The organism is Turicibacter sp. (assembly GCF_017941855.1).
In the GTDB taxonomy this organism is placed as follows: Bacteria; Bacillota_I; Bacilli_A; order MOL361; family Turicibacteraceae; genus Turicibacter; species Turicibacter sanguinis.
The window spans coordinates 1-48,499 of record NZ_JAGAVR010000114.1 but is presented as its reverse complement, the minus strand read 5'-3'; the positions used below and the strand labels follow the sequence as shown (position 1 = coordinate 48,499).

50 protein-coding genes and 1 other annotated feature are annotated in these 48,499 nt (G+C 34.2%); of the genes, 7 read left to right on the top strand and 43 right to left on the bottom strand.

The window, feature by feature from the left end:
- Positions 1-128: 128 nt before the first annotated feature.
- Together J6D32_RS12680 and J6D32_RS12675 are read right to left on the bottom strand one after the other, a co-directional pair.
- Entirely contained in the window at positions 129-902 is a 774-nt protein-coding gene (locus tag J6D32_RS12680) for an endonuclease/exonuclease/phosphatase family protein (protein WP_229040087.1), read from the bottom strand.
- A gap of 174 nt (positions 903-1,076) precedes the next feature.
- Positions 1,077-2,243, bottom strand: coding sequence for a CD0519/CD1768 family membrane protein (locus tag J6D32_RS12675; RefSeq protein ID WP_006785535.1), 1,167 nt, complete (start codon positions 2,241-2,243; stop codon positions 1,077-1,079).
- 362 nt (positions 2,244-2,605) lie between these two features.
- Here J6D32_RS12675 and J6D32_RS12670 point away from each other — a divergent pair, with 362 nt between their 5' ends.
- Complete coding sequence (locus tag J6D32_RS12670; protein WP_009606429.1) at positions 2,606-3,454, top strand: coiled-coil domain-containing protein; 849 nt, start codon at positions 2,606-2,608, stop codon at positions 3,452-3,454.
- 31 nt (positions 3,455-3,485) lie between these two features.
- Here the strand turns inward: J6D32_RS12670 and gshAB are convergent, their stop codons facing one another.
- The 4 genes from gshAB to J6D32_RS12650 are packed head-to-tail and all read right to left on the bottom strand — an operon-like array spanning position 3,486 to position 7,802.
- Positions 3,486-5,753: a bifunctional glutamate--cysteine ligase GshA/glutathione synthetase GshB gene (gshAB, locus tag J6D32_RS12665; protein WP_202944062.1), complete on the bottom strand. Its 2,268-nt coding sequence runs from the start codon at positions 5,751-5,753 to the stop codon at positions 3,486-3,488.
- Positions 5,754-5,766: 13 nt separating this feature from the next.
- Positions 5,767-7,107, bottom strand: a complete 1,341-nt coding sequence (locus tag J6D32_RS12660) for an MATE family efflux transporter (protein ID WP_006785531.1) — start codon at positions 7,105-7,107, stop codon at positions 5,767-5,769.
- A gap of 15 nt (positions 7,108-7,122) precedes the next feature.
- Positions 7,123-7,521: an arsenate reductase ArsC gene (locus tag J6D32_RS12655; RefSeq protein WP_006785530.1), complete on the bottom strand. Its 399-nt coding sequence runs from the start codon at positions 7,519-7,521 to the stop codon at positions 7,123-7,125.
- A gap of 2 nt (positions 7,522-7,523) precedes the next feature.
- Positions 7,524-7,802, bottom strand: coding sequence for an ArsR/SmtB family transcription factor (locus J6D32_RS12650; protein WP_006785529.1), 279 nt, complete (start codon positions 7,800-7,802; stop codon positions 7,524-7,526).
- 189 nt (positions 7,803-7,991) lie between these two features.
- Between J6D32_RS12650 and J6D32_RS12645 the strand changes: the two genes are divergently transcribed.
- Positions 7,992-8,489: a DedA family protein gene (locus tag J6D32_RS12645; RefSeq protein ID WP_006785528.1), complete on the top strand. Its 498-nt coding sequence runs from the start codon at positions 7,992-7,994 to the stop codon at positions 8,487-8,489.
- A 36-nt stretch (positions 8,490-8,525) separates the two neighbouring features.
- Here J6D32_RS12645 and J6D32_RS12640 read toward each other — a convergent pair whose 3' ends face one another.
- From J6D32_RS12640 to J6D32_RS12630, 3 genes are all read right to left on the bottom strand, one after another.
- Entirely contained in the window at positions 8,526-8,939 is a 414-nt protein-coding gene (locus tag J6D32_RS12640; protein WP_006785527.1) for a YtxH domain-containing protein, read from the bottom strand.
- Positions 8,936-9,232 (bottom strand): hypothetical protein, encoded by a 297-nt coding sequence (locus J6D32_RS12635; RefSeq protein WP_006785526.1) that lies wholly within the window; start codon positions 9,230-9,232, stop codon positions 8,936-8,938. Before J6D32_RS12635 ends, J6D32_RS12640 begins: the two co-directional genes overlap by 4 nt.
- Positions 9,233-9,342: 110 nt before the next feature.
- Positions 9,343-9,543: a hypothetical protein gene (locus J6D32_RS12630; RefSeq protein WP_040764131.1), complete on the bottom strand. Its 201-nt coding sequence runs from the start codon at positions 9,541-9,543 to the stop codon at positions 9,343-9,345.
- 259 nt (positions 9,544-9,802) lie between these two features.
- Between J6D32_RS12630 and J6D32_RS12625 the strand changes: the two genes are divergently transcribed.
- Positions 9,803-10,405 carry a DUF445 domain-containing protein gene (locus J6D32_RS12625; protein ID WP_006785524.1) on the top strand — a complete coding sequence of 201 codons (603 nt, stop codon included), beginning with the start codon at positions 9,803-9,805 and terminating at the stop codon, positions 10,403-10,405.
- Positions 10,406-10,599: 194 nt separating this feature from the next.
- Here the strand turns inward: J6D32_RS12625 and J6D32_RS12620 are convergent, their stop codons facing one another.
- The 9 genes from J6D32_RS12620 to J6D32_RS12580 all read right to left on the bottom strand — a co-directional run bounded on the left by J6D32_RS12620 (position 10,600) and on the right by J6D32_RS12580 (position 19,877).
- A complete protein-coding gene (locus tag J6D32_RS12620; protein WP_006785523.1) occupies positions 10,600-11,070 on the bottom strand; it encodes an MATE family efflux transporter in 471 nt (156 codons plus the stop codon).
- A gap of 108 nt (positions 11,071-11,178) precedes the next feature.
- Positions 11,179-11,304: a hypothetical protein gene (locus J6D32_RS12615; RefSeq protein ID WP_262949471.1), complete on the bottom strand. Its 126-nt coding sequence runs from the start codon at positions 11,302-11,304 to the stop codon at positions 11,179-11,181.
- Positions 11,305-11,644: 340 nt separating this feature from the next.
- A complete protein-coding gene (locus J6D32_RS12610; RefSeq protein ID WP_287467726.1) occupies positions 11,645-12,736 on the bottom strand; it encodes a YfjL-like protein in 1,092 nt (363 codons plus the stop codon).
- A gap of 171 nt (positions 12,737-12,907) precedes the next feature.
- Complete coding sequence (locus tag J6D32_RS12605; protein ID WP_009607566.1) at positions 12,908-13,954, bottom strand: alpha/beta hydrolase family protein; 1,047 nt, start codon at positions 13,952-13,954, stop codon at positions 12,908-12,910.
- Positions 13,955-14,350: 396 nt separating this feature from the next.
- On the bottom strand, positions 14,351-14,572 hold the full coding sequence (locus J6D32_RS12600) for a hypothetical protein (RefSeq protein WP_006785518.1): 222 nt from the start codon (positions 14,570-14,572) through the stop codon (positions 14,351-14,353).
- Positions 14,573-14,761: 189 nt separating this feature from the next.
- Positions 14,762-16,075, bottom strand: a complete 1,314-nt coding sequence (locus tag J6D32_RS12595) for an aminoglycoside 6-adenylyltransferase (RefSeq protein ID WP_006785517.1) — start codon at positions 16,073-16,075, stop codon at positions 14,762-14,764.
- A 188-nt stretch (positions 16,076-16,263) separates the two neighbouring features.
- Positions 16,264-18,462, bottom strand: a complete 2,199-nt coding sequence (locus J6D32_RS12590; protein ID WP_287467725.1) for a CotH kinase family protein — start codon at positions 18,460-18,462, stop codon at positions 16,264-16,266.
- Between the two features lie 29 nt (positions 18,463-18,491).
- Positions 18,492-19,178: a DUF4956 domain-containing protein gene (locus J6D32_RS12585; protein WP_006785515.1), complete on the bottom strand. Its 687-nt coding sequence runs from the start codon at positions 19,176-19,178 to the stop codon at positions 18,492-18,494.
- 21 nt (positions 19,179-19,199) lie between these two features.
- The gene (locus J6D32_RS12580) at positions 19,200-19,877 is read right to left on the bottom strand and encodes a polyphosphate polymerase domain-containing protein (RefSeq protein WP_155062247.1); all 678 of its coding nucleotides are present in this window, start codon (positions 19,875-19,877) and stop codon (positions 19,200-19,202) included.
- Positions 19,878-20,082: 205 nt separating this feature from the next.
- Between J6D32_RS12580 and J6D32_RS12575 the strand changes: the two genes are divergently transcribed.
- The 3 genes from J6D32_RS12575 to J6D32_RS12565 all read left to right on the top strand — a co-directional run bounded on the left by J6D32_RS12575 (position 20,083) and on the right by J6D32_RS12565 (position 22,887).
- The gene (locus J6D32_RS12575) at positions 20,083-20,763 is read left to right on the top strand and encodes a response regulator transcription factor (RefSeq protein WP_006785513.1); all 681 of its coding nucleotides are present in this window, start codon (positions 20,083-20,085) and stop codon (positions 20,761-20,763) included.
- Positions 20,757-22,037 (top strand): sensor histidine kinase, encoded by a 1,281-nt coding sequence (locus J6D32_RS12570; RefSeq protein ID WP_009607553.1) that lies wholly within the window; start codon positions 20,757-20,759, stop codon positions 22,035-22,037. The genes J6D32_RS12575 and J6D32_RS12570 overlap by 7 nt, the downstream gene beginning before the upstream one ends.
- A 94-nt stretch (positions 22,038-22,131) precedes the next feature.
- Positions 22,132-22,887, top strand: coding sequence for an exodeoxyribonuclease III (locus tag J6D32_RS12565; RefSeq protein WP_155234783.1), 756 nt, complete (start codon positions 22,132-22,134; stop codon positions 22,885-22,887).
- 27 nt (positions 22,888-22,914) lie between these two features.
- Here the strand turns inward: J6D32_RS12565 and J6D32_RS12560 are convergent, their stop codons facing one another.
- The 4 genes from J6D32_RS12560 to J6D32_RS12545 all read right to left on the bottom strand — a co-directional run bounded on the left by J6D32_RS12560 (position 22,915) and on the right by J6D32_RS12545 (position 26,536).
- Complete coding sequence (locus tag J6D32_RS12560) at positions 22,915-24,156, bottom strand: chloride channel protein (RefSeq protein WP_006785510.1); 1,242 nt, start codon at positions 24,154-24,156, stop codon at positions 22,915-22,917.
- A 100-nt stretch (positions 24,157-24,256) separates the two neighbouring features.
- A complete protein-coding gene (locus tag J6D32_RS12555) occupies positions 24,257-24,832 on the bottom strand; it encodes a hypothetical protein (protein ID WP_006785509.1) in 576 nt (191 codons plus the stop codon).
- A 140-nt stretch (positions 24,833-24,972) separates the two neighbouring features.
- Complete coding sequence (locus J6D32_RS12550) at positions 24,973-25,833, bottom strand: DMT family transporter (RefSeq protein WP_287467724.1); 861 nt, start codon at positions 25,831-25,833, stop codon at positions 24,973-24,975.
- Positions 25,834-25,936: 103 nt separating this feature from the next.
- Positions 25,937-26,536, bottom strand: coding sequence for a glycosyltransferase family 32 protein (locus J6D32_RS12545; RefSeq protein WP_006785507.1), 600 nt, complete (start codon positions 26,534-26,536; stop codon positions 25,937-25,939).
- 174 nt (positions 26,537-26,710) lie between these two features.
- On the opposite strand from J6D32_RS12545, the gene J6D32_RS12540 reads away from it, so the two are divergent.
- The gene (locus J6D32_RS12540) at positions 26,711-27,655 is read left to right on the top strand and encodes a 1,4-dihydroxy-2-naphthoate polyprenyltransferase (protein WP_006785506.1); all 945 of its coding nucleotides are present in this window, start codon (positions 26,711-26,713) and stop codon (positions 27,653-27,655) included.
- A gap of 93 nt (positions 27,656-27,748) precedes the next feature.
- Here the strand turns inward: J6D32_RS12540 and J6D32_RS12535 are convergent, their stop codons facing one another.
- The 21 genes from J6D32_RS12535 to J6D32_RS12435 form a co-directional block, all read right to left on the bottom strand.
- Complete coding sequence (locus tag J6D32_RS12535) at positions 27,749-29,650, bottom strand: PTS fructose transporter subunit IIABC (protein WP_006785505.1); 1,902 nt, start codon at positions 29,648-29,650, stop codon at positions 27,749-27,751.
- A 15-nt stretch (positions 29,651-29,665) separates the two neighbouring features.
- The gene (gene pfkB, locus J6D32_RS12530; protein ID WP_147633324.1) at positions 29,666-30,586 is read right to left on the bottom strand and encodes a 1-phosphofructokinase; all 921 of its coding nucleotides are present in this window, start codon (positions 30,584-30,586) and stop codon (positions 29,666-29,668) included.
- Positions 30,583-31,329 carry a DeoR/GlpR family DNA-binding transcription regulator gene (locus tag J6D32_RS12525; protein ID WP_006785503.1) on the bottom strand — a complete coding sequence of 249 codons (747 nt, stop codon included), beginning with the start codon at positions 31,327-31,329 and terminating at the stop codon, positions 30,583-30,585. The genes pfkB and J6D32_RS12525 overlap by 4 nt, the downstream gene beginning before the upstream one ends.
- A gap of 319 nt (positions 31,330-31,648) precedes the next feature.
- Positions 31,649-31,837, bottom strand: coding sequence for a DUF4177 domain-containing protein (locus J6D32_RS12520; protein ID WP_006785502.1), 189 nt, complete (start codon positions 31,835-31,837; stop codon positions 31,649-31,651).
- 160 nt (positions 31,838-31,997) lie between these two features.
- Positions 31,998-33,428, bottom strand: coding sequence for a proline--tRNA ligase (proS, locus tag J6D32_RS12515; protein ID WP_006785501.1), 1,431 nt, complete (start codon positions 33,426-33,428; stop codon positions 31,998-32,000).
- 125 nt (positions 33,429-33,553) lie between these two features.
- Positions 33,554-33,775: a binding site (T-box leader), on the bottom strand.
- A 395-nt stretch (positions 33,776-34,170) separates the two neighbouring features.
- Complete coding sequence (locus tag J6D32_RS12510) at positions 34,171-34,425, bottom strand: hypothetical protein (protein ID WP_287467723.1); 255 nt, start codon at positions 34,423-34,425, stop codon at positions 34,171-34,173.
- 124 nt (positions 34,426-34,549) lie between these two features.
- Positions 34,550-34,828 (bottom strand): hypothetical protein, encoded by a 279-nt coding sequence (locus J6D32_RS12505; protein WP_009607548.1) that lies wholly within the window; start codon positions 34,826-34,828, stop codon positions 34,550-34,552.
- Positions 34,829-35,131: 303 nt separating this feature from the next.
- Positions 35,132-35,323 carry a hypothetical protein gene (locus tag J6D32_RS12500; protein ID WP_006785499.1) on the bottom strand — a complete coding sequence of 64 codons (192 nt, stop codon included), beginning with the start codon at positions 35,321-35,323 and terminating at the stop codon, positions 35,132-35,134.
- Entirely contained in the window at positions 35,323-35,451 is a 129-nt protein-coding gene (locus J6D32_RS12495) for a hypothetical protein (RefSeq protein ID WP_009607539.1), read from the bottom strand. The genes J6D32_RS12500 and J6D32_RS12495 overlap by 1 nt, the downstream gene beginning before the upstream one ends.
- Positions 35,452-35,454: 3 nt before the next feature.
- Positions 35,455-35,952 carry an LD-carboxypeptidase gene (locus J6D32_RS12490; RefSeq protein ID WP_009607563.1) on the bottom strand — a complete coding sequence of 166 codons (498 nt, stop codon included), beginning with the start codon at positions 35,950-35,952 and terminating at the stop codon, positions 35,455-35,457.
- A 107-nt stretch (positions 35,953-36,059) separates the two neighbouring features.
- The gene (locus J6D32_RS12485; protein WP_009607554.1) at positions 36,060-36,665 is read right to left on the bottom strand and encodes a copper homeostasis protein CutC; all 606 of its coding nucleotides are present in this window, start codon (positions 36,663-36,665) and stop codon (positions 36,060-36,062) included.
- A 24-nt stretch (positions 36,666-36,689) separates the two neighbouring features.
- Positions 36,690-37,361: a YesL family protein gene (locus J6D32_RS12480; protein ID WP_055164818.1), complete on the bottom strand. Its 672-nt coding sequence runs from the start codon at positions 37,359-37,361 to the stop codon at positions 36,690-36,692.
- A 49-nt stretch (positions 37,362-37,410) separates the two neighbouring features.
- Complete coding sequence (locus tag J6D32_RS12475; protein WP_009607579.1) at positions 37,411-38,358, bottom strand: glycosylasparaginase; 948 nt, start codon at positions 38,356-38,358, stop codon at positions 37,411-37,413.
- Positions 38,359-38,390: 32 nt separating this feature from the next.
- Positions 38,391-39,824, bottom strand: a complete 1,434-nt coding sequence (locus J6D32_RS12470) for a M17 family metallopeptidase (protein ID WP_009607550.1) — start codon at positions 39,822-39,824, stop codon at positions 38,391-38,393.
- A 57-nt stretch (positions 39,825-39,881) separates the two neighbouring features.
- Positions 39,882-40,871: a carbohydrate ABC transporter permease gene (locus J6D32_RS12465; protein WP_009607556.1), complete on the bottom strand. Its 990-nt coding sequence runs from the start codon at positions 40,869-40,871 to the stop codon at positions 39,882-39,884.
- Positions 40,864-41,772, bottom strand: coding sequence for a carbohydrate ABC transporter permease (locus J6D32_RS12460; RefSeq protein WP_039931072.1), 909 nt, complete (start codon positions 41,770-41,772; stop codon positions 40,864-40,866). The genes J6D32_RS12465 and J6D32_RS12460 overlap by 8 nt, the downstream gene beginning before the upstream one ends.
- Positions 41,773-41,785: 13 nt before the next feature.
- Positions 41,786-44,437, bottom strand: a complete 2,652-nt coding sequence (locus J6D32_RS12455; RefSeq protein ID WP_055164820.1) for a DUF5696 domain-containing protein — start codon at positions 44,435-44,437, stop codon at positions 41,786-41,788.
- Between the two features lie 3 nt (positions 44,438-44,440).
- Positions 44,441-45,079: a YIP1 family protein gene (locus J6D32_RS12450; RefSeq protein ID WP_009607540.1), complete on the bottom strand. Its 639-nt coding sequence runs from the start codon at positions 45,077-45,079 to the stop codon at positions 44,441-44,443.
- Positions 45,069-46,508, bottom strand: coding sequence for an NHL repeat-containing protein (locus J6D32_RS12445; RefSeq protein WP_009607555.1), 1,440 nt, complete (start codon positions 46,506-46,508; stop codon positions 45,069-45,071). Before J6D32_RS12445 ends, J6D32_RS12450 begins: the two co-directional genes overlap by 11 nt.
- Positions 46,509-46,517: 9 nt before the next feature.
- Positions 46,518-47,663, bottom strand: coding sequence for a carbohydrate ABC transporter permease (locus tag J6D32_RS12440; RefSeq protein WP_009607567.1), 1,146 nt, complete (start codon positions 47,661-47,663; stop codon positions 46,518-46,520).
- A gap of 1 nt (position 47,664) precedes the next feature.
- Positions 47,665-48,499, bottom strand: an 835-nt coding sequence (locus J6D32_RS12435) for a carbohydrate ABC transporter permease (RefSeq protein WP_287467722.1), incomplete at its 5' end; no start/stop codon positions are given.

Sequence of the window (48,499 nt, the reverse complement as noted above, 5' to 3'; positions counted from 1 at the left end):
TGTTATGAAGTATTTTGGGGGAACTTCATAACAATTAAATTAGGGTAGTGTCTTATTTTTCAAGACATATTCATTATCACATATTTTTAATGTCGATTTGTGTCTTTTTTATGTCGAAAAAATTTTTTTCAAGAAAGTGTAACATGAACATGAGCTAATAATGGATAATGATCTGATGGATATTGTCCATTGACATTATCCTTAATAATTTCAGCATGTAATACAGCACATTCCTCTGACACGAAAATATAATCTAAATGCATCCCTTTTTCAGAATCTTTAAATCGCCCCATCGTTGGTTTATTATAAATCGACTTATCATACTCTTGAACAGCAACAAATCGTTTATGACTCAATTCACCTTCAGTAAAAGTCTTAATGATACGATGATTGGGGGTTGCATTAAAATCCCCCATTAAAACTACTGGAATTTGATCTATCTCTTGCTGTCTTTCGATGTATTCACTAATTTTTTTTAATCCATATCCGCGGGCGGGAGATAAATAAACATCTAAATGCGTGTTGTAAATGCGAACCAACTCCCCACTATCTAGTCTAACTTTGGCTGTTGTACAAATTCGTGGAAACACTGAATACCAAATCGAGCTCCCTACTTTTTTAGGTTGATTCGATAACCAAAAGGTCTCTTCTTCTAAAATTTCATGTCGTTTTGATATTAATATGTTATTATGCTCCACAAAGAAACGTTTGCATCGTGGCTGTCCAATGATATAATAATCACTTAATTGTTCTTCTATATCTTTATACATTTTATTGGTCACTTCTTGCAAACCAATGATATCGCAGTTATACTTTTTTATTACATCAAATACAATGTGATTACGTTTATGCCATCTATTTTTCCCATCAAAAATAGAATCAGAACGTAAATTAAATGTCATCACTTTCAACAGACTACACCTCCGACTATTCTCTACCTGTTTCTAATCCTAATTAATTTTTATTTTAAGCTTAATTTCTATTTTTATTATACCACTGTTCTATTTTTTTGAATTATCTTTTCAAATAAAAAACCTATCTCAAAATTTGAGATAGGTTTCACTCTTCTAGGATATTTAAACGACTAGTAAATAGATAAAATGCGCTACCATCCCGGCACAAATCCCTCCAATAGTATGAGATAAGATGGCTTTACTACTTAATTTTCGAACACCCAAAGCATCCATCATTCCAACATGTGTACTTAGGTAACCACTCCAGCACATCCCCATTGCTGTAAAAACAGCAATATCATTTGGTGTAATGACTTGTTCTTGAATAAATCGTGGAACGAGTGACATTGCAGCTCCTACAGCTCCAAGAGATGTAATTGGAAAGGCAATAGCCTGTGAGTCTGTAAATCCAAAAATCGGATTTAGAATAAACATCAATTTTTCACCCAGTGCAGGTAATAAAGCAACCCCTTCATAAGCTGCGCCTGTATAAACTGATGCCCCCGTTACCGGATCGATAGATGGACCAAACGTTAAAAGCATCACAAGTGTACAGATAATTAAAACGCCTGGAATAATAGACATTCCCATTTCAACACCTGCTTTTCCTCCTTCTAACATGGCATCTAAGACACGTTGAAATAAATTTCCATCACGAATTTCACGATACTGTGTTAAATCTTGACTTTGAGGAATGGTCTCTAATGTTGAAGAGTTATGATGATAATATTTTTTGGTAAAGTGAATCATTAATCGAACACTCACAATACTTCCAACGATTGCTCCTAAATTTCCAATTAAAGCAGGCAAAATATAGTCTGTTCCAAGTGACATCATAAAGGTTGTCACAATTAACCCCATTCCAAAAGCAGTTCCTAAATTACACAATGCGGGAATTTGATAATCTTTGAAATACTTTTGAAATTCCTTATCTTTTGCAAAGGAGATAATGGCAGGATTATCTGACAAATACGTGGCAATTGCCCCAATAATACTAGCACCTGGTAATCCATACAATGGTTTAATAAAAACAGATAATAATTTATTGATCAAGGCAATAACACCAAACTCTGATAATAAAGCACTTAAAGCACCTGCCAATACGGCTAATGCCATAATGAAAAAGACCGTATTTAACAATAAATCATGGGCCGTATTCATGATGACTTCAAACATAATTCCGACTCCCATTTGACTTGCAATATAACCAAAGCCAAATAGAAGAATAGCTAAAAACACAAAGGTTTCTAAACTAACTGCTTTAACCTTCTTCTTTGTGTGTTGACTCATTTTTTTACCTCTTTTCTACTTACATTCCAAAGTAGACTTTTTTATTATAGAAAATAATTGTTTTTTCTTCAATATTCGACACCCTTTCAATATTTTCCAATTCAACATATAAAAGACAAATTAGGTTAATTAGTCTCTCACTAAAAAATGACCTTCCTATTGATACAGCTGCACCCTTCTCTCTGATATGCCTATTTCTTGGTATGAAGCATCTTAAGACTCTAAACTTTCATTAAATTTGATTTTCGTCGTTAACTATATTGAAAACGTTAAATTTTACTATTTTTTATATTTTCTGTTATAAATTTTTATAATCGTCCATAATATAAGAAAATCATTTAGACTTAGACATGGAGGATTTTATGAAACCTAAACAAATATTAATTAAACTATTATTAGTGTCTGGTGTCATCGCCTTGGGCCTTCCCCTTTTAATATCCTCTCCTACTCTTCACTTACTAGAAGAAAAAGACATCTCACTCATTGCTAATCGCATGAATAATCGCGCTTTATTCACCATTAAGTTAGATGATTTTGGTCAACCGATTTCTTATAGTCCTTTAATCCCTGATGAATCAATTCCAACACTAGCTGGTGCTACCTCACAACAACAAATCTTGCAAGATCATTTAGAAGAAGTGAGACAAGAAGTCGAAAATGCGCAAGACGAATTGGAAATTTTAAAAATACAAAAAAATATTTTAATTGAAGAAAGTAGTGCCTATACTGAATCACTTGAAAAAACATATTTAGAGCCTCTTGAAACCATTAAAAATGAAATTCAATCACTTGAAACAGAAAATATTGATCTTCCGTTACTCGCAATCACGAACTGTATCCATGCGATTTCAACTTTTGTTGAAAATCCTAACCAATCCGACTATGACCATTTACTCAACGATACATTAAGTCAATTAAATGAAGAACTTCAGGTTCAAGAAACCTCGGGATGGATTGAAACAGCTTCTAGATTTTTAAAATCAGGAATGACTCAAACAAAACTTAGCTTGAAGCTTTCAAAGGTAAACGACCTTATGACCCAATTTAGCCAAAGTATTCAATCAAATGACTCTAACCTTGAGGCATTTAAAAAGACAAAACGCCAACAAAAAGCGACAGAAGATGCGATTTCAACTAAATACGTTGAGTTAGATGAACTTATTTTAGAACTAAGTGGAATCTTATCTGAAATCGAAGAAGTGACACAATAAAAAAACAGATTGAATTCAATCTGTTTTTTTTTTATTGAACTAACGAAAGAGCTTTTAATATTGCCAAAGCCGCTTCACGTTTTTGACCAATAAATGGATACGTGTGAATGTGAATCGCTGGATTAAAATTCAATTCAATAATTGAGTAAGCTGAGGCAGGATTTTGAAAATCTTCAATCATCATATCAACCCCACAAATTTTAGCACCGATTGCCTTCGTTGCTTCACAGGCGATCTTTTTAAAATAATCATGAATATCATCAGTCATATCAATACTATCGCCACCCGTGGAGATATTCGAATTTTCTCGTAAAAAGACTTGCACATTCATCGGTAAGATCGTATCTGGTGTGTATCCTTGTTCGTATAAAAAACGAATAGCAATTTCATCTAATTGAATTTTTTCAAGGGGACGTCGATACTTATACCCTCGAAGTGGATTTTTATTTTTCAACTCAATCAACTCGGTAATTGAATGAACCCCATCTCCAATTACATTGGCTGGAACTCGATGTAAAATTCCAATCACCTCATTTTCAATCACCAAAAATCGATATTCTTTCCCTGAAACGAACTCCTCAACGATGACTTCTTTATCATGTGAAAAAGCTTCTTTTAAAGCTCTATAATACTCTAATTCACTGACTCCCTCTTCAAAAATACTGATTCCAATTCCAAAATTGGTCGATTTGGGTTTAATGACAATAGCTCGATTTTGATAACATTTATAATCTGACTGGGCTTTTTCTATGCTTTCGTACAATGCACCCGTTGGAACATTCAGATGATGATCTCTTAAAATTTCTTTTGTTACCTGTTTATTTTCCATGGCTAAAATCGTAATATAACTATCTAAGGACGTTTTCGTTGCTTGTTTGACGAACTCACAGTGCTCCCCATTAGATAATTTAATAAAATTTTCCGCTCGATCTAACACTTCAAATTTTACGCCTCGTTTAATAGCCTCTTTCATCAAAATTTGAGTCGATAACTCTAAATCTTCAAAACCAGGCAATTGAAATGGTGCGTCACTCGCTTCTTGTTTATACGTTCTGGCTAATTCTAAATTTGCGCTTAAATAATCTGTCTCCTGAACCATTTTCATCATCTTCGCAGATAAGGTTAAATTAGGATTTTTGATTTCGTCTTGTTTTCGATTTAAAATCGACGTTTGATTTAAATCATACGTGTCGTTGATTAGACTTATTTTCTTAAGGATACGCGTCGCTAACGTTTTTAGGCTCTCTTCATTTCCATTATAAAGTAACATTAACTTCTCGTCTAAACCTGAAACAGCGACTCTTCTTTCATTTTCATTAGCTTCTTCTTGCCAATTAGGATCATTTGACTCTTCTTCATCTAATAAGAAGAGCACAAATAACTGAATAAAATGTAAATCATTTAACGTAATCCCTTCTTTTGCAAATGGATTTAAATCAATTGAGCGAATTTCTAAATACTCAATCCCATCTTCAATAAGTGACTCTAGTAATTGATTCGGTCGGATTGCTTTTAGACGTATCGGACTATAAAATTCTTTAAAACTTGAAATTTCACCCGCTTCAATATAAGCCTTTAATGAGTTGACATACGTCTTAGCAGAGGTATAATCAACGTAAATTGGTTTTTTATTTTGATACCCACATAAGCTATTTCGAAACGAAATCGCCCCTGATCGAGAAAAACTTTTTGGAGCCACTTCATTGGATGAAACACTACATTCACTACAATAACTCTCATCAACAATGGGTGATGCCCCTAATAAATATATTAATAACCAACGATATCTAATATAATTTCGAACTACTTTTAAATAGATTGCATCTTTAAACAAGCGAAAATCCGAATAATCATGTTGTGCGCCAAACAACTTCACCAATAGTGATTCACTAAAAGAAAAGTTATAATGTAATCCCGAGATAAGTTGGCGTTTACCACCATATTTTTTTAGGAGAGATTCGCGATAAGTCATTAACTTTTGACCTTCTTCACTATCGCTAAACATCGCAATCGGAATTTCTTGATTTGGTTTAATAAAACATGGCATTGATTGAGGCCATAATAATTCGTCTCCAACCTCAACACTCACAATATCATAAAGCATACTTAAAAACTGATGAGCCTCTTCTAATGTTTTAAATGTTGGTGTAATCATTTCAATTTGGCTTTCTGAAAAGTCTGTTGTAATGTAGGGATTAAATTGCTTTTCCCCAAAGGCAGTTGGATGTGGGCTAAGGGCCAACGATCCATCTGGATTTACACGTAAACATTCACGTTCTATTCCAAATTTTCCTTCCATTAACTCCCGAGAATTAAGGAGTGACTTTAGCTGCATTAACATACCAATTACCTTCCTTTTCTTTTTTACAATAAATCCTAAATGCAACAATTCCTTTAAATAACATGCTCAAACTAATACTCATCCAAATTCCATTAACTCCAATCCACTGTATGAAAAAATAAGCCATCGGAATTCTTAATAATGTAAAACTAATCCCAATCATAGCGGGAATTTTAGGTAATCCCATTCCAACAAATGCACCATTACAAATAATTTCAACCGCCATAAAAAGTTGTGTTAATCCAACTAATTTTAAATAATCAGCTGTCATTTGAATGGTTTGCTGTTCACTGACAAATAATGAGGCTAGACTATCAGGAATGAATAGAAATACCATCGTCGTTAATAAGGAATATCCGACACCCAAACACATGGCTACCTTCATCCCCGATTGAATACGTTCATAAGCTTTTGCCCCATAATTTTGACCGACAAAACTTGCAATAGCTCCATTTAATCCACTAATGACCATATAGGTGATAGACTCAATTTGTAAGCCTATTTTTTGTGCGGCAATGGCATTTGTTCCAAAAACTGCAATCATTTTCGCCAAGACTATACTTACAAGCGTAAATAAGATACGTTGAGTTGACATTGGTAGACCTAATGAAATAATATCCCAATAAACCGATTGCTTTATTTTCAATTTGTAATCTAGTTTGATTAACGTACGAGATTGTTTAAAAAACAAACCACTCATGAAGGCATTCGCAATTAAGGTTGCTAATCCAGCACCCATTACGCCTAATTTCAGTGTATAGATAAAAATCGGATCTAAAACAATATTGAGAAGCACACCTAAAGCGCTAATCTTCAACGCTGCCTTATTTTGCCCAAAGCTATTATAAAGACGCGTATACCAAAAATTAAAGAAAGAAAAGAACACCATTGGGGCACTGACAAGTAAGTACTTGTATCCCTCAACTTCTACATAAGCATTCTCAACATCCAAAAATGAAATAAAAGCTTTTCCAGTAAAAATCAAAATCATGGCAAAAATAATCCCTATTAAGAAGTTTAACCGAAAACCAGCATTTATATAATCCTGTTGTTCTTGTTCATCCTTTTTTCCAAGGGCATGTGAAACTTTAATTCCTGTTCCGATGACCACGCAAGTATTAATAGCCGTTCCAATTCCAATTAAAAAACTAGATGTCCCAATACTAGCCACCGCATCGCTTCCTAAACGCCCCACTAGTAACATGTCCACTAAACTATACGTCAATTGCAAAACAGAACTTCCCATAATGGGCAATGCCAACGCTAATAGGACGGTCAATACTTTCCCTTCCGTTAAATCCACTTTTTTCACCGTTTGGCCTCCTCATTAAATTTCGTTATGTTTTAAACGATTTACTAAGTGCTCCATTTTTTGAAAAATAACATCACGGGTTTGACGAAAGACCTCCTCAGATTCTCCTGTCGGGTCCTCAATTCCCCAATCTTCTCGATGAGTACAAGGTAAATTTGGACAAGACACATTGCATCCCATCGTAATGACAATATCAACTTGTGGGATATCACTTAATAATTTTGGTCTTTGATTCAATTCCATATCTATGCCAATTTCTTTCATGATTTTCACGGCATCTTGATTGATCACGTCACGCTGTTCTGTTCCTGCTGAATAAGATTCAAAGACATTTAATCCCATCACACGTCCAAAGGCTTCAGCCATTTGTGACCGACATGAATTATGAACACATACAAAAGCTACTTTTTTCATTTTTATCTACTCCTCAACTGTTCGACTTCTTCAATTAGTGATTTTAAAAAAGGATACTTGGAAAACACACTCTCTGGGATATAGTAGTGCACCCACTGTCCTTTTTTTTGACTTTCAATTAACCCTGCTTGTTTTAATTTAATTAAATGTTTCGAGGTTGAAGATTGAGAACATTTTAAAGCGGGTTCAATTTCACAAACACAGCGCGCACCATGAAATAACAGACACATAATCTGCAACCTTTTTTCATCTGCTAACGCCTTTAATATTTCAACATACATGGCTTAATCTCCTTTATATTCCCATATCAGAATATTCCCAATCAGGAATATATTATAGTTTTTTAACTTATTTGTCAATGAAGATACGCTCTTTTAATATGGTGACTTGTTGGATTTCTATTCTTTAAGTGATAAATAATAGGAAATATGTTATAATCAACCCATATCTTTATTATTGAGGAGAATCAAATGTTTACCACTGAAATTTTAGAAAAACTCGATTTATTCGGCCCTTATTTAATCTTTTTGCTTATTTTTTTAGAAGGATTAAATTTAACGGGGATCCCTGCCATCGTCATTATGCCTGCCATCGGATTTTCTATTTACACGAGCTCATATAGCTTTTTCTTCATTTATCTAATCAGTGTCTTAGCAGCTATTTTAGCCTGTCTGGCTTATTATGCGGTTTCTTATAAATTTGGAGGAGCACTTTACGATTTTTTCTATCAAAAATTTCCTTCTACTCAAAAAAGTCTAGATAAAGCCACTGAGCTTAGTCACCGATTCGGTCCTCTGATGTGTTTGATTGGCCGAGTTGTGCCAACGGTTCGAACATTCATTTCATTAATGTCTGGTATCTTCAAAATTCCGTTGACAAAATATGCCATCTATTCAACAGGTGGAATTCTCATTTGGAATTTTGTGACCCTATCAATAGGGTATATCGTAGCGATCATTAGCAATTAAAAAACACATGCACGCTCTCGTGCATGTGTTTTTTAATTATTTTTCTGAAGCTTCAACTTCTTCTAAATCTTCTAGTGTTTGTAACGTCTCTAACATTTCAATGTCCTCTAATTCATCATGCAAACGAAGAGAAGGCATTTCTTCAACTTGATGATCTTCTATCACCGTTTTTAATTCTTGTAAACGTCCTGTTAATTGAGATACTTTTTCCTCAAGTTGTTGCACGCTATGGCTCCAGTCAAATTCATTGATTGATGCTTTAATCTCTTCAAGTTGTTCTTTACATTTTTCTTTAAAGGCATCTTGATCAAACTCTTTTACTTTTTGTTGTAAATCTTCAACATTTTGAAGTAACTGAGCTTGCATCTCTTTTCCTGATTTAGGCGTTAATAATAAAGCTGCGACTCCACCTACTAAGGCACCTAATCCAAAAATATAACGTTTTTTCATCCTCTCATCCCCTGTTTCTGTAATCTTTTAAGTTTTCTTTTTTGACGTCTTCTTCGAATGAAAGCAACAATCTTCCATCCCATTTTAATTTTTTGTTTAAACTCCTGAACCGTTGTATTCATTTCTCGCTTCAACTCTGACGGTACTTCTTTCATCTTTTGATTACATGTTTTAATTTGTTCCGTTTGAGTATTAATGGCTTGACGAAGTCGAGATAAGAGATAAACAGCGCTAATCGTTGCAACAATGACACAGGCAATCGAGGTTAGCATTAACCAATCATTTAGCTGCATATCATATAACTCCCTTTATTTACTAAATACTAGTATTGTTTGTAATTATAACCTTGTAAATTAAAGGTTTCAACCCTATTTGACACATTCTATAAAATTTACTCATTTTCCTATTGTAAAGCATCTACACGCTGTGATAGACGTTCAAGTTCATCAGTTAACTCGTCTAAATCAATTTCCTCTTTTTGCGGTGTGACATCCTGATGTTTAACATTGACGCTTGACTTTGAGTCCATCCATTTTTTTGTGATGAAAGCTCCCATGACTCCTCCTACGCAAACTCCAACTAAAAATGATTCATATTTTTTCATACGTATAATTTCCCTTTCTTTACTTAAAACTAAACATCTTTGGTTTCTAATGATCTGCACTCATTATAGAAGAAATCTTCCATTAAATGCAAGCTATACCTGTCTTTAGTTATCGATAAATGTCACACTTTATCATTTACATCTCAAATGAAGTTTGATAAACTTATTTTTATTCTTCTAGCAAAGTAAGTCTTAAATCCAAGATTTCATCAAACAAAATAAAAATTAGATGACTCGATATACAGAGGAGGTTTTCATCATGAATCATTTTTTTACCGTTCTTTTATTAACGGTTGTTGGAGCCTTAATTGGATGGATAACAAATATTTTTGCAATCAAGCTCTTATTTCGCCCCATCAAGCCAATTAAAATTCCGCTGACTCGTTTTACGATAGTCGGATTAATTCCAAAACGCAAAAAAGAAATTGCTAAAAACATTGGGGAAGTCGTCGCAAATGAGTTAATTTCAATTCGTGAACTGATGGATGAAGCAGTCACAGAAGAGGATTTAACCCAAATTCGATTTTTCGTAAAACGCAAAATTAAAGCAGTCATTGATGAAAAATTAAACATCATTCCGTTTCCCTTCAAAGGGATGATTCAAGGTCCACTTGATGAATTAATTGAAACAGAAGTGAACAATGGCTTGACCGATATTATTGTGAATATTAAAGACATGATTGAACTGCGTGTTAACATTGCTAAAATTGTGGAAGATAATATCATGGCACTAGACTTACGTGAACTCGAACGCATTATTTTGCAAGTAGCTAAAAAAGAATTAAAACATATTGAAATTCTTGGGTTTATTTTAGGTGGTGTCATCGGACTCGTTCAAGGAATTATACTGATGTATCTATAAAAAAAGAGAGCTTAGTCTCTCTTTTTTTATTCTGACATTTCAACTAAGGCTTTACTGTTCCACGTCCCTAACTTAAATCGGATCACAAAAACGAAGGCTCTCAAACATTCATCAATAGCCATGGCAATCCAAATTCCAACTAATCCATAATTTAGTAAAACCCCGATATAATAACCAAATCCTACAGCAATTAACTAACATCCAATTAAACTAATAATTACGGCAAACTTAACATCACCGGTTGCTACTAAGCATTTGGTCATGGTCATTTTAATCGCACGTCCTATTTCTAAGAAAAATTCAACAAAAATAAGTGGTTTGCCAAGCGTAATAAGGAGTGCATCCTTTGTAAACAGTGAAAAGATGGCATCACTATTTAAATAAACCATAAAAGTAATAGACAGTGAAATGACAATTGAAATCAAACAGGTTGACCAGACACGCTTTTCTACATCGTCAAACTGATGCGCTCCCACTAAATACCCCACAACGATTTGACTGGCTTGAGAGATAGCAATTGAATAAACGTAGGCAACGCTAGCTAGCATGCTACAATAAACCTTTGTCGCAATGACTGCAGTACCAAATAAATTAATAAATTTTAAAATAACCCTCTGAGATAAATTATAGGAAAATTCTTGGGCACCTACCGGTAGCCCGACCACTCATAACTTTTTAAAAACATCAGTTGGAAACGGTTTTACAGTCTTCAATGAGATGTGTTCATCAATTTTTTTATAAATAAATAGATAACAATCAATAAACCAATAACTTTACTCACATTTTGTTGAAATGGCAGCTCGGGGAATTCCAAGTTGTGGAAAACCGAATACCCCATTAATTAAGATGGCATTTCCTAGAATATTGATAAGATTCATCACGATAGCTGAAATCATCACTTCTTTGAGTCATGAATAACTTCGTAAAATAGCAGTGAATGTCATGTATCATCCTTGAACTTAGATAAAAGCACCGACTATTTTTAAATAAAGACATGCCTGTTCAATGACCGTATTAGGCACACTCATCCAACTGAATAGTGGTCGATATTCCCTACTAATAATTGAAGTAATAATTCAATCAAAATCGCTAATGACATCATGATAACTCTTGATGTCTTTTGATGATTTGTTCTCATTATTTTCTCCTCAAATTGGTATATTTTATAATTCAAATCGAATCCTATCATAATTTTAGTAAAAAAAAAAAAAAAAAAAACACCCATTTTCAGTTGGTGTTTTAAAATTTATTTGAACTTTTATTCGTTTTAATTCCATAACTTGAAACATTAGCGAGACCAGCCTCGATTCGAGCCGCGAGTTGACCACTTAAAATATCATTTGGAGTTATACTTTCAATCCAAATACACTCTTTTTGATTTTGAGATTTCAAATGATAAACATCAAAATGATATCCTTTCTCTTCTAACACCTCAAAAACACTTACGATGAAATCACTAAGTTCATCTATACTTTGGGTTTCAAGTGTAAACTGTAACGTAATTTGTGCTGAAATAGGCAAAGTTTCATCAAATTCCATCCCGAGTTCTAGGATCTTTGACATATAATCGACTGCATCAAAGTCATAATAAACAAATGACTGATTCTCTTTAAGGTGGAACTTCTCATTAAGTAACTCATTCACCAAAATAGAATACTGTGCTGATAATCGCTTTAATGTATTAAAATAACTCAACACATGACTTTCATACGTATCATCCACAATCTCACCATTTTGATAGCTCACTGAAAAATTTAAATCTTCATTTTCCTCATGGTAGATTAGCGATTGATACGAAGCAGTTTCAAAAACATACGTCGCTTCTTTCACTTTCAAATCTTCTTTAGGATATTGATGTTCAACATATCCCTCAATCGCTTTCGTTGCTTTATTGGCATCGAATGGATTTCCAATTAATGAATTAGCTCCGGCTAAAATCCATAGTAACAAAAAAGTCCCCATTACACCTAAGACGGAACGTTTTTTCCAATTCACCGTCTGATTGAATAAACACCTGAAACAACTTAAAATCAAAGCCCCTATTCCGATTAATGCCGCATACGTCATTGTCATAAAAATAGAAAAACTAATCATCCCGCTATAAATCCCAGACTGAATTAATTCCCACCCCAATAACAATGCGAATAAAGTACTCATTAAATAAACTAGCATCTTCAAAACTGGTAATACAGTTCCAATCCTAAGAAAAGCTCCTACGATAGGAAATAGCAAACTATTATAAAACAAGGAGTCTGTCCCCGTGTTTAAGACGCCAACCCATAAAAGGACAAGCCCTAATCCTAAACTACCTTTTTGAATGGTTAATTTCATATTCCCCCACCTTTAAAAAAGATCTTTCTTGCCTTAATCTTACACATCTCTTGCAAATATTTCAATGCTGTGCAGACTTAATCCTTCGACAACATTTTTAAATTAATGGCGGTTTTTCTCCTTTCAAAAAGAAAACCAGCCTTTATTTAAGAAATTTGGCTGGTTTTGAACTTATTCATATTCTTTTACAACAGATTGGTTATAAAATTCAATAATTTGTCGCATGACAACGGAATCAAGTCGTTGATCAATATCATATAACACTCCATTATACGCCATTAATTGCTCTTTGGGAACAGATTCTAGGCTTCCGTAAATGGCTTTAATTTCTTTCTCAATCGATTGTTTTAACTCAACATTTGTCACTACATCATGCCCTCGTCCTTCATAACTCACAAACGTAAAGTTCGTATTCGCTCCAAATAAATGTTTATACTGTGCGAAATTTTGTTGATAACTCACTACTTCATCATCTTCACTATGCATCAACATGACTTTGGCTTTTGTTGTACCAAGTCCTTCTACCCCACTCAACGTTGCATAATGACCGAACTTCAGATATTCATAAAATCTGACATAGGGTGTTAATAATTTAATTCCCTTCCCCATCATTTGGCCTCCCGCTTCCACAATCATATCAATAGATTCATCAAATCCAGAGCGCTCAACAACTGCTGTTATATCCTCATGCTCATTTAATACAGCCATAACAGCATAGCCACCCATACTATGACCGTACAACATAATTGGGAGACAATCAAACTGTTCATCGTTTTTCACATAATTGATCGCGTAATCTAAATCAATGATTGCCTGAGGCAATCCTTTCATACTACTTCCTTCACTTTCATCTGTTCCGGTTCCATCATAAGCAAACACTGTGTATCCATTTTGAGTCATAAACTGAATTTCAGGTAAATAGCTATTGTGTCCACCACCAAGTCCATGTGCCAAAATAATCACACCGTTTGGAAAACTTGTTTCTTCTTGTGTATAAATATAACCAGCCAATAATTGTTGTTTATTAGATTCAAAGAAGGCTGGCGTTTGAACTAATCCTTCGAATTCCTTAACTTCATATTTCAACTCATCTGGCGTTGTATAACGCCCCCCAAAATTTTGTTCATATATGAAGACACTTAAACCAAATGGAATGATTACGACAATGAGTAATAAAACAATACCCCCAATCCAATAGCGTTTTTTTCTTTGCTTCATCTTTTCTCTCCTCCATGACACATCATATCTTGTTAGATTATATGCACGAGGTTCAAACCTATTCGCGTAAAAATATACAATTTCTTGACGATTCTATTCCTAATCCTGATTTAACAACTTAACTCAATTAAAACTGCCTCCTATTCACTATGTACATAAAAATAGCATCGTCCCCTAAAATGAAATTAATAACATCCCTTTTATTGAAAGTCTTTTAAACTGCTGTCTTCTTTCACACTTATGAGAGATAATTATTCAAAGGGCTCTTTTGCCTGACATTTCTCAAAAGTATCTGGTCAGATTTATTGATTATTCTGTTGCAAAATATACCTCCTACGATGTGTTTTCTTAGTTTTCTCTCAATTCATAAAAAAATCGTAAGACTCCATCTTACGATCACAATTTAAGCTTTATTTCTTTTAAATAACTAATCCCATTCATCACCCAATAGATGATAAATCCAATCATCATAAATAGCAGAAGACCTAGACTACAAACGACTAAGAGCGCTACTCCTTTTGTTAAATAAATCATCTTAATTAAAGTTACCATCAACAAGTAGGAAACAAATGCAGCAATGATCAAGGCGATTAAAAGTATCAGTAGTATGAATTGCATCCACTCATCCTCCCATTTTGTTTTTATTGTTCAAATAACCCCATATCCTCTTTACTCTTATTATAACATCCTTTATTGAAACAATATACTTTTTTCAAACTACTTCATCACTTTCAGTATATTGCTCATATCCTCCACTTAATTTTCGTGCACTAAATTCAACAAAACAGTTGAAACAACTGGCGAATTTTATCGATTAAAATCAGTTGCATTATCGGGTAGTGAATTAATTCGGTGTAAAAACTTGGTCACCCGTTGAACCTCTTGCTCCGAATATGGATAGTTTAACTCTCGACTAATTTCTAAGGCAATTTTATTTGCAAAAGGTCCGATACAAAATAGCTTCTCCCATATTGAAAGATACCCTTTTTTCGGATAAAGATGAATAAACTCAGAATAAATATTTTCACTTAAAAAACGTTTAATCCATCGACCCTCTCTCCCAATGTCAACTGCCCAACCATATTGAAGTCCAATTTTCCAAGATAATAGTTCTATAATCAAGGGCATCATGATGCCATCGTAAACACCTTTTGCCAATGGAAGTTCATCTCGATACACTGCTTTTGCAACTTCAATTTGAGACCACCATAACCGATTTAAAACTTCATAAAATTGTTCATAACTTGGCTTTTCAACATAATGAGAACTGTCATTCGGTTCATCTAGTGGGGGGATGACGCCATCTTTATCTAATAAAATCTTGATTAAAGAATCTGAGTAGATGGTTTTTAAATAGTGACTGAGACATACAAATTGCAAATCTAATCGGACACCATCTTGATATTGAATTTGAAATAAATAGGAACTTTCTGCTAAGTCTGTCATCCTGGTAATCACGGTTTCTCCAAATTGTTGAATCCAATCTTGATTCATTTTATAACTTTCAATTTCTTTATCTAAAATAAATAAATCAAAGTGATAATCTCTCATTAAGTCAATAGGGGCATTTCTATCTAATCGAAGCCCTGACTGAGCAATCGCTCGAATATTCGACCGTTCTTTGGCAAATGCTAAAATTTGAGCCGTGACTACAGAGGGTTGTCGCATTTGAGTCGATTGAATGAGTGTATGATTTTTAATCAAATATAGAGAGATCACTTCACCCTGATGCTCAAATTTTTCTTCTAGCTTAAAACCTACTTGGTGAAGGAGATTGACCATTCCAACATTTAAACTTGAAACTTTTGTTTTAATACAAGGCGTCTTCAACATATCAAAAGCAAACGCTATGACTTCATCGAAAATTTCTATGATGACTTGATCCTCAATATTTTGATTAAATAATTGTAAGGCCATTTCATAGGACATATAATCTGACATTAATTGCAGTGAAATAAATCCTATTAACTCATCACTTGATATCACATGCACACTAAAAAATAAAGATTCTTGATTGGCTTCCATCCCGTCATTTAAAGGCTCTGCCCCCATTAAATCTACAGGATGGCCACTACGATTTTTTATACTTTTAAATAGACAATGCTGTGTCTGGAAATCCATCGTCACCCCTCCTACAGATCAATGTAATCGTTCTCTATTTTTAATCATATCCCTTTTTAAGCTCAATTATGTACTCTATCATAAACTAGCCATTATTTCTTTCCTATTAAAATATGCAAAGTCCCTAATTTTTATGACTTATCTGTTAATTTACTTAATTAAAAAAAGCATAAGAAAAATCCTATGCTTTAACTTCTAAATTTACGTTTTTTATAATGTGAAACAAACCAAAGCGCTGGTAAAACAAATACTAAACATCCAATCGCTACGATTAATTGTTGAGATTCATTTGAAGGTGAGCTCGTATTTAGTTGATTTCCCCCGCCCATTCTAAATGAACTAAAATTTTCAACCAGTTCCAAAATCATTGGAATTAACGCTTCATCAATTCCTAATTCTTTTAGTAAATTTAAATCTTCCTCTGTTAAGGTTTCTTCTGTCTTCCCTGATAATTGGGCCACAACTTGTTGAATTTGAGTCATATCAAGTGACGCTATCACAGTTTTTAGCTCCTCACTAATCGAGTCAATCAGCCCCTGTCCTGGATTCATTGGTTTGGTATTTATCTGATTTGAAGAGGTTGAATTAGGAGTAGATATTGAATCATTTGGTTGACTTAAATGATTGTTATCCTCTATCGATGGTTTGTTTAAGTCTACTTGATTGCTTTCATTTTCAGTTGATGACTGGAATTCCCTCATCCCCTTTGGACCACCTGCCCCATTTTGACTTCCAAGAGCATCTAAATCTAAGTGTGTTTCAATGTTTCCATAAGTATCACTAGGTTGTTCCCCTGCAAGCTGAGCTTTAATACTTTTTGTTCGATCGGTTCCAAATACAAGTAATTGAGGAATAGAGGCAAGATATTCATCATGACTATAAAAAGCTGTTGCATCATTTGCAACGTAATCATCAATTAGCTCATCTAATTTTTTGATCGTCGCCTCATATTTTCCACTTTCGATATATCCATCAATTAATTCTTGTAAATACTCATGATACATGTCTTTATATTCGTCGACTTCTAGTAATTTTGAAATTAACGGACTATTTGCCATCGTATCTGTTACAGGTTCATCAATCGGGAAGTTAATAACTTTACTACTATCATTGATATTAAAAGCACCAAATGATAAATTAAAATCCCAAGGTAAAATTTGAAATACGCCGTCTTGTTCATATAAATAATAATTATGCTTCATACTTCCTGCATAACTATCTAAGTTTACTAAGAACGTATTGACGGCAAAATATCGTAGAATTTCTTCGATATCTAAATATTGTTCTAAATTTGTCCCGTCATTTAAGTTTTTCATCATCTCGATGACTTTGTGATAAGCATCTTCGGTTGTTCCTTTTAAAACACTATTTTCAAAAATAGCACTGTAACTTGATATCTCGTCATCGATATAAACTAAATTACTTCCTGAAGAAGACATGCCTCCCATTGGATTGTTTTCTCTCATTTCATTTCCATTCGGTGGTGTCATTCCCTCTAGTAGTTCTCCATTACCTGATGGCATTCCCTCTGGCATTTCTCCGTTACCTGATGGCATTCCCTCTGGCATTTCTCCGTTACCTGATGGCATCATTTTATCTGATGTAACCCTTTCTTCCTGAGCGGTTACCTCGTCTGTTTTTCCTTCTCGAGAAGATTTTTCACCAAACATCATTTGTGAATTTTCATTAAATGGATTGCCTCCGATCATCATCTCTTGCTTGTCTTCTTTGTTGCCCATGTTCATTGAATCACTTTCAGGTTTATATAAACTTCCGGAAATCGTCCCAAAATAACGTTGGACAAAACTTTCCTCCATGACCTCAAGTGCAAGATATAACCCCCATGGTTCACCATTAATTTTGATATTAGCATAACAATATCCGGGAGTCGCAATCCCCATGGCACTAAACATATCATATGATAAATATTCTTTCATATAGGTTGCGTCACCAATCAAGTTATTGAGTGCCAGTTTATCTAATCCGTATAGGCTTTGTCCGTCAACGTATTCTGAAAAATCAACTTTAAAGCTAAATCGATCCGTGCTATCATCACTTGCTACCATACTTAAAGATGAATTTCCTTTCGGTCTAATGCCTACAGATTCAAATACTTCACCATTAATGACGATATCAGCCATCACATATTGTTCTGATATAGCATTTTCAATCATTGAATTCCAATTTTCTTCTGATATTTGAATATCTATCTCTAACACTTCGTCTGCGTTAAAAATTTTTTCAACATAGGCGGGTTGTGCCACTTTAGTTAAACTGGCTGATATGGTTTCATGGTTCGATATCCACATTAAGAGTCCAGTCAATAAAACCATTCCACACACTAATAGAACCGTTAAACGATTGAGACTTTTCTCATTACGCAACAACCATCACCTCCTTACTTGTTTAATATCATTTATCCTAAATAATCACCATTATAAGAAACTAACACGGCATTTTTTACGCCACTAATTTGACTGATTTCGTTTACAAATTTTGTTTCCATTTCTTTCAAACGAATTTCAACTGTCACTTCGATTCCATTTTGAGCTGAGACTGTTTTAGATTTGATGACATGTTTTTTTACATAAGCATTGACTGTTTTTAATGCTTCTTTTTCACTCTCATCATTTAGGCACGATAACACTAATAAATAAGGATTATCAGTTGTTTGGCGATTGATGAATAAAACTAAGATGATTCCAATAAATAATGATCCGAAGACCGCTAATGGAATTAATCCTGCTCCAATCACAATTCCAGCACTAATTGACCAAAATAAAAAGGCAATATCGAGCGGTTCTTTAATGGCGCTTCTAAAACGAACGATTGATAACGCCCCGACCATCCCGAGTGATAAAATAACGTTTGATGTAATCGCTAAAATAATTAAGGTTGTAATTAAGTTTAATGCAAGTAATGACACACAAAAACTATGAGAATACATGACTCCTTTAAATGTTTTTTTATAAACAGCCATAATAAAGAGCCCGATTACAAAGGCTAAGGTCAAAGCAATGATTGTATCTAATACTGAAAACGCTGAGATATTCTCCATAAAACTTGATTTAAAAATATCGCTAAAATTTAGTGTTGCAAACATAACATTTCCCTCCTAAAGTCATTAACCATAAATCCGGCAAACCGCATACTTTGAAACGGATGTTGACCGACTATAATTGTTTTGTAAAACATCTGAAATAAACTCCGGTAAAAATTCATCAAATTTAACTTCTAGTATGATGAGATTTGAATCCAGCCCTTCAACAGTTGGCAGCAACGGATTTAGGGCATCAATTGAAGTGATTCCAGTTCTAATTCTTTTATCAAACGTGATCCGAACGTTTCCCACGTCGTGAATATAAGCCTCTCTGGTATAATCCACGATAGTTTTAGGTCTGAGTAGCTCGGTTTTCATCTTATAATAAAGTTCTTGATGCAAAGCGTGTGTGGAATTTTTTAAAAACTCAAACTCTCCATCCATAATTGATTGAGCTTGCTCATCACTCAATGGAGCACTCACTTTGGCACATAAACCGTTCACCTTTGATTTTTTCTCCAACCGAATAAAACTGACATCATCGTTATAATATCGAATTCTAAACTTTTCTCGATTATTAATCCCCATTAACTTTTCTTGTAAAGCTTTATCATGATAGTTATCAAAGTAGATACTTCGAATTTTATATTCTCCGAGCTCGTTTGCATGGTGATCACATCGCAGTAAAAATTTCAAACGATTTCGAAGCAGTAAATAATCGCCGTAATTAATGTAATGTTTAATTTCATGTCTAAACTTCATCTGACTCACCTCCTAAATAGCTGACTAGAGCTATTATAAATTCCATTTCTTAACATAATCTTAAAAATTTAATAATTAATTAATTATATTTTACTTGGTTTTCCTTTTTAACAAAATTTGTTATCCTTATAATAAAGAAATAGCCGTCAAATTTCAGAATGTTTTAAGTTTCGCTTGATAACATTAAACGTATGAGGTGATAAATATGAGAATCTTAGTTGTAGAAGATGAGATTCGCTTAGCAGAAGCGATTAGCCAAATATTAAAAACAAACAAATATGATGTGGATGTGTTTCACGATGGACAATCAGGTCTTGATTATGCCTTAACAGGTATTTATGATTTAATTATTTTAGATATTATGTTACCTAAGTTAAATGGATTTGATATCTTAAAGATGTGTCGTCAGGATAAAATTAAAACGCCGATTTTATTTTTAACTGCAAAAGATGAAATTGCAGATAAAGTCCGTGGACTTGATTTAGGAGCTGACGATTACTTAACCAAACCCTTTGCGACCGAAGAGCTATTAGCGAGAATTCGCGTTCTTCTTCGTCGACAAGGTGAAATCACAACGGATACCCTACGTTTTCATGATGCTGAACTTAACTTATCCACTTATGAGCTATCTTGTGGAGTCAAATCAGTAAAACTTGGGTTAAAAGAATTTAACATTTTAAATTATTTATTTTCAAATGGTAATCAAATTGTAACTAAAGAACTATTAATCGAAAAGGTATGGGGATTTGACGCAGATGTTGAATACAATAACGTTGAAGTTTATATTTCTTTTCTTCGAAAAAAATTATCTTTTATTAAATCAAATGTAATCATTCGAACGGTCAGAGGCGTTGGATATTGTTTAGGAGTCAATGAATCATGTTAAAAAAACTTAAGAAGCGATTTATTTTGATTAATCTATCCATTCTGATGTCGATTTTTCTTGCTATTTTTGGCGGGACGTATTATTTAATGTACAAAACGAATGTGTCTCAAGCAATGGTCTTGATGGAACAAATCGCCCAAAATACAAGCATTTCACAAAAATTTCCACCGAAGGGGGGATATAATTTAGATCGCAAAGGCCCCTTTCCACTCAATGAAGGTCTGATGCGTAATCATTTTACAGCTTCAATTGATAACACGACTCAAACTTTAACCATTACCTCAAATTTAGAGTCTGATACTGATTTATCGGGAGTGGAATCTATTGTTGAAGATTTATACAATCGTTCGACTGAAACGGGAAAAGTTACAATTAACTCCCTTCCTTTTCGCTATTTAAAAATTACGCGTCCTGAAGGAACACTCTTTGTTTTCTTAGATCGTTCTTCTGAAATGACGACCTTGACGCAACTTGCACTTGTCTTAATTTTTATTGGATGTATTACATTAATTGTTTTAGCTGTCATTAGTTTTTATTTAGCGTCTTGGGCAATTAAACCAGTGGCTTTAGCTTGGCAAAAACAGCAACAATTTGTCGCCGATGCTTCCCATGAATTAAAAACTCCCTTAACAGTCATCCATACAACGACAGATGTCATTTTAGCGAATCAACATCAAACCATTAATGAACAACGAAAATGGATTGATCACATTAAATCTGAGACGGAACGAATGTCAAAACTTGTTAGCGACTTACTCTATTTAGCGAAAATTGATAGTAATGAAGTGTTATTAAAATCAGCTTCTTTTGATTTAAGCGAAGCCATTATTAATGCCGCGTTACCGCTTGAATCGGTGTTCTTTGAGTCTGGGAAAGAATTAGTTTTAGATATTGAACCGGACTTAATGTTTACAGGCGAAGAAGAACGAATTGCACAAGTAGCCATTATTTTACTTGATAATGCATTGAAACATTCACCAACTCAAACTCAAATTATGCTTTCTTTAAAGAAAGAGCATGAACAATTTATTTTAGCTGTCAAAAATAAAGGTGTTGGGATTCCACCTGAGCATCTTGATAAGATTTTTGAGCGTTTTTACCGTGCTGATGAATCACGTGCTCGTGATACAGGTGGCTATGGGTTAGGTCTTTCTATTGCTAAAACAATTGTTAGCCAGCATCATGGGCAAATTTCAGTGAAAAGTATTCCAAATGATGAAACAACGTTTACAGTCATCTTCCCTACTAAAATTTCGAAGCGCCATCAAAAATGAGATAGCCTCCTATTTATACCTTCGATATCAGCACAAAAGTAGACATTTATTTCATTTTGCGATAATCTATTAGTAATTAAGGAGGATGCAGGTAATGAAATTTATTTCATGGAATGTAAATGGATTGCGTGCTTGTGTGAAAAAAGGATTTTTAGATTTTGTCGAAGCAGAGCAACCTGATTTTTTATGTGTACAAGAAACAAAATTACAAGAAGGTCAAATTGATTTGCAATTAGATGGCTATTATCAATATTGGAATTATGCCGTGAAGAAAGGTTATTCAGGAACGGCTATTTTTACAAAACATGAGCCATTACAGGTGACTTACGGCCTTAATATTGCAGAACATGATCAAGAAGGTCGTGTCATTACCCTCGAATATAATGATTTTTATTTGGTAACGGTCTATACACCTAATTCTCAAAATGAGTTGGCACGACTCGATTATCGCTTGACATGGGAAGAAGCTTTTAGAAATTATTTGATAGGATTAGATGTTTTAAAACCAGTCATTGTTTGCGGTGATTTGAATGTAGCCCATCAACAAATCGATTTAAAAAATCCTAAAACAAATACAAAAAACGCTGGATTCACAATCGAGGAACGTAATGAAATGACGAAACTATTAAATAGTGGGTTTATCGATACATTCCGTTATTTTTATCCAACAAAAGAAAATTGTTATAGTTGGTGGTCTTATCGTGCAGGCGCACGTGCAAAAAACGTTGGATGGCGTATTGATTACTTTATTACCTCAAAAACATTAGAATCAAGACTTGAAGATGCGAGAATTTATCCTGATGTTTTAGGATCTGATCACTGTCCAGTTGGATTACAATTGAAGAAATAAAAAAGAAGTATGCAACGCATACTTCTTTTAATTTCCATTTGATTCTACCTGCCCTTCAAAAATCTCTTTTTTTCCTTTAGCAAGCTTTGAATGAGTCAATAAATCATAAAAACCAGAAATACTGTATGAAATAATCATGACTATAATAATCGCCATAACATGTGAAGATCCAAAATATTCAATCGCCATCATAATTCCAGTTAACGGTAAGGCTGTTGCGCCGCAAAAAACTCCAATCATCCCAAGTGCTGCAACTGAAGCAACAGGTAATTTAAAAAATGTTGCAATGGCACTCCCAAATGTTGCTCCAACAAAAAAGGTTGGATTTCCACGTCCCCCTTGAAAAACAGACCCTAGGGCAACAGCTGTAAAAATAATCTTCCAAATAAACTCAATGAGACTAACGGGTTCCTCAAAGGCTAAAGCGATATGTGACTGTCCTAACCCATTATAATTATCCCCAGCCATCCAAAAAAGAATAATTGTTAGCACGCCCCCTACCATGCCTTTAATATAGGGGCTCTTAATCCACCTAGAATAAATTTTAGGGGCTAGGTCTAAAGCCCCATTAAACATCATGGCCACCAGTCCAAATAACAGCCCCATTCCAACTAATTTTAAAATTAAAGTCAAATCAAGAGCTCCAAGCTCTAAAGAGGGATAAGTAATGAGTTCATCTCCAATTTGTTTCGCAACCTCACTTGAAATAACACTTGTTAAAAAAGCAGGAAGTAATGCTTCGTAATGAAACTTTCCCTTTAAAACTAATTCCATTCCTAAAATAGCTCCGGCTAATGGTGTATTATAAAGGACGCCAAAGCCACTTCCAACACCTGCAACAACTAATGTCCGTTGCTCCTCATCACTTAAATGAAATTTTCTTGATAAAAAATCACCTGTTATCCCACCGATCGCAACTCCCGCTGCTTCTTTCCCTGCTGATCCTCCAAAAAAAGTTGTCACCAAAGATCCAATCACAACAGCCGGAATCATGGAAAGCGGAATATTCTTCGCAGCTTGTTGAACTTCTGATTTTAGTAAATTCTCTCCTGAATACGCATTTCGTCTAACTTTCACGTATAAAAAACTGATAACTACTCCTGCAACAGGTAAACCAAAGACTAACTTCTCATGAGTGCTCCGATAGTGATTAGCTGTACTTAAGATTTGTTTAAATCCACCTACCATCACACCAATCATGACTCCCATTAAAAGACTCAATAGGATCCATTTAACGAGTTGTAAGCCTAATTTTTTGAATGAATCCATTTCAACTCCACCTTTTATTTATTATTAATTCTAGTTTTAACATTTAATAACATTTTATGAATTTTTCATAACAAAAAAGAGATCCGACTTCGATCTCTTGTTATAATTCTTCTTTTTTCAATTGAATATTATTAAACTCATGAACATCTAATAAATGATTAATCTTGAATTGAATATAACGACTATTTTTCGTCATAATTAAGACTAATCGCGACATGAACATCAATAAAATACATGACCAGCCAATGTTAAATAAAAACATATCCGACTCAAAGCGATAGCAATAAATAATGGGTAATAATAATGATAAAATGAGTAATAACACTAACATAATTAAAATGATTAAATTTAGTTTTACTCGTGTCTGAATCCCCACCATTAACTCGAGCGTTTTTTCTAATTTATGATTTCTCATTTCAAGTAAACGTTTGGGAATTTCATCGCCTGCATAATAAAAGGCTCTCCCCATATTTTTCGTTAAATGAATATGAATTAATAAATATTGTAGCACCACCCCAATAATTGTCCCATTAACTAAAATAACAGCTAAAATAATACAATATTCTTTAAATGACGAACGTGTCATTAAAACTTCAACTAAAGAAATTAAAGATAAAAAAGTTCCGATATTAAATCCAGTTAAAAAAGTCGTCCATTCTTTAGGATTTTTCCCCATCTTCATCTTCTCCTCTCACTCGACAGTTATTCCATTTTAACATATGAATTTTAAAGATGTTGTCTATCTCTGTCTATAAAATTCAAAAAAACCACGTCAAACGCGGGTTTTTAATCGCGTAATTCGACATGGTTGATGAGTTATTTTTCTTTAGAAATGGCATATGCAGATAACAAAATTAAAATACAACCTGTTAACTTTAAAATTGTTAAATCTTCGTGTAATAAAATGAGTCCAAATACAACGCTTGTGGTGGGTTCAAATAAACAAAGAATCGATGCTTTGGTGCTTCCAATTAATTTAATTCCGATTTGCAGTAAAGCAACGGCGAACACTGATACTAATAATGAAATGATTAATGTTAATCCCCAGGCGATGGGCGTTAAATTAATCATTAAAGAATGAGTTCCCATCCCATAAACGAACACCGCAGCAGATACCACTAAGTTAATATAAAAAGTCAGTTTAAACGAATCTAACTCTTTAAGGCCACTTTTATCAATATATAAAATGAAGAAGGCGTAAGTCATTCCTGATACCAACGCTAAGAAAACACCATACAAACTAATATGACCACTTAAATCAATAAAACATAACATTCCAATCATAGCCAGTATGATTGAGATGACTTTAGCTCGTGTCCACTTTTCTTTAAAATATAGAACAGCTGCTAACACAACAAATGCAGGATAAACAAAATGTAGTGTTGTCGCCATTCCAACTGATAAATAGTCATACGTCGCATAAAGCGTGATTGTTGTAACTGTCTGCCCTAAAATTCCGACAATTAGCAAATGAATCCATTGTGACTTTGTCACTTTTAATGAGACTTTTCTATATTTCAAGATACCATATAGCACAGGTAAAGAAAAAAGGGCTCGATAAAAGGTCAAACTAATTGCGTTACTTCCACCACTATAGGTCCATTTAGCTAAGATTGGGGTGAATCCAAAAAGAAAGGCAGATAAGATTGTGAGTAAAACACCTTGATTTCGTTTCATAAACCGGTCAACCCTTTCTCTTTTAACCACTAAATAATCAGTTATTTCGTCTATAGCCTATCAGATTTATTATAAGCAATCAAGGTTTTTTTATCTATCTTTTTTATTTGAACAGCTGTTTACAACACTTAGCACGATGGACGGTATAAAAAGGTGAATCTGCTTTTTTTAGTTGTTCGGGTGTTGGATATAACAGTTGTTGCTCAGCAACTGTTACCTGAGGCATCCAAAGTAGGTATTTGGTCATAAAAATAGGGCCAGTTTGCTCATCGATGCTTTTATTCTCATCATTAGATAGCGAATATTTTAACCCATCTAGTAACTCTTTGATTAAATCATGTTTTTTCGTCACAGCCATCAACTCATTTGATAAATAGAAATCATCTTCGGTGCCTACGAAAAATTCACCCTCTTGTAATAAAGGTTCAATGTTTTTAAAGCATTCCATATCAATGTCAACATAGACTCCGCCATATTGATATAACACTTCGTAACGGACAATATCCGCTTTTTGTCTTAGATCCTCTACCTGATTATAAAGATCTTGATTTTGTAAAGGAATCAAATTCTCATCTGTCCATAGGATAAATTGCCAATCAGGGTGATATGTTTTCCATGACTGCATATATGACTGAATTTGAGTTGGAATCGGACGCTTTCCAAGCCAAATTTGATGAATAATTTTAGGAATTAATTGTCCCATATTTCCCCCTCCTTTTTGTTATACCATATGATATTTTCTTCCAAAACGCCTGTACATTTTTCCCCTTACAAACCAAGAAGCCATGACAGGTAGGAGCCTCAAGTAATTTAACTTGTTTAACTTTATGAAGTTTTATATAATAAGTGAGTGAATTAGAGAAGATGAGGAGGATTTATGAATTTTTCAAGCTTTTTAAAATTAATTGAAATCCAAACTAAAGTGGCCAGTATTATCCCCTTTTTATTTGGGTCATTATATGTCTACTACCGTTATCATGTTTTTTCTATCAAGAATGCCGTCATTATGTTTATCTCAATGATTATTTTTGATATGACCACCACGATGATTAATAATTACATGGACTACAAACAGGCCATAAAAAAAGAAGGTTATGGTTATGAAATCCATAATCCCATCGTTGGTGATCAATTAGCACCTAAACAAATTAAACGGTTGATTATTTTCATGCTTTGTTTATCTGGTTGTTTTGGACTGTTACTCGTTAGCCAGACGAATGCCTTCGTTCTTTTTCTTGGAATCATTTGCTTTATTATTGGGATTGGTTATTCTTTTGGTCCTCTTCCCATTTCAAGAACTCCTTTTGGCGAAATTTTTTCAGGGATTACGATGGGATTAATTCTGACTTTTATTAGTATGTATATCCATATCTACGATCAAGAGTTTATTAGCTTTCATCATGAGAGTACACATATTGAATTATTCATGAATGTGTCTCAATTGTTAGTTTTAGTCATTGTGTCGATTCCATTGATAATGGGAATTTCTAATATTATGTTAGCAAATAACATTTGCGATATGGATGATGATTTAATAAATCAACGCTATACCTTACCGATTTGTATTGGAAAAGAGCGTGCCCTACTTTTATTCTTTGCACTTTATATTTTTGGATATTTTTCAATTATCTTTGGTGTGATGATTGGTGTTCTACCTTTCGTTTCATTAGTCACTTTAGTGACACTCAAACCGGTCCTTCACCATATTAAACAATTTGTTGATGCTCCCTCAAAACAGCATACGTTTAGTTTAAGCGTCAAAATTTTTATCCTCATTAATGTTGTCTATCTTTCAAGCATTTTAATAGCGATTATCATTTAACGAGTGTCCCTCAAGCACTCGGTTTCATTAGGTAAATAAAAAACCATAAGGTTAAAATCCTTATGGTTTTTTTGTATGTTATTCAGATTACTCTTAAGCTTCTTGTTTTACTGAACGTTTTAGGAAGGCTAAGATTAAGGCTCCCACAACAGATCCAATTAAAATAGCTACTAAGTACATTGGCCAGTTTCCTACTACTGGGAAGACGAAGATTCCACCATGAGGTGCAGGTAATGTACAATTAAACACCATTGTTAACGCTCCCGCTACTGCTGATCCAATCACACAAGATGGAATGACTTTTAGTGGATCGGCTGCTGCAAATGGAATAGCTCCTTCTGTGATAAATGATAATCCCATAATATAGTTAACTTTACCAGCATCTTGTTCTTGTTTTGTAAAACGGTGTTTAAAGAAAGTTGTCGCTAACGCAATTGCTAACGGTGGAACCATCCCACCTGCCATTACAGCTGCCATAACCGCTTCATTTCCTGAATTTAAAGATGCAATCCCAAAGACATAAGCCGCTTTATTGAATGGTCCTCCCATATCGATTGCCATCATACCAGCAACAACAATTCCTAATAAGATAGCTGAACTTGTTCCTAAACTATTTAAGAAGTTAGTTAATCCATTATTTAAAAAGGCTACTGGTGGATTAACAATAAATGTCATCACAATCCCAATTAACAGTGTTCCTAATAAAGGATATAATAGCACCGGTTTAATTCCTTCAAGTGATTGTGGTAAGAATGATAATACTTTTCGAAGTAATAATACTAAATATCCGGCAATAAACCCTGCTAGTAACGCACCTAAGAATCCTGCCCCACCAGCGTTTGCTAAGAATCCACCAACAAATCCGACAACCATCGCTGGACGGTCTGCGATACTAACGGCAATAAATCCAGCTAAAACAGGTAATAAGAATCCAAATGCTGCATCTCCTACTGATTTAAAGAAAGCTGCAAACGGCGTATTTGAACCAAAATTACTTGGATCAATTGAGCGATCATCAAATAGGAATGCTAAAGCAATTAAAATACCACCTGCTACAACGAATGGTAACATGTTTGACACACCATTCATTAAGTGTTTATATAATTGACGACCAAGGCTTTCGTTTGATTCTTCCACTTCTTGTGCGCCTTCTGCACTATGATAAACTGGCGCATCGCCATTAATGGCACGCGTGATTAATTCTTCTGATTTATGAATTCCATCCGCCACTTTTGTTTGAATCACTTTTTTACCATTAAAGCGTGCCATTTCTACTTTTTTATCAGCCGCTACAATGATTGCGTCACAGTTTTCAATTTCTTCTTTCGTTAAAACATTTTTAGCTCCTGCTGATCCGTTTGTTTCAACTTTAATTGAAATTCCCATTTCAGCTCCTTTTTTATTTAAACTTTCAGCAGCCATAAAGGTATGAGCAATTCCAGTTGGACAGGCTGTTACCGCTAACACTCGAGGGTATTTTGAATCTTTTGCTGATGTTGGCGTTTTCACCTCTTCAACCACTTCTTCTTCAGGGAATTTTTCTGTTTCCTTCGCATCAATTAAAGATAAAAATTGATCCACTGATGTGGCATTCATTAAATCTTGACGGAATGTTTCATCCATTAATATTGTTGATAAACGTGATAATACTTCTAAGTGAGTATTATTCGCTCCATCTGGTGCTGCAATCATGAAGAATAAGTGAGCTAAGCTTCCGTCAAATGATTCATAGTCCACTCCTGCTTTACTAACGGCTGCTGCTAAACATGCTTTTTTAACCGCTTTCGTTTTGGCATGAGGGATTGCAATTCCCTCCCCAATACCTGTTGTACTTTGCTCTTCACGAGCAATAATACCTTGCTTATACTCTTCTTTATTATTTAAATTGCCACTTGCATTGACTAAATCAACTAATTCATCAATCGCTGACATTTTATTAGTTGCTTTTAAATTTAAACTAATTGATTGCTTATTTAATAAGTCAGTAATTCTCATTTTTAAAGCCTCCTATTATAATGGTTTAACGGTAATTTGATCTACTAACTGATCAATATATTCTTTTGTTGCGACATCTGAAGAAAAGGCAGTTGCACTTCCACTCGCTGCCCCTAATTGTAGGGCCTTTTCATAGCTATGAGAGTTTAAATAACCCGCCATAAATCCAGCAACCATTGAATCTCCTGCTCCAACAGAGTTTTTAACTGTTCCCTTTGGAACATTACTTTGAAACACATCATCATTTTCTGTGATTAAAACTGCGCCGTCTCCACCCATCGAAATTAAGACATTTTGAGCACCCATTTCTTTCAACTTACGTCCATAAACCAGTAGCTCATCAATACTTTTAATTTCAACATTAAACATTTCCGCAATTTCATGATGATTTGGTTTAATTAAGAAGGGACGATATTTTAAAACATTGAGCAATAAGTTTTTCGTGGCATCAACTACAATTTTGACCCCCTTGTTTTCCAAATGCTTCATAATTTCTTCATAGAAATTATCAGGCAATGTTCCCGGGATACTTCCTGCTAACACTAAAACATCTTCTGCTGTTAAACCATCGAATTGCGCATATAATTTGGCAATATCTTCTTTAGAAATCGCAGGCCCAACTCCATTAATTTCAGTTTCATCTACGATTGTTTTCACTTTCATATTAATACGTGAGAAGCCTTCTTTTAAATGAATAAAATCCGTTTTAATTCCTTTTGAATGGAGACTCTCTTGAATAAACACTCCTGTAAATCCACTAATAAATCCTAAGGCAACATTATCAACCCCATGTTGATTTAAAATTTGTGAGACATTGATTCCTTTTCCACCCGCATATAAGTTTTCAGTACTCACACGATTGACAGAGCCTTCATTTAACTGATCCATCGTCACGACATAATCAATGGACGGATTTAATGTAACTGTATAAATCATTGTTTCACTACCTTCACTGTTGTTTTTTCATGATAACGATTTAAATCGTCTTCTAAATTTGTAATAATCGTTGCATCATTCAATTCTGCAAAACGCGTAAAACTGACTTCTCCAAATTTACTTCCGTCTGCTAAAACGAAGATATCATTTGAAGCCTTAATGGCATTTTCTTTAATCATGGCTTCTTCTGGATCAGGTGTTGTAAATCCATGCATAGAGTGAACCCCATTAGCACCCATAAAGCATTTATCAAAACGATAACGATTTAATGTCGTAATCGCTTCATACCCTACGACCGCTTTAGTATTTCGCTTGACTTTACCGCCTAAAACAAAACACGGGATGTCATACTCAATTAATGATTCAACATTAGATAATCCATTTGTGACGACCATGATTTTTTTTCCAGCTAAATATTTAATCATCTCAAACGTCGTCGTTCCAGAGTCAATATAAATGCTATCACCATCTTCAACAAGCGCGGCAGCGTATTTGGCAATGGCGTCTTTTTCATGACTGTTTTGTGCAGCTTTTTCATTATAACTACTTTCAACAAATTTATTTTTAACATTAACTGCCCCACCATGAACGCGTTTTAAATAATTTAAATTTTCTAGAAAAACTAAATCTCGTCGAATTGTTGATTCTGAGATATTAAATCTTTCAACCAGGTCTGAAACTTTGACCGAGCCTTTTTGTTTTAATTCAGTTATAATGAGTTGATGTCTCTCTTCCGTAATCACTTTTTCACCTCAGTTATTAACTTACCCATATTTATCTAAATCTATTTAAGAATTTATTTTATTGAAGTTGTTTACAACCCTATTATATTTAAAACGATTACATAAGTCAATCATTTTTCTTCACAAACATTCATTTTCATTCAAAAACCTTTCGTAATCATTCATCGACCGAAAATGATACAGCTTTCAACTATCATTTTGGACCTTTAAGTGTTAAAATTCATTCAAATTCATTCATAAAACAATCAAAATTATTTTCTCTTTTTGACTAACAAAAAAAAGATGATAGATCCCGCAATCTATCATCTTTTTTTCCTTATTATATATAGGCGGTCATTTCACGAGTGAAATAATACCATGATCCATTCACACCGCAAAGTCTCCAACCTTCTTTTCCTAATTCATTTAATTTTTGATTTAATATTTCCTGAGTTTTGGTTTGTTCCTGATTAAGGACACTTTTAATATCTACGTCTATTTGTTCTAATCGGTATTCAAATTTTTTCATCGCCTAAAGCTCCTTTAATGATTTGATATCACATTATAAGTATGAGCTTTAAAAAATATGCTACTTTGGAATGTTTTTTTTATTTTTTTGATGAATTTATTTGTCTTACATCCTACCAACTAAATTTATGACGTTTTGCCACTTGTTTTTTTTATAAATCTTAATAAGCTTTTGCCCAGTATACAAGTTTCGTTGCCTTTTTCCCGCAGCAAACGCAACTGTCACTTATCTGCTCTTGAACAAAAGGCATACATCGTGACGTAAATCCAACCTCTTCTTTAATTTTATCTTCACATGCTTGATCTTCACACCACATGGCTTTCGTGAATCCTGGGTGATTATCTGCATTATTTCTTAACTCCTCCATGTTTGTCGCTATAAAGGTCATCTCTTCACGTTTAGCTAATGCTTTTGCAAACAAACTTTGTTGAATGTCTTCTAATAATTCCACCACTTTTGTTTCAAGATCATCTAATGATACGATGATTTTTTCACGTGTATCACGACGAACTAAGACCACCTGATTATTTTCAATATCTTTTGGTCCGATTTCAACGCGAACTGGAATTCCCTTCATCTCATACTCACTAAACTTCCATCCTGGTGTTTTATCCGATGTATCACACTTGACACGAGCAACACTTGCTAGACGTGTTTGAAGCTCACATGCCTTTTCTATAACCCCCTCTTTATGGGCTGCAATTGGAATAATCATAACTTGTGTTGGAGCGACACGTGGAGGTAGTACAAGTCCACTACTATCCCCATGCACCATAATAATAGCTCCGATTAAACGAGTCGTCACACCCCATGAAGTTTGATGCGCATATTGCATCTTTGAATTTTTATCACTGTATTTAATATCAAAAGCTTTTGCAAAACCCGTTCCAAAGTTATGTGACGTTCCACTTTGAAGAGCCTTTCCATCATGCATTAAACTTTCAATCGTATACGTCGCCTGTGCACCCGCAAATTTTTCTTTTTCTGTTTTTTGACCTTTAAGCACTGGAATTGCTAAAAATTCTTCACACATTTTGGCATACGTATTGAGCATCAGTAATGTTTCTTCCTCTGCTTCCTCAGCTGTAGCATGTACGGTATGCCCCTCTTGCCATAAAAACTCAGTTGTACGTAAGAATGGACGTGTTGTCTTCTCCCAACGAACAACGGAACACCATTGATTATATTTCTTCGGTAAATCATTATAACTTTGAATAATTTTTGAATAATGATCACAGAATAACGTTTCAGATGTTGGACGAACAACTAATCGTTCTGATAATTTTTCATTTCCACCGTGTGTCACCCATGCGACTTCTGGAGCAAACCCTTCAACATGATCTGCCTCTTTTTGAAGTAGCGATTCTGGAATTAACATCGGCATGTACACATTTTCATGTCCTGTTTCTTTGAACTTTTGATCTAGATACTGTTGAATATTTTCCCAAATGGCATAACCATATGGGCGAATAATCATACATCCTTTCACACTCGAATAGTCAACTAATTCAGCTTTTTTAACAACATCCGTATACCACTGTGCGAAATCTTCATCAATCGCTGTAATGGCTTGAACAAGTTTTTTACTCATGTTAACTTCCTCCCTACACAGTTTACATTCTATTGACTCATAACCTTTGTTTCATGATGAGCTATACAGTGTGAGGGGTTCATCAGTGATTTCTGTATACAAAAAACCACCGATTTGCTCCCTCTGCAAGGGGCCAAAATCGGCGGTACCACCCTAATTATGATCATATTCCATGGCACTATGATCACATCTTTTTCATCGATAACGAGATGAATCGCTGTAGCCTACTTCAAGTTTTCGGTACAGGGCTCCAAGGCTGGTTCAAGACACCTTTTTGAGAATTTTCACCAACCATTCTCTCTCTACAAAAAAGGGAAGTCTTTACTATTCCTTTTCAACGCGAATATTTGTCTAAATCTTATCCAATAATTTTACATTCGTCAATAGTTTTTTTTCAAAAAATATATTTTTTGTTAAATTTAATCGATTTTAAACCCGAAAAACAATACCTCTCATGCCATATTGACTACTTAGGTCAGTCAGCTTTACATTCATCTGTTTTACTCTCATCTAAAAGTTCACAATCCATTGTTTTCAATCTGCTCTACTGATGTTAAATGGATTACTATATAGAAACAGAAATGTATTTCACTATTATAAATGAGTCTCAGTACTAAAGTCTTTTTGATCCTTAGGCGTCACTATAGTCCAGTTAAAAGTTTTCCAAGTGTGAAAAACTTATCTGGACTTATATATATAAGCTTTACTGTCGATAAAAAAATCAACATTCATGACAAACGTTTCAATCGAAAAAGTCAATATTAAAAAAAATTCCAAATCCATTTTTCACTGATTTCACCTTAAAATTAGCATTTCTTAAATCTGTTGCTACGCCATTCAACAATAACGCTTGAATCTTCACTATGTCCTCATTATTTAATAAGAATTCAACAGACTCCGCCGTTAAATAATCATTCTTTATCAGTGATTCAGATGATTTATACATCTCAAATAAACAGACAAAATCAACCGCAACTAAACCATAAATTTCTTTCAATCGCTCACTCTAAATTTCCATTTTTTATAATTTATTATCCCCTGTTTTTCATAAAAAAATGATGAGATAAACAAGAAAAAGAAGAGCCCTTAACTCCATCTGCTCTTCTTCCTTTATTTTATTTTTATGCTTCAAATGTAATGTCAAAACTAGATTCACGGCGTCCTGTTACAGCGTTTGCTAATGCTTGTAAAACTTGCTCACTCAATTCTTCTAAACGTCCTGTTGATAGTACTTCTGCATGTGATAAAGAGCACACAAATCGTGTATAAATATGATCAACTACCGGGAATTTTACTTCTGTTTCTTCACAAGTTAAAATGATATTTTGACGATTCCCTCTAATTTTTACGTTTGTTGGACACTCAGTGATATAGTTGATAAATTCTTTCTCAGTTCTCATGCTAGAAAACCCCTTTCGCACATTTCATTTTTTCTTTCCTTGATGAACTTATTATAGCATGTTGTGAATTAATGAACAATGATTTTGTGAAAAAATATTCAATGAAACCTTGTGAAAACGTACACAAATAAAAAAATAACCTATTTTAAACTCAAAACCTCTTATAAATGTCGAAATTTAAACTCGAACAGATGCTTCTAACAGTAATTTTTTTTGTCAATCGGCATCAATTTCTACTAATCCGCCATAAGATAAAATCATCATCGATGAGTTATGACCAAAATTCAAATCGTAACCCATCATTCAATCACGTAAGCCAAGCTCCTCAATCACGACCTGATAAATGACCACCTCATACTCATCCTTCTCATCGTACGGCTTCCCAAACAAAATCCCTCTTACTTGTTGCAAACTCCCCATTGACCCATCATTTTGAAGCCAGTACTTCAACAAAGTGGGATCTGATTGATGCTCAGACATCTCAAAAAATAACATCACCTCTTTCCAATTTTAGGCCAAAGACTCATCCCTTTTGCCATCTCAAACACTTCAATGCAAGCTCCGAACAATCGTCCTGTGATTCCCCCACCTCCTTGCAACCACTTCGATCCTTCGTTTTTCACAACTTAGCGTCGTTGATGACATAACTCATAGTCGCAATGCAGGTATTCACTACCCAAATTCCAAGACATCTTGATTTCACCTCCTACATCAGTTTCAAATAACATCTTCTGAACGCAGTTCTTCGCATACTCAAACATACCACCATTTTTTGCAAATTCTGCGAGTAAACTCGGTCCATAAAAGCTAGAAAGACCTGCCTTAAAACACATTAAGTGACCAATTGTTGTATCAGAATGACCAATCAAAATTTTAGGATTCTTTTCTATGATGCCTAAACCCACACACGGTAATAATCTGATACGATTATCATCACCGATACAATTAAAAATCGCTTTGATGCTATTATCTTTAAAAGCTTCCATCAAATCATCTGCACGTTCTTTTGGCTGCCTATCAACATATTCACTCCCCGATAATGTATGTGCCATTTCGATAACCTCTAAGCCAAAAACCTCTTTTATCACCTGTTTTCCTTGCTCATATCGCCAGCTCCTCCCCAAGATAAACTGACCGTTGCGATTTTGTCGCCTATCCTTTAAAAAATCGAATAAAAAAGGGAGCTATTCGCTCCGTTATAACCAAGAATTAACTCATTTAAATTCATTTTCTATACGATTTTCGTTCCATGCACTTCATTTATCTGTAAAAATCCAATCAATTCCTCACGATTTTTTGTTGTAATTCCCTTACCTGGCATAATTATTATTTCATTATTTGCGTATTCAATAAATTCTTTAATCAATTCTTTTCCTTTAAGAGCATTTTCATTTTTTCCTGTTGTCAAGATACGATTAATCCCTAACCCTTTCAAAATATCAATTCCTTTAAATGGATCTGTCAATTCGTCAAATGCCATATGGAATGTCATCGATAATGGTTTCGCAATTTCAACTAACGTTTTAATGGTCTTAACATCAATTTCATTTTCTTTCAGGGCACCAATTACCACCCCATCTACACCTATTTCCTTACACTGTTTAATATCTTCAATCATAATCTCTACTTCATCTTCGTTAAAGCAGAAATTTCCACCACGGGGTCTAATCATGACCATAATGGGAAGTCGCACATCACGACGCGTTTTGATAATCGTTCCATAACTTGGCGTTGTTCCACCCTCTAACAAATTAGCACATAATTCAATTCGACTAGCACCACGTTTTGCTGCCTCGATTGCTTCTTGATAACTTCCGACACATGCTTCATAAATCATGATGATTTCCTCCTTCATTATTGATTAATTGATTTCCTCATTTTCTATATCGTATACTTGAAACTTTTCTTCTTGTAATTTTTTAAATTTCATTGCCATGCCGCTCACATAATAATGGTTTAAATAACAATATGCCGCAGCAAATAAAAATGCAATAAACTGGCTAAACAAAGTCAGAATAAAAAAGATGGCAATCCCGGCGATTAGAAATCCAATCGTGTTAAGAAAATAAAAAATTGGAAATAGAATCGACATTTTTATATACTCTTTCGTCCGACAATTAAACCTTATTTCAATTCCCATATACGTCATAAATGATAAAAGCGTAATAAAAATCAGAAAATAGTTCATCACTAAAATACCGACTTTCATAAAACCGTCTCCTAGTTGATGATCATAATAATAAACATTAATTCCTAAAATCGTGAAGATTAATAGATATGAAAAACCAATTTTATTGGCTTTTACAAAGCTTTGTCGATAATATTGCATAAATCGTGTAAATAGGTTTGTGTCTCTTTCTTCTTCTACTATTTCTTTAATTAATTTCAGCCCTGCATAGAAGGATGGTGCAATTCCAAAGACTAACAATCCCATCAAACTTCCAATCACCATATAGAAATTAATTAATAACATCTGCGCCACATAGTTGGCAAACTGGTACAGTTTCCCTTCTAAATGTCTTGTTTCATTCATCCTATTCACCCCATTTCATTTAAGAAGAAGATTAATGCAACCTTCTTCTTTAGTCTAGTTTATGTTCTTCATTCATCGCCCATTTTGAGACATCTTCTACAGGCCTGATAACTGTCTCTCCATCAATTATCTCAGCCACATAAGTTTTGGCAGGATGATCATGTGTTGCTACAACAAAGGTAAATTCGATATTCGTTGCAATGCCCCATTCGCATTCTTTATTCATCGCTACAATACTAATCGGGCTTGCTTTACCACGTTTTTTTATTAGTTTTCGCTCAAATTTCTTTAATGCTTTTTCGCATGCCTCCATCGGCGTTAAGCCTTGCTCCATTAACGACGTGACTTCATATGAAAGACAACCTTTCATAATGTCCTCTCCTACTCCAGTTGCGGCTCCACCACCGATATCACTATCTGCATAAAAGCCCGATCCAATAATCGGTGAGTCTCCCACACGGCCAGGTTTTTTCATAAACAACCCACTTGTCGATGTTGCAGCAATCGTTGTTCCTAACTGATCGACACAAACCATGCTAACTGTATCATGACCATCATATGACGTTAATTCATTCATATCTATCTGTGACTTACGATCACGATATTCTTGCATTGCTTTTTCGGTCAGCATATTTTTGCGCTCAAATCCTTCTAGATGAGCATATTGCTCTGCTCCTGCTCCAACTAAAAATGCATTAAATTGCTGATGTGATAATTTCTCAGCCACATCAATGACATTTTTAATATCTTTTACTGCCCCTACTGCTCCAAAACCAAGTGTATCTCCATTCATCCATCCCGCATCAAACTCGCACACACCCTCTTGATTTGGTAATCCACCATATCCCACTGATTTATAACGAGGATTGTTTTCAACATCATGGATAGCGACTTTTAACGCATCCGTCGCTGCTTCTCCCTTATTTAATAAGTGAGATGCTAGATTCACACCATCCCGTGCAAAATACCAAGTTGCAATGATTCCCCACTGATTCATATTTTTCCTCCATTTACATTTCATTACATTTTTTATCTTACCTCTATTATACCGTATTCATGATTTAAATTCATTTGTTCAATTGTTTTTGCTAATAATTTAACACCATATCCAGTCATCCCTGTCACATAATCCCCGCGATCTGCATGTACATCCGTCATGGCTGCGATATCAACATGTGCCCATGAAATCTTATCATCCACAAATCGTTTTAAAAATAAGGCTGCTGTAATATGTCCTGCATAACTTAAACTAGAAAGATTACTTAAATCAGCATAGTGACTATTTAAACTGCTATCATATTCTTTAATTAATGGAAGCTCCCAAACTTTTTCTCCGGTTACATGAGCACTCTCTTTCAATTCCTTTCGAAGCGATTCATCATCCGTGAAAAAGCCAGCCATTTCTTGTCCGAGTGCCCCTCCAATTGATCCAGTTAAGGTCGCAATATCAATAATACTTTTAGCTCCTAACTCTTGTGCATAAAGAAGTCCATCAGCTAATAAAAGTCTGCCTTCTGCGTCTGTATTAACCACTTGTACCGTTAAACCATTTCGATATTTAATAATATCACCGGGGACCATCGCTTCACTATTAATGAGGTTTTCAGTTGTTAAAATAATTCCAATCACATTTGCTTCTTTTTGTTGGATCGCTAACTCATAAATCGCTCCAAATACAGCTGCTGAACCTCCCATATCCACACGACTACCTGATAAATCCCGACCACTTTTAATGTTGTAACCACCCATATCAAATGTGATCCCTTTCCCGACTAATGCAGTTAGTGGTAACTCTTGATTTGTTTGATATTTGAGAGTGATTACTCTGGGTTCAATATGACTTCCTTTTGATACCGCTAAAATTCCATTAAACTCTCTTGAGATTAAATCTGCTTTATTCATCACTTCAACGTCAACCTTTAAATCTTGAAATGCTTCAGTTATGAAGTCTGCATACTGCGCGGCATTAAACTGATTTAATGGCTCATTTGAAATATGTCGTGCTAATAAAGTTGCTTTTGTTTTATTTAACACGTCTTGATATAAAGATTTAAGATCGAGTTGATTATCAAAACTAATCGTTTTTAAAGCTGCTGACTTGCGCTCTTTTTTATAATCATCTTGATAATTGGTTCCTAAAATTAGTCCTTCTAAAAAGTGAGGTAGCACCTCATCTTTTAATCCATTAAACGTCACACGTTCAATCTCTTGTTGATCTAAAAATCGTCCCACTTCTCCACCTAATTGACGATATTCATACTCGTGTTGAATCCCTTTGATTCCAATTAGTACTACATTTTGTTCATTCAGACTTCTTTTTTTATAAAACGTTATTGTTTTATACTGTGTCTGTTCTTCCGTATACAGGACTTGATTTTGATAAGATAAATCCTCACACAAGTAGGCTACGGTATCGCTTGATAGATTTTCTTCTACATTAAAAGTTCTAAAACTCTTTAACATTTTATCCCTCCTTTTAATTAAATTATTAGTGGAAAAGAGTCATTAATATGACTCTTTTTATCCTGTGATTCCTGAACGTTCAAAGCTTTCAACAAATTTTCGTTGAACGATGAAATATAAAATTAAGAGTGGACTAATAAAGATAAGTAATGAAGTCCCCCTAATAGCCTGAAGTAAAAATGGACTAACTTGATCGATTTCAAAACCAGTTAGAGCGCTATAAGCACCCGTGATTACATTCGTATTAGACACTTGCGTATTCATAATTAATGAGAGTAAATCAGTTCCTGATTTCACAAATAATGAAGAATAGTATGTATCTCCATAATTCCACGCAAATGAGAATACGCCTACGGTTAACATGGCTGGCACTGTTGTTGGAAGCATAATTTGTACAAATGTCTTAACATATCCTGCTCCATCAATACTTGCTGCCTCTTCTAATTCTTTTGGCAATCCTCTAAAGAACTGTCTAAAGATAAAAATAAAGAGACCTGATTTTAATCCATGCCCGAGTAAAGCAATCATAAAATAAGCGGGTGTATTATTTAGTAAATTGATACTTTCTCCATTAACCATTTCAATCATTCCAAAGAAATCAAAGTATCGATAATTTAAATATTGAGATAAAATCATCGTTTGAGGCGGCACAATAATAGTTAAAATAACCCCAGCAAAGATTAGATTTTTCCCTTTAAAGTTAAATCGTGCTAATCCATAACCAACAACCGCAGAGGAAATAAGTTGAATCACCATAAGTGCGCCAGAATAAGCCATCGATAATAGTAAGGATTGATCAGGTTTTAAAATTCTACTGCATAATTTTAAAATAATCGTACTTGGATTTTCAGGAATCCAAAAACTTAATGGATTCCCTAAATCATTTGGAGAAGTAAAGGCGGTACTTATCATTTTTAAAACTGGATATAAGATCATAAATCCGATACTGATGACAAGTGAATATTGAATCACCTTAATCACAAATTCATTGAATTTTCTCTTTACTCTAGGATTCGTACACCCCTGTTTAAGACTCGGCTTATTCATAGTAAAACACCACCTTAGATAACAACTTAATTAAAATTCCTAAAATAATGACAATTGAAATAATGTAGCAAACCGAAATCGCAGCACTCGCTCCATAGTTTCCTGTTGTAAACGCCATCTCCCTAGCAGCCTCTAATACTGCTGAACGATACATCGATTCAACAATGGTATACACTGAAACCGTCACAATGATTGGAGAAATCATTGGAATTGTGACTTTCCAAAACGTTTCATACTTTGTTGCACCTTCAATCCATGCTACTTCATACAAGGTAGAACTAATCGATTGCAGCCCTGATAAGAAAATCAAGATTTGGACAGCTGAATACGAAATAATTTCAAAAACTTGATTAATCGAATTTCCAATAAACATCGTAATTCCAGATGGAATCCCCGCATTATTTAAAAATGTAAAAATCTCACTGACATTTAAGAAATTTGAGGATCCGACTTGTTCCACTCCGATTTCAGTTAATGAACTTCCCGTTTGAAATTTTGTATAAATATCTAACCCAAATATGATAGGTAAGAAAAAGATGGTACGTGCCACGCCTCTAAATTTGAAGTTTGTATTTAAAAGCACAGCGATTAGCATACTAAAGATGACAATCGTTGGTAACTCAATGAGGGTTTTTTGAATGGAAGTGAAAAATGTTCGTTGAAAATCCGGCACAACCCTAAAAATATAGTTGAAATTTTCAAACATCACCCATGATTTACTCAATCCTCCTTGAACTAATTTGATTTCTTGGAATGAATAAATTACCGTATAGATAAGTGGGCGAATAAATATGAGGAAAAAGCCAATGACCCAAGGAAGTACGAATAAGAAACCGACAATATTTCTTTGTTTTGAATGATGGAGTTGCTTATAATATTTAATTGGATTTATGAGTTTCATCATTTATCCCTCCCTATTCTACGATATAGTCTAGCGCTGGAATCATTTTTCCACCCACATTGACACCTTCGTTATTATAATTAAAGATTAGCGTCTTTCCATTTTCATAAGTCACTCGATATACATCATTCATTAATCGTTCATGTCCTACGATATGGCCATTTCCTATTACTTGTTTTGATTCTTCAATCACTTTCGATGTTTCAAAAATATCATCTTTTAAATCGTCAAATGTTGTGTGATAGTAATACGTATAATCCGTATTGTTAAAGAATGATGAATCTTCATAAGAAACGGTATATTTAACATCCATACCGAATTCCACAGCTTTTAGGAGATTTTTTTCTACTGACGTCGCATTTTCAATATTCACACTTTCCCCACTGTAATCAAAGAATCCGTTATATGCAATCTGTTTGAATGGAATTGAATAATCAATCACCCCGTTATAAGTTGTCTCTAATGGAATATTCGTTTGATAGCTGCTATATGGGAAGGTGTAATTATAACCATCTTTCATTAACAACTGATATCCTGCCTCTGTTAATGTCTGAAGTGCTTCTTCTACATATTGCTTAGCGTAAGTAAATTCTACTCCTTTGCGACCATAGTTAGCATAATATAAACTTCCAATATTTCTAAGAGATAATCCACTCAATTCAAATTCTTGATTTTTCAAATATCGATCGACAACACTATTTAGGTATTGTGGAGAGACAAAATATTTAACTAAACTTGTTTTATCTTCTAGTAAGGTATTCGGTTTGACATCCTGTCTTTTTAAAACTTCGTTTGGAACATTTGTAATCCCATGTTCAGTCGCGCGGAATCCATTATCATTTTTACGATAGGTTTCAATAAATGAGATATCAAAATAATGATTTACTTCATTGTCATTTAAGTACGAGACTAATGATTCAAACTCAGACTTTCCACCTGCCGCTTGATCATATTTGATTTGAGTTGGGAGATCATGTGTGTATCCTCCGTTCATCCAACCAGTATACACTGTCGTTAAGTTTTTCACAGTTTTCAACTCTTCTAAAATCTTAATGACTTGTTGGTATGTCGTCGCGTACTCTACTTTATCAAATTGAATTCCCATCACATTTTGTTCTTTTTTTATTCCACCAATCATATCCACTAAAATCCCTGATGAAATATCATCTTGAACCGTTAATCCATACGTGTTAACCAGGTATTCACGATATAAATTTGCCATACTAAAATAATCATGATTTGATTCATCTAATAAATGATATTGAATACGATACTCACTTGTCTTATTCTCAGAGTAATATTTAATTGTTAAAGATCCATCACCATAAAAATCATGATTATAGGTATCTACATTTTGAATACGTGGAAAAATACGACTTGGCTCATTTTCATCATTACTTACCGTTAAAACCAAATTTGTTTTTTCCGCCCCTTGATCGACGATTGCTAAAAACCCTTGAGTTTCACTCGTCATTCCATACACCGGCATTGTTGCCAATTCATCGAACCTTTTGACTGGAGACTCTAGCAGCTCACTATTATTATAAAGTGATTTAATATAGACATTATTTGTTCCTTTAACACCATTAAGTTCTACAATCCCCCCGCTACCATCTGGTAGTAAAGCATATGACGATTCTCCATTTAAAGTAGCGCCAAATGACGGTAATAAATCCATTGTTACGACCTGAAACTCATCTGGAATTAACGCAGATTGGAAGAGAACATTCACATTTAATGTTCCATTTTCAAAGGTGTACTCAATTGGAAAGGTAAATGTTCCTTTTGGATGCTTCGCTTCATCCTTCCCCGTATATTTGTAGATATCATCACTTAAATCTTCAAAGGTGTACTCTCCTTCATAAAAGATAATTTCATAGACAAGTCTTGAATCACTTTTAGGATTACTTGGATAGTAGACATCACGGTCTTTAGAATATTTATAATATTTATTAATTAATTCTTTAGACTCTTCAGAGACAACATTCAATATTTTTTCTTCAAATTTATCTGGTGCAATGAACGATGGCAAGTCCTTTAACGAGTATTTAGAATCTCCAATCGTATAATCAACACGCACACCATGGTCAATCTCATAAACCTCATAACTTCCTTCTTTGACACTTTGGTTCATCGCATTAAGTGTTTGAGTGCTATTAGAATCTTTTAATTTGTACGTGATGGTAAATGGTGTTTTTAATGCCTCGCTACTACCCGCCGATGCGAGCGTATTGTATGTGATATTTGTTTTCTTATTTAATATCTCAATATTCGTTGTTGTTAAATCCATCTTAACCATATAATCTGCTTGATCATAAAGTGTGATGTACTTTTCCTCATCCTTTAAGCGTTGGTAATTTAAATCGATTAATTCACCAAGTTGTGTTTCGCGATCCGTATGTTCTAATGTTTTAGCATCTAAATCATTGATTCGACTTAAAACAAATCCCCCACCTAGTAAAACAACGACGAGTAGCATGAAAAGCTTTTGCTTAATTGATGTTTTAAATACAAGGTAAAAGATGCCTAATACAATCGATTTTAAAACCCTATAAATCCCCAGAATGATACTTAAAAACCACAATCCGATTCCTTTAAATAAACTAACAACTAGTTTAACAATGAATGAAAAAATACTGATGATTCCTTCCTTTACGCAACTCATCGCTTACCCCCCCATCATATAGTTAATTTCACGTAAAATTGAAATAATAAAGCCATAAAGTTGTTGTAGTAAACTAAATAACAATATGAGGATAAATAAAATGATGATGCCAGCTACAACAGATAATACAAGTGTTCCAATCGTCTTTCCTAATGAATATTCTTGAACGACAACCATCCCAATAATAAAACTAAAGACAGTCCATAATAATCCAATATTTAAGATTAAATAATAAAAGACAATTTCATCCGCGACAATTAGGTGACTAAAACATAGTGCGATAAACTTCGTGATAATCAAAGGGACAGAGCTATACAAAATGACTTGATACATCTCAATAAATTTTCCCTTCCCATTCATCAATGTTGTGACTGACCAGATGGAAATATTAATTAAAACGACAGTCATCATTGGAAGTGAGATTTGACGTAATAAACTGAACTCATGTGGATTATAATTATTAACCAAGAAGCCCGTATAAACATATTCCGCTATGCTTAACAAAATAAGCATTAAAAGGAAATGATGCGCAACTTTTAGTTCGCCCTTTTTTTGAAATTTTAATGCTTCATATCCCTTAAATGGGCGTAAGTTAACATGTAATGGAAAATCAACATATCTCTCTTTGAAATTAGAATACATCAGCCTGCCCCTTCTTTCCGCTACGACGCACAGATTTTACAACGTAAAAGATTACCGCTCCAGTTCCAACAAAAAAGACGACTGGTAAGTATTGTTTAATCATTTCACCACGATATTTTTCAAATGCTCGTGTATAGTTACTTCGACTTTGACCTAATTGGAAATATTCCATGGCTTCTTTGTACTGACCTTCACGATATTTAATTTTACCGATTCCAGTATAAGCTAATTCGAAGTTTGAATTTTGTTTCAATGCTTCTTCCCAATATAAAGAGGATTGATGAAGATCTCCATCATAATAGCTTTTTGAGGCATTCAACACAATTTTCCCATATTCCGTTGGCGTGTACACTTTCATTCGATTTGAACTACTGTCAATTACGACTAAGTCATCATCTACCCAAATAATTTCACTTGGTTTTTTCAATTCATCATTATTTCCTAAAATTCCAAGCATATTTCCATTTTCATCATATAAGAAGATACGCCCATAAACTTCATCTAACGCTGCATAAATTCCATAATCGTTTATGGCAATTGAAACAAACACATTTGTTCCGTATTTGCTTTTTTGCATATAATCCCCGCTCGGACGAGCAAAATCGTACTCAAACTTTAAGACATCCTCACTTTTAAGATTGAATTTCTTAATCGGTTCTTTACTATCTGAGCGCGTGACGGTATAAATAAATCCATTCTCATCCACATCAATATTAGCAAATTGTGTTGGTAAATAGCCGATTGTTTGTTCACGTTGCTCTTTTGTCATAAATTGATACCAAAATAAGTCAACAAAATCAACTTTAACTTTATTTACCCCTTTAAATCCATAGAAATTCCCCTCAATATCGACTTCTAAAATTCCTTCATAAATTCCATTTACAATCATGTAAATACGCCCAACATTATCAACGGCAATTTTAGTCGGCTCATAGGTTGCTTTCTTTTCAAGTCCAGGTACACCCTCTGGTTTTCCTATGATAGTTTTTAATTCGTGTGTCATTTGATCTAAAACGACGACTCGTCCATTTCCCGTATCTGCAATATAAATTAACCCATCGCGAATATAAAGGCTTTGAGGTTTAGATAACTTATCACCATTGTTAAATGTCGAAATCGTTGAAATATAATTAAATGATTGATCTAATATCACGATCTTCTCATTTCCCTCTGAAGCATCGAGTAAGTAAAATTGATTGTTTTCATAAAAAATATCTGTGATTTTATCTAATCTAATGCCTTGATTGAGGTAATCATTTGCATCGACCATCTTTACATTTTCAAACAATGGTGCTGAATAATAGGGTTCCCCCCAGTAATCATATAAGTAATATTCACTATTTGAGTTCACATCCGCTTTAACAGGATTAACATTCATCATTGTAGCTACTACTAAACATGCAGATAAATATTTAAGTTTTCTTTTCACTCCCCACACCTACTCTTTCATACCAGACGTTGCAAACGTTTGAATAATATTACTTTGTGTAATAACAAAAACAGTAATTGGTACAATCATCATAATGAGTGTTATAGCTGCCGATACACCTGTTCTGGCAATCCCAACTGTTACAACTTGATTTAGTGCATAGCTCAAGGTCTTTAATTCTTCACTGTAGATAAAGTTCCCCCCCGTTGCAACCCATAGCTGTTGAAATACGAGAATGACAAGCGTTAACCATGCAGGTTTAACAACTGGCATGACGACTTTCCAAAAGATTTCAAACTCACTTGCCCCGTCAATTTTAGCGGCTTCTATCAACGACATCGGAATCCCTTCCATAAACTGTTTCATTAAATAAAGGCCAAGTGGATAGGCAAAGGCTGGAAGAATAATTGCCCAATAGGAATCAACTAATCCTAGCGATGAAATCGTAATATAGTTAGGAATTTCAGTCACTTGTGGTGCAAACATTAAGGATAAGACAATGATATTAAAAATAAATTTCGAACCCGGGAATTTAAATTTCGCTAATGGATAAGCTGCCATAGAAGCAAAGATAACATGGCCAAACGTTCCTGCTAATGTAATTAAAATCGTATTAAAGAAATAGCGAGAGAATGGTACCCATGAATTCCCAATCACGATGAGTAAATCGTAAAAGTTCGTAAAGGTAGGGTTTTTTACAAATAATTGTGGTGGGAACATAAAAATTTCATCCATTGGTTTAAATGCATTATTAACGATAAACAACAATGGCCAAGCTGAGAAGAGTCCAAATCCCCCTAAAAATAGAAACAGTGAGAAATCTCCCAGCTTTGAACGGTTCAAACGTTTTTTCCCATATTTATGTTTGTGTCTACTTCTTTTTAACCACGATGGAATCATTTTAAGGACATCTAGACCTTTTTTGGGAAGACTGATTAAAAAGACACCAAACTGCTTTAAATACGTTGGGATTAAACCGATCTGTTCAAAAACTGTTTTACGAATGGAAATGATAAACGCAACGACCCCGACCATAGCAATCACATTAATCACAAATCGCGTAAAAAAGATAAAAATTAAGAAGAACGATAGGCCGGCAACAACAAATAATAACTCTCTATAAAATTCTTTATTTTTGTTATATTTATTTTTCATGTTATGACCCGACCTTTCTAAGTAATTTTTGAACGACTAAGTTTGAAAGAAGCATAATGGCAAATAATACCGTAGCAATGGCTGAGGCATATCCTAACTCATATCTGATTTGACCATAATCCATTAAGTGAGTGACAATCGTATGTCCTGCATAATCAACCGATGGAAATCCAACTAATTGAACCGAAACATTTGAAATAGCAAATGATTGTGTAATCTGCATAACAGCACCAAATAATAATTGTGATTTCATAGATGGTAATGTAATGTGCCATAATTCTTGCCAACGATTTTTGATTCCATCAATAGCTCCTGCTTCATAAAGCGTTGTATCAACATTTTGAAGTCCTGCCATAAAAGCAAGGAAGGATACCCCTAAACTTAACCAAAGCTGAACAATGATTAAAATCCAAATCATATAATCAGGGTCTTGTAACCATTGAATTGGTGAATCAATAATTCCCCACTCCATTAGGTAGGCATTTGCAAATCCATACACGTCACCTGAGAAGATAATTAACCAAATTAAGAACGCATTCCCAGCGATTGAAGGCGCATAAAACACTAAGGTTAAAACAGCTCTTAGTTTTGGTTTAAATTCATTAATGACCCAAGCAAAAATGAAAGCCATGATATAGCTTAATGGACCTGTAATAATCGCTAAAAACAATGTATTTTTCAATGCGATTTGGAAGACTTCATCCTCTACAAATAAGCGAATATAATTATCTAAAAAAACAAATTTCGGTGGCTCTAACATATTAAAATACGTAAAGCTTAGCCCCATCGACATGACAACCGGAACAACCGTAAATAATGTAAATAAGATGATATAT

Excerpts from the sequence above, each read along its gene's own strand:
- J6D32_RS12680 (WP_229040087.1), bottom strand. The coding sequence starts at position 902 with ATGACATTTAATTTACGTTCTGATTCTATTTTTGATGGGAAAAATAGA.
- J6D32_RS12675 (WP_006785535.1), bottom strand. The coding sequence starts at position 2,243 with ATGAGTCAACACACAAAGAAGAAGGTTAAAGCAGTTAGTTTAGAAACC.
- J6D32_RS12670 (WP_009606429.1), top strand. The coding sequence starts at position 2,606 with ATGAAACCTAAACAAATATTAATTAAACTATTATTAGTGTCTGGTGTC.
- gshAB (WP_202944062.1), bottom strand. The coding sequence starts at position 5,753 with ATGGAAGGAAAATTTGGAATAGAACGTGAATGTTTACGTGTAAATCCA.
- J6D32_RS12655 (WP_006785530.1), bottom strand. The coding sequence starts at position 7,521 with ATGAAAAAAGTAGCTTTTGTATGTGTTCATAATTCATGTCGGTCACAA.
- J6D32_RS12650 (WP_006785529.1), bottom strand. The coding sequence starts at position 7,802 with ATGTATGTTGAAATATTAAAGGCGTTAGCAGATGAAAAAAGGTTGCAG.
- J6D32_RS12645 (WP_006785528.1), top strand. The coding sequence starts at position 7,992 with ATGTTTACCACTGAAATTTTAGAAAAACTCGATTTATTCGGCCCTTAT.
- J6D32_RS12640 (WP_006785527.1), bottom strand. The coding sequence starts at position 8,939 with ATGAAAAAACGTTATATTTTTGGATTAGGTGCCTTAGTAGGTGGAGTC.
- J6D32_RS12635 (WP_006785526.1), bottom strand. The coding sequence starts at position 9,232 with ATGCAGCTAAATGATTGGTTAATGCTAACCTCGATTGCCTGTGTCATT.
- J6D32_RS12630 (WP_040764131.1), bottom strand. The coding sequence starts at position 9,543 with ATGAAAAAATATGAATCATTTTTAGTTGGAGTTTGCGTAGGAGGAGTC.
- J6D32_RS12625 (WP_006785524.1), top strand. The coding sequence starts at position 9,803 with ATGAATCATTTTTTTACCGTTCTTTTATTAACGGTTGTTGGAGCCTTA.
- J6D32_RS12610 (WP_287467726.1), bottom strand. The coding sequence starts at position 12,736 with ATGAAATTAACCATTCAAAAAGGTAGTTTAGGATTAGGGCTTGTCCTT.
- J6D32_RS12605 (WP_009607566.1), bottom strand. The coding sequence starts at position 13,954 with ATGAAGCAAAGAAAAAAACGCTATTGGATTGGGGGTATTGTTTTATTA.
- J6D32_RS12600 (WP_006785518.1), bottom strand. The coding sequence starts at position 14,572 with ATGCAATTCATACTACTGATACTTTTAATCGCCTTGATCATTGCTGCA.
- J6D32_RS12595 (WP_006785517.1), bottom strand. The coding sequence starts at position 16,075 with ATGGATTTCCAGACACAGCATTGTCTATTTAAAAGTATAAAAAATCGT.
- J6D32_RS12585 (WP_006785515.1), bottom strand. The coding sequence starts at position 19,178 with ATGTTTGCAACACTAAATTTTAGCGATATTTTTAAATCAAGTTTTATG.
- J6D32_RS12580 (WP_155062247.1), bottom strand. The coding sequence starts at position 19,877 with ATGAAGTTTAGACATGAAATTAAACATTACATTAATTACGGCGATTAT.
- J6D32_RS12575 (WP_006785513.1), top strand. The coding sequence starts at position 20,083 with ATGAGAATCTTAGTTGTAGAAGATGAGATTCGCTTAGCAGAAGCGATT.
- J6D32_RS12570 (WP_009607553.1), top strand. The coding sequence starts at position 20,757 with ATGTTAAAAAAACTTAAGAAGCGATTTATTTTGATTAATCTATCCATT.
- J6D32_RS12565 (WP_155234783.1), top strand. The coding sequence starts at position 22,132 with ATGAAATTTATTTCATGGAATGTAAATGGATTGCGTGCTTGTGTGAAA.
- J6D32_RS12560 (WP_006785510.1), bottom strand. The coding sequence starts at position 24,156 with ATGGATTCATTCAAAAAATTAGGCTTACAACTCGTTAAATGGATCCTA.
- J6D32_RS12555 (WP_006785509.1), bottom strand. The coding sequence starts at position 24,832 with ATGGGGAAAAATCCTAAAGAATGGACGACTTTTTTAACTGGATTTAAT.
- J6D32_RS12550 (WP_287467724.1), bottom strand. The coding sequence starts at position 25,833 with ATGAAACGAAATCAAGGTGTTTTACTCACAATCTTATCTGCCTTTCTT.
- J6D32_RS12545 (WP_006785507.1), bottom strand. The coding sequence starts at position 26,536 with ATGGGACAATTAATTCCTAAAATTATTCATCAAATTTGGCTTGGAAAG.
- J6D32_RS12540 (WP_006785506.1), top strand. The coding sequence starts at position 26,711 with ATGAATTTTTCAAGCTTTTTAAAATTAATTGAAATCCAAACTAAAGTG.
- J6D32_RS12535 (WP_006785505.1), bottom strand. The coding sequence starts at position 29,650 with ATGAGAATTACTGACTTATTAAATAAGCAATCAATTAGTTTAAATTTA.
- pfkB (WP_147633324.1), bottom strand. The coding sequence starts at position 30,586 with ATGATTTATACAGTTACATTAAATCCGTCCATTGATTATGTCGTGACG.
- J6D32_RS12520 (WP_006785502.1), bottom strand. The coding sequence starts at position 31,837 with ATGAAAAAATTTGAATACCGATTAGAACAAATAGACGTAGATATTAAA.
- proS (WP_006785501.1), bottom strand. The coding sequence starts at position 33,428 with ATGAGTAAAAAACTTGTTCAAGCCATTACAGCGATTGATGAAGATTTC.
- J6D32_RS12505 (WP_009607548.1), bottom strand. The coding sequence starts at position 34,828 with ATGAGAACTGAGAAAGAATTTATCAACTATATCACTGAGTGTCCAACA.
- J6D32_RS12500 (WP_006785499.1), bottom strand. The coding sequence starts at position 35,323 with ATGTTATTTTTTGAGATGTCTGAGCATCAATCAGATCCCACTTTGTTG.
- J6D32_RS12485 (WP_009607554.1), bottom strand. The coding sequence starts at position 36,665 with ATGATTTATGAAGCATGTGTCGGAAGTTATCAAGAAGCAATCGAGGCA.
- J6D32_RS12480 (WP_055164818.1), bottom strand. The coding sequence starts at position 37,361 with ATGAATGAAACAAGACATTTAGAAGGGAAACTGTACCAGTTTGCCAAC.
- J6D32_RS12475 (WP_009607579.1), bottom strand. The coding sequence starts at position 38,358 with ATGAATCAGTGGGGAATCATTGCAACTTGGTATTTTGCACGGGATGGT.
- J6D32_RS12470 (WP_009607550.1), bottom strand. The coding sequence starts at position 39,824 with ATGTTAAAGAGTTTTAGAACTTTTAATGTAGAAGAAAATCTATCAAGC.
- J6D32_RS12465 (WP_009607556.1), bottom strand. The coding sequence starts at position 40,871 with ATGAATAAGCCGAGTCTTAAACAGGGGTGTACGAATCCTAGAGTAAAG.
- J6D32_RS12460 (WP_039931072.1), bottom strand. The coding sequence starts at position 41,772 with ATGAAACTCATAAATCCAATTAAATATTATAAGCAACTCCATCATTCA.
- J6D32_RS12455 (WP_055164820.1), bottom strand. The coding sequence starts at position 44,437 with ATGAGTTGCGTAAAGGAAGGAATCATCAGTATTTTTTCATTCATTGTT.
- J6D32_RS12450 (WP_009607540.1), bottom strand. The coding sequence starts at position 45,079 with ATGTATTCTAATTTCAAAGAGAGATATGTTGATTTTCCATTACATGTT.
- J6D32_RS12440 (WP_009607567.1), bottom strand. The coding sequence starts at position 47,663 with ATGAAAAATAAATATAACAAAAATAAAGAATTTTATAGAGAGTTATTA.